This is a genomic window from Methylobacterium sp. 142-1Y, assembly GCF_057747795.1.
On sequence record NZ_CM173224.1, the window covers coordinates 443,886 to 499,681 of the forward strand.

Here is a 55,796-nt window from a genome sequence, read left to right on the forward strand (position 1 = left end):
CCTGGCCGAGCGCCCGACGTCCTCGGGTGTGACCGAGAGCGTGTCGACGCCGATCAGGACGATCCAGCCGAAGGCCACCAGCACACCGGTGACGAGAAGCCGTCCGATCAGGAAGGAGCCGAGCGCCGTGAGGCCGAGAAGCGTGCAGGCGAAGGCGGCGGCGGTCACCACCCAGGCGATGGGCGCGAGCGCGCCGAGGAAACCCACGGGGGCGGCTGCCGGCATCGCCGCCGCCTCGTCCGCATCCGGGGGCTCGGCATGGGCGAGCCGCGCCAGGGCGAGGCCGAGGAGGGCGCAGCAGGCGAGGACGGCGAGGATCGTCGCGGCATCGCCGATCGCCGCCCGCAGCTGCGCCATGACGGTGAACTCGGCGAGGACGAGGCTCGCCGCGTAGATCAGCAGCATCGCCGTGCCGGTGCGATGGATGGTCCGGGCCGCCGAATCGCCCACGGCCAGCAGCCGCACGGAAGGGTCGCGCGGCGCCACCAGCGCCCGCAGGATGCCGGTGCCGAGGACCACGCCGGCGATCGCCGCCACCAGGCGCACCAGCACGGAATCGAGGCTGCCGGAGCCGAGATCCAGCTCGTCGTCGAGCAGGATCACCAGCGCGACCGCCACCGGGACCGGCGCCACCATGATGCCGAGCGCGATCAGGGTATGGACCGCCGCCGCCCGTCGCGGCCCGATCCCGGCCCGCTCGGCGAAACGGCGCCAGCGCCGCGTCAGGCGCCGGCCGATCGCGCGGCAGGCCCAGTAGACGAGGAAGCTCGCGACCAGGAAGGCCGCGAGGCCGAGGAGATCCTCGTCCCAGTCGTTCGCCGCCCCCTTCGCGCGGAGCGCCGCCATCCGCTCCCCGATCTGCGGCACCGCCCGGTCGAGGAGCTCGCTCCAGAAGGCCGGGCCGAGGGGGCTCGGGCCCGGGGCGAGGAGGCGCTGGGCGAACAGCGACCGGCGCGCCTCGGTGACGCGGTTCAGCACGTCCTCGGCGGCGCGCAAGGCCTGCCCGTCCTGCCGCAGGCGGGTCTCGACCTGCGCCAGCTCGGCCTCGGCTTGCCGTTTCTCGGCACCGGCGGCCTCCGGCACGGCGGCGCGCGCGATCTCGGCGATCTGCGCCTGGAGCCGGGTCCGGGCTGCGTCCGCCTCCCGCCGCAGCGCCTTGGCCTCGGTGATCAGGGCCTCGGTCCGCTCGCGCACGCCGAGCAGGCCCTTGAAGTCGCCCTGCAACCGGTCCGCCTCGGCCCGGGCCGTGGCGATGCCGGCATTCAGCGCGGCCCGGCGCGCGTCGTCAGCCCGGGCCGGGAGCGCCAGGGCGAGCAGCACGGCCAGGAGACCGAGGACGGCGCCGCGACGGAGGGCGGAGACGGGAATGGGCATGGGGAAAGCTCGGGACGCCGCGCCGTTGCGAAGCTTGGCCGCACGCTGCGTAGCACGGCCGACCCGATCGGCAAGTGCTTGCACATGATAAGTGCTTGCAAATGATAAGTGGCGGTCACCGACGAGTGTCGGCCGATGAACAGTGTCGGTCCATGATCGGCCGACGACACGCGCCCGGCGAGCGGCTCGGATCCGGGCCGGTGCCGCGGGGACAAGCCTTGCACCGGTCGGCTGGTGCGCAGGCCGCCTCGTCCCCGGGCGCGGCCTTCCTCAGTCGCCCTCGACCGGGCGCGTCGCGATCCAGACCACGTGCGGGGTCCGCCCGGGGCGCTCGGAGCGAATGCGGTGCTCGGCGACCGCAAAGCCGGTGCGCTGCAGGCGGGCCTTGAACTGGCGGTCGGGGCAGCCCGACCAGACCGCGAGCACGCCGCCCGGCCGCAGGGCCCAGAACGCCCGCTTCAAGCCCCAGGAATCGTAGAGCCGGTCGTTCGCCCGGCTGACCAGGCCGCGCGGGCCGTTATCGACGTCGAGCAGGATCGCGTCCCAGGCCTGCGGCCCGGACTGGATCACCCGGTTCACGTCGGCCTCCCGGATCGCGACCCGCGGATCGTCGAGGCAGCCGCCGAACACGTGGGCGAGGGGGCCTCGGGCCCAGCCTAAGACCGCCGGCACCAGCTCGGCGACGACGATCGTCGCGTCGGGGCCCAGTTCGGCCAGGGCCGCCCGCAGGGTGAAGCCCATGCCGAGCCCGCCGATCAGCATCCGCGGGCCGGCATTGTCGCGCAGGGCCGCGCAGGCCAGGGCCGCGAGCTCCCGCTCGGAGCCGCTGCGATGGCTGCCCATCAGCTCCATGCCGGCGACGACGATCAGGAATTCGTCGTCGCGCCGCACCAGCCGCAGGGAGCCGCCCCCGCCCGGAATCGGGCCGGTGTCGAGTTCGGTCCAGGCCGTCAGCGCTGCGCCGGGCGCGAGGGATCGCCTCATCGGTCTCGTCTCTCGGGTCTCGTCTCTGACGGTCCGCCTGTCGGCGGCACCGGCTGAAGATGCGCGTTGCCGACGATCCCCGCTGGCGGTCGCTCACGCCTCCCCGTCGCCCGAGGGCTCGGCGGGCGGCGGCCGGAGGAGCACGGCCTTGCGGATCATGTCGGTGGAGCGGCTGTACCCGTCGGCGCGCTCCTCGTACAGCGCGCCGGCGGCTGGGCGGCCGGCCTCGCGCCCGTCCCGTGCCATGCGCCGGACGAGCTCCGCCCGCTCCTCAATGATCCGCAGGGCCACCGGAGCCGCGCGGCGGAGCGGGGCCCGGCAGGCTGTAGGCGCCGCCACGCTCGCCCGCTGCGGCCAGAGACAAGCCTTAATGCTTGCCTACTGCGCTTCGATCATCAGGACTCACCTCGGGCCGCTTACCGTTCACCGGCCGCGGGCTGGCCGCTGCCCGCCTGTGACCAGAGGTCAAGATTGTCACGAAGCTTTCAACGAACGTTGGTCAGTTCGTAACAGGCGTGACCGTCCATGGCCGAAGGCAAGTTCATCTCCTACCTGCGCGTCTCCACGGCGAAGCAGCGCGCGTCCGGCTCGGGCTTGAGGCGCAGCGCAAGGCGGTGACGGATTATCTCAACGGCGGTCGGTGGAGCCTCATTCAAGAGGTAGTCGAGATGGAGAGCGGTAAGCGGTCGGACCGGCCGAAGCTGGCAGAGGCTTTACGCCTCTGCCGCCTCCACGGCGCCACGCTGGTCATTGCGAAGCTGGACCGGCTGTCTCGCGACGCGGCCTTTTTGCTCAACCTCCAGGCGGCAGGCGTGCGTTTCGTCGCCGCCGATATGTCCGAGGCAAATGAATTGGTGGTGGGCACCATGGCCGTAGTCGCTCAGGCCGAGCGGAAAATGATTCCCGCCCGCACCAAGGCAGCCCTCGCGGCGCTAGATACCGGGAGAACTTCTTACTCACCTGATGGCTTTTTGAGCCCCATAAGCGGAACAGTTGGGATCGTGCATTCGTCGTTATCTTCACCGCCGATGCGGGTGAAAATTTCTTCCAATTCGTCATCAGAACGCTCACCCACTTGGACAGCCTCTCCCGACCACCCACAGTTATCGCAAACCGGCCGCTCCCAAACAATTTCGGGGCTTTCCTCCTCCATTTCTTCTTCGGGAAAAAGGCTTGGTGATCCACATTCCGGGCACGTCTCGGGCACCGCGCGGCAATGCCGGATCACAAGCGACATCGCCAAACCTAAAACGTGCTCTGTCGTACATTGAGCGGCTTCGGCATCATGCCATGTCGCAGAACGGGCGTGAGTGAGCCAATTGGTAAACACCCATGCTTCGCTGAGTAGGGACTTCAAGAGGCGCCGACGCTCTTTTTGTTCCGACCCCGCAAGAGCCGTGTTGCAAATTATTTCGATCCATGCCCGAAAATCAGCACGCTTGGGCTTTTCATCTGCCGGCCATTCCGCTGCGTCTTGCGCAGCCGCAACGAACGCGAGCAAGGCTTCTCGGCTTCGCACTCCAATCGCCTGATAGTCACCGACGTTTCGGGTTTGTGTGAGGGCGTCAGAAACCTCCCGCATCATCTCGAAGACAGCAGCGAAGGGCTTTAGGCGTCTGACCGGCGCGTTATGGCGTTCGCCGCGTGGGATTCGCAAACACAATCCCATGTGGAACGTGACGGCCAAGTCCATGTTCGGAAATTGGTCCTGCGAATATAAATTCGTCGGGTTAGTAATTACCCACCAGCGCCCATCTGTTGCGTGCACGTCCCATACGTCGTGCTGGTGGCCAATTATGGCTTCGGAATAGACTTTTTGCAGGAAATTGACGGTCGCGCTGGGAGATTGCGATAGGTAATACGCCGCAACATCCATCCGCTCTTTTTCGGTCGCAGGCAGCATGCGAGACCTCCGGCGCTACCGCGCAAAGCGCCACTTTTCTCTAAACCCGAAAATTTCGGCGGCGCGGCGATTATGCATGCCGAGAAGCATGGCCGACAAGAGAGGGGAGTGGGCAATTAGCGAAGCGGCAGCGTCGGACTACGGCCGGTCTGGACCGCCATCACGAGCCTACAACGATTGAGGAGTCTGTCCTGATGCGCCGCCCGACGCTTCCCATGCGCTTCCCAACTCGGTTTTCTGGGAAGCAAGCAACGGCTGATTTCCATCTAAGCCATTAAAAAAATAATGGTGCCGCAAGAGGGATTCGAACCCCCGACCCCCTCATTACGAATGAGGTGCTCTACCAGCTGAGCTATTGCGGCGTCGACCCGGCCGGCGGGGCCGGCGGTCAGTGGCGCCCTCATACCCGGGGGGCGGGGGCTTGGCAAGGCTCTCGGCAAGGCTCTCGGTAAGTCGGCGTCGAAAAAGCGCGGCGCGCCGGACGATCTGGGGGAAGGGCGGTGCAGAAGGCGAATGCAGGGCTCGGCACCGCCCTCCGGCGCCTGGGGCGCTTGACGGTGGGCTGCCGATTCCGGACCATGGGGCTGCCGCCTCCGACGAAATCCCCTCGCACGCTCCCCCCGGAATGCCCCTGATCGCCCGCCTTCGCGCCTATGCCGCCGAGATGTTCGGCGCGCCCGCCTCGCCGCCCGACCCGGAGGCGGAGCAGCATCTTGCCGCCGTGACCCTGCTCGTCCATGTGGCGCGGGTCGACGGCACGCTCGCGGCGGTGGAGCGCGACCGGCTCGCCCGCCTGCTGCTCCATCGCTTCGCCCCCACCGAGGCGGGGGCGCGGGCGCTGATCGAGCGGGCGATCAGCTTCGACAACGAGACCCGCGACGTGGCCGAGCTCGTCGAGATGATCGGCCGCGACGTGCCGGAGGAGGAACGGCGCGGTCTCCTCGGCCTCGCCTGGGCGGTCGCCGCCGCCGACGGGCAGGTGCACGAATTCGAGGACGACCTCGTCTGGCGCGTCGGCCAGCTCCTCGGCTTCGACGACGCCGCGATCACCGCCACACGGGCGGTCGCCCTGGCGGGGCTGCCGGCGCAGCAGGTGCCGGCCCGGTGATCCGTCGATGGTGAGTCCCTTCGTGATGCCGCAGCCCGGGAACCGGCCCGTGCTGCTGGTCCTGCACCAGGAGCAATCCACGCCCGGCCGCCTCGGCCGGCTGCTCCTGGAGCGCGGCTATCCCCTCGACATCCGCCGCCCGCGCTTCGGCGATCCGCTGCCCGAGACGATGCGGGACCATGCCGGCGCGGTGATCTTCGGCGGCCCGATGAGCGCCAACGACCCCGACGCCTTCGTGCGCCAGGAGATCGACTGGATCGAGGTTCCCTTGCGCGAGGGGCGCCCCTTCCTCGGCCTGTGCCTCGGCGCGCAGATGCTGGCCAAGTGCCTCGGCGCCACGGTCTGCGCCCATCCGGAGGGGCGGGCCGAGATCGGCTATTATCCCCTGCTGCCGACAGAGGCGGGGCGCGACTTCGCGGGCGAGATCGGCCAGCCCTGGCCGTCCCACGTCTATCACTGGCACCGGGAGGGATTCACCTGCCCGGCCGGCGCCGACACGCTCGCCACCGGCGACGATTTCCCGACCCAGGCGATCCGGGTCGGGCCTTCGGCCTTCGGCCTCCAGTTCCACCCCGAGGTCACCCACGCGATGATCTGCCGCTGGACCGTGCGGGCCGCCGAGCGCCTGTGCCTGCCCGGGGCGCAGGACCGGGCGCGGCAGATCGAGGGGCGGTTCATGCATGACGGCCGCGTGGTGGCCTGGCTCGACGCCTTCCTCGACCATTGGCTCGCCGGGACGGGGACCCCGCAGGCCGCGTCATGATCCTCAGCCTGACCCTGCTGCTGCTGTGCCAGCTCGCTGGCGAGATCCTGGCCCGCGCCTTCGCCCTGCCCGTCCCGGGCCCGGTCGTCGGCATGGCCCTGCTCCTCGCGGTGCTTATCCTGCGTGACCGGCGGCCCGGCGGGCTGCCGGCGCCCCTGACCGACGGCACGCTGGAGCGCACCGGCAAGGGGCTTCTCGCCCATCTCTCGCTGCTGTTCGTCCCGGCGGGCGCCGGGGTGATCGGCCGGCTCGACGTCCTGGCCGCCCACGGCCTGGCGCTCGCCGTCTCGCTCGTGGTGTCGACCGCCGTCGCCCTCGTCGCCACGGTGCTGACTTTCTCCTACGTCGCGAAGCGGACCGGGCGATGAGCGGGGACTTCGCCCTGTGGGTGTTCCTGTCGCGCACGCCGCTCCTGTGGCTCACCGTGACGCTCACGGCCTACGTCGTCGCCGACCGGGTCTCCGCCGCCACCGGGCGCCACCCCCTGGCGAACCCGGTGCTGCACGCGATCTGGATGGTCGGCCTGGTGCTGATCGTCACCCGCACGCCCTACTCGGTGTATTTCGAGGGCGCGCAGTTCGTGCACTTCCTGCTCGGTCCCGCCACGGTGGCCCTGGCGATCCCGCTCTACGAGCACCGCAAGACCGTGACGCGGGTGCTGGTGCCGATGCTGGCCGCGCTTCTGGTCGGCTCCACGGCGGCCCTCGTCACCGGCATCGGCACGGCGAAGCTCCTCGGCGTGCCGGATCAAATCCTGATCGCGCTGGCGCCGAAATCCGTCACCGCCAGCGTCGCCATGGGCATCACCTCGGCGCTCGGCGGCGACCCGACGCTGACCGCCGTGCTGGTGATCCTCACCGGCATCCTCGGCGCCATCATGGTGACGCCGCTCCTCGACCGTCTCGGCATCAAGGATTACCGCGCCCGCGGCTTCGCGGTGGGGCTGGCCGCTCACGGCATCGGCACCGCCCGGGCCTTCCAGGTCAGCGAGGTCGCCGGCACCTTCGCGGGCATCGCGATGGGGCTCAACGCTTTCCTGACCGCGGTGCTGGTGCCGCTGGCGCTGGCGTTCCTGCGCTGAGCAGATTTCGCAGAAGCGGCTGCCGGTTTTGCGGAAAAATCTGCGGCAAAACAAGGATCCAAGCGGACGAAGCGTTGGCAGGCCAACGCTTCGTCCGCTCAGGCCTCCGGGGCCTCGGTTGCCGCCCGCAGCGCGCCGACGAGGTGGAGCGAGCCGGTGACGAGGAGCCAGCCGCCCCGATCGGCCGCGAGGCCGGCGGCCCGCGCCATGGCCACGTCCGGCGCCGCCGCCGCCTCGGCCTCCAGCCCCTCGGCGACGGCCAGCGCCCGGAGCGCCGCGGCGGCGTGGCCGCGCCGCTCGGGCATCTCGGTGCAGACGACCGCCTCCGCGTGCCGAGCGAGCACGGTGAGGAAGCCCGCCGCGTCCTTGTCGCCCGCCATCGCCACGAGCGCGATGCAGGGGCCGCAGAGATCGGGCGCGCGGGCGAGGTCGCGCAGGACCGCCGCGAGGTTGAACGGCACGTGGGCGCCGTCGAGCACCACCGGCACCGCGCCGCGGGCGGTCCGGATCCGCCGCCGCTCGAGCCGCCCCGGCAGGCGGGCGCCGTCGCGGGCCGCCGCGTCGAGGAGGCCGGCGTGCAAGGGCGTGCCGTCGCGCCCGCGCGCGCCGCTTGTGCCCAGATGGTCGAGGACGAGGCCGGCGAGCGCCGCGTTCTCCTCGTCGATCGAGGCCTCCGGCGGAATCGCCGGCCGCAGCACCGGACAATCGAGTGCGGCGGCGCAGGCAGCCGCGACCGCCCCGGCCTCGTCGTCGGGGCCGAGCGTGGTGACGAGCGCCGCCCCGCGCTTGAGGATGCCGACCTTCTCGGCGGCGATAGCCGCGCGGGTGTTGCCTAAGATCTCGGTGTGTTCGAGGGCGACGTTGGTGACGACCGCGACCTCGCTTTCCACGGCATTGGTCGAATCGAGGCGCCCGCCGAGACCGACCTCGATCACCGCCCAGTCGAGCCCGGCCTCGCCGAAGATGGTGAGCGCGGCGGCGGTCAGCACGTCGAACCAGGTCGCGTCCGCGCCCGCCGTACCGGCGCGGCGCGCGGCCTCGTGGGCATCGAGCGCGCGGGTCAGCGCGCGAGCGAGAATGGCCTCCGCCACCGGCCGGCCCTGGAGGCAGACCCGCTCGGTCACCGATTCGACGTGCGGCGAGGCGTAGCGCCCGACCCGCAGGCCCGCGCGCGTCAGCCCGGCCTCGATCAGGGCGCAGACCGAGCCCTTGCCCTTGGTGCCGCCGACATGGATCACCCGCAAGGAGGCCTGCGGCGCGTCGAGCCGGGCCAGCAGGTCGCGCATCGGATCGAGCCCGACCCGCATCCCGCCCCGCGGCCGTTTTTCCCAGTCGGTCAGGCGGTCGAGGCGGTCCAGGACGGCGGGCAGGGAAGAAGCGTCGGAACTTGAAGGCAAGGGCGAAGACATCGGCGTCACGGGTCACCCGTCGGTCGGTGCGGGGAGGGTGCCCAGGCGAGCGGCAGCGACGTCCCGCGCTCCCCGGTGGTTGGACCACCTTGAACCTCGCCAGTCACGCGGGACAGCCCCCCATAAGAGACGAGCCGGCGGCGGGCAACCGATGGCTCACCGACGATCCTTCGCCGTCGCGTCACCTTGTGCCGGCCCCGGCGGGCGGCTACTCACCGGGGCTCCCGCCCGCTGCCAGGATCGCACGCCGCCTTGCCCGCCCGCCTCGACGCCATCGACTGGGCGATCCTCCGGGAGCTGCAGGCCGACGGCTCCATCACCAACGTGGAACTGGCCCGCCGGGTCGGCCTGTCGGCACCGCCCTGCCTGCGCCGGGTCCGCGCGCTGGAGGAGGCCGGGATCATCCGCGGCTACCGCGCCCTCCTGGAGCCGAAGGCGCTCGGCTACGAGGTGGTCTGCTTCGCCATGGTGCAGCTCGCTGCGCAAGGCCAGGCGGACCTCGCCGCCTTCGCGGCGCAGATGCGCGACTGGCCGATGGTGCGGGAATGCTGGACGCTCTCGGGCGAGACCGACTTCCTGCTCAAATGCGTCGCGCCGAACCTCGGCGCCTTCCAGCAGCTCGTCGGCCATCTGACCGGCTTGCCCAACGTGCGCACGGTGCGCACCGCGCTCGCCCTCGACCAGATCAAGGACGAGCCGATCGCACCTCTCGACGGGCCCGCGCCCGAGGCGTGACGACGCGGCCGCACCCCGCGCCTGCATACAATTTAACCGTGATAATCCGCCTCACGCGCCAGTCATGCCCACGAATGAAGGTGTGGTGAACGCCGGATTATGCTGTGATCACTCTGTGAACCGGCAATCCGTATGGACAATGCCAATGCATCGATGAAACCTAAAGTTGTTTTATCGACATCAAGCCGCGATCGTGAGGTGTAATTCGACCGCCCCTACTCGAGACGATTGCCCGAAATCCGAGATAATAGGATGACGATGCCCGACCGCCGCGAGCCTCATCGCCGAACGCCGCCATCGAGCCGGAATCCGGCTCAGGCCCGGGATGCTGCGCCGCGTGCGACGCCCGGTGCGTCCGCCCTGGACCCGGTAAGCCTGTTCGCCGTTCCGATCGGCCGGACGGCGAGCCCGCCCGGCGATCCCGTGCCGGTCACGCAGACGCTCTACCTCACGCCGGACCAAGGCTACGTGATCCGGACCTGCCTGCATCTCGGGACGGATCCGGCCTACGAGGCCTGCGACGTGATGATCTATGCCGACGAGGCCGCCCTGCGCGAGGCCCTTTCGGCCGGCGGCGACGGCCTCGACCGGGCGTTGCTCGCCGCCGCGGGGCTGGATCGGGGAGGGGCGTGAGGCGCCGTCATTCCGCTCCCGGGCGCTCGGGCCGGCGCGCCTCAGCCCACCGACGACAACCCTGCCCGGTATCCCTCGACCGCACGACGCAGCGTAAAATCCGGCAGGACCCGACCGGCCGTCTCCCGCAAGGCGGTCCGCCGTCCGGGATCGTCGAGGAGCGCCAGGGCGGTGCGGGCCCAATCCGCGACGTCCATCGGCCGTACGGTACCGCAGCCGCGCGCCTCCAGCATCTCGCGGGCGGCGCCGGAATGGGGTGAGGCGAGCACGGCGGTGCCGCTCTGCAACGCCTCGTTGACCACGATGCCCCAGACGTCGCCGCGGCTCGGGAACAGCAGCAGCCGGGCGGAGGCGTGGGCTTCGGCGAGGGCCGATTGCGAGAGGTAGCCGTCGAACCGGGCCGGGATCCCGGCCTCGGCGAGGCGCGCCGCCATCTCGGCGCGGAGCGGCCCGTCGCCGGCCACCCGCACCCGCAACGGGCGCCCGGCCTCGGCGCAGGCCCGCATCACGTCGGTGAAGAAGCGCGCGCCCTTCACCTCCTCGTTGAGGATGCCGCAGAATAGGACGTCGTAGGGCCGCGTCTCGGGATCGGGCAGGGACGCCGCCGCCTCCCAGGCCGGGAAGAGCGGTGCGCGATGGATCCGCTCGGACGCGAGCCCGTAGGTCGACAGCAGCGTCCGGCTGCCCTCGCTCGGGGCGAGGCCGAAGGCGGCGCCCGGCACGATCAGGCGGCGCAAGGCCCGGTGCGCCGGGGAGCGGGCGCCGGGATCGGTCTCCGGCACGCCGTCGGTGCGGATGGCGTAGGGGACGCCCAGGGCCCTGGCTGCCAGCGCCGCCATCGCCATGGTGGGCGAGAAGTCGTTGAGGATCACCGCCGCGGGCCGCAAGCCCGCGAGACGCGAGACGACGCCCGGATTGACGTAGAGGTTGCGCACCGCGTCCCGGTGCCAGCGCAGGCCCGGCAGCACGGCGAAGCGATAGCCGTCGGCGGCCGCCAGCTCCCATTGGCGGGCGGGCTCCCGGGCCGCGCAGGCGAGCACGGTCAACGGTCGGTCGAGGGCGGCGGCGAGCGCCCGGTAGAGCACCTGGGTGTAGGGGGCGAGCGCACCGGTCACCACCACGATGGGACGGTCAGCGGACACGGGGGGCTCCCATCAGGGCGTCGAGCTCGTGCAGGGGCCATTCCGGTTCGAGGACGTGGCGGGGCATCGTCGCGAGGTCGTCGGCGCCGGTGGCCACACCGCGGCGGGTGGTGAAGAAGCTGGCATAGCCGGTGCCCAGCGCCAGGGCCGGGTCGCGGGCCGGCCGGTAGTCGCGCTCCGCGACGCCCCAGGGGCAGGCGAAGTGCCGGATCGGTCGGCCCGTCGCCGCTTCGAGGGCTAACTTCGACCCGGCGATCTCCCGCTCGGCCGAGGCGTCGTCCAGGGTGGCGATGCGGGCATGGCTCGCGCTGTGCGAGCCGATCTCCATGCCGGCGGCGAGCCATTCGGCCACCAGGGCCCGGCCGGCATAGGGGCCGGGCGGGCTCGCCGGGGGGGCGTCGAGCCAGTCGCCGACGAGGAACAGGATCGCCGGCACGCCGGCCGCGCGCAGCACCGGCAGCGCGACCTCGACCGTATCGGCATAGCCGTCGTCGAAGGTGACGAGGAAGTGTCGCTCCCCCTTGATCCCACCCGACTCGATCAGCGTCAGCGCCTCGTCCGCCCCGACGAAGCGGCCGTGGCGCTGCAAGTAACCGATCTGCGCCGCGAACCCGGCGCGGTGATGCTCCGGAACGTGGTGGTAGCACAGTGTGTAGAGGCCCGGCGGGGCATGGGCGAGGCGGCGCCACCGCGCGAGGCCGCGCAGCAGAAGGGCCCGGAGAACCGGGTGGTCGCGGGCGATGGTCTTGAAGGGTTGCGGCATCCCGCCCGTCGGTCCAAAGGCGCTCGTCCGGACGAGGGTGGGACCGGCCCGACACGCGAGCAAGCAAGAAGACAACGTAGGGCCCGGCCGATCGATCGTCATCAACCGATTCCGGTGCAAGACGCACAATCCCACGCACGGTGCGCGCCTTGCGTCGCCTGGGCGGCGCCGGTGGGGATCGTCCCGTCCTGGCACGGAGACCCCATGACCAGAGCTAGGCGCGACACGGGACTACGGATCGTACTGGTCGAGGATGTCTCGGCCTGGGACGACCTCGTCTGGGCGCAGCCCGGCGGCACGATCTTCGCCGCGTCCGGATGGGGCGTCTACAAGCACCGGCGCGGCGCCCGGATCGAGCGGCTGAGCGTCGTCGACGAGCGCGAGCGGCTGGTCGGCCTGGCCCAGGTCCAGATCCGCCGGCGCGGGCCCTCAAGGCAAATCTACGTCCAGGGCGGCCCCCTCCTGACCCGGGAGGGCGAGTGCCGCGGAGAATCCGTGATCCGCCGCCTCATCGGCCACATCGCCCCATCGCCCCTCGACCTCCTGGTCGTCGATCTCGACCGGGCCGCGAGCCCCGGCGTCCTGCTCGGGCTGTTGACGGCGGGCTTCCGGCCGGTCTCTGCGCCGCGCCGGCACACCCTGGAGGTGGACCTCAGCCGCGGCCTCGATGCGGTGCTGGCCGGCATGGACCGGCGCTGGCGCAAGGCCCTGCGCAAGGCTTTGCGCAATCCCGCCCTGACGGCGCGCTTCCTCGAAGATCCGGCCGAGCGGCTCGCCGCGTTCGATGCCTTCGCGGCGATGTACGCGGCCCTGAAGGCCCGCAAGGGGTTTCCCAGCCGCTTCGACTGCGCGGCCTACCGCGACCTCGTCGCAGGCGACCCGCGCCAGCCGATCCTTGAGGTCCGGGAGGGCGACGAGCCCTGCCTGGTGCGCCTCCTCCATCTCGGCCGCGACCGCACCACCGCCTTCTTCACCGCCGCGACGGAACGGGCCAACCTGAACGGCGCGGCCTATCTGGCGGTCTGGTGCTGCCTCGGCCGCGCCGCCGAGGCGGGCCACCGGGTCTTCGATGTCGGCGGCATCGATCCGGCGGCCAACCGGGGCGTCTACGATTTCAAGCGCGGATTCGCCCGCCACGCGGTCACGAGCGGCCCGCTCTGGATCTACGCCCGCAGCCGCCTCGTCGCGGCGGCGGCCTGCCTGGTGCTGGCGCGATGATGCGGCCCGCCTCGCTTCTCGCGCGCCTGCGCGGCCCGTCCCTGCTCTCCCTCCTCGACCAGGGGGCGGTGAGCGGCTTCGGCTTCCTCGCCGGCATCGCGGCGGCCCGCCTCGTCGACATGGAGGATTTCGGCCGCTTCGCCCTGGTTCTGATCTTCGGCGGCGTGGCGCAGGCCGTCCACAACGCCCTCGTGACTGCGCCGATGATGACGCTCGCGGCCGCGGCGCGCAGCCCGCGCCGCTACGCCGCCGCGATCCTCGCCGGGGCCCTGGTCCTCGGGGCCCTCCTGGCGCTGGGCGTCGCCGGGGCGCTCGCGCTCTACTTCGCCCTCCGGGGCGAGGCGGTGCCGCTCGACCTCGTCACCGCCGCCGGCGCGCTCACCCTGGGGCAGAACCTGCAGCTCACAGCACGGCGGCTGCTCTTCGCCTCCGGGGCCGGCCCCCGGGCGCTCGTCATGGACCTGTCCCGGGCAGCCGCCTTCCCGGTCGCCGTCGCAGGGTCGTGGGCGATGGGGGCGCCGCTCGATGCGGCCCAGCTCGTCGGGCTCCTGGCCGTCACGGCGCTTCTCACGACGCTGCCGGTCATCGTCGGGTGGGCGGTCGAGCCGGGGCGCCGGAACCTCGCCGCCGCTGCCTCGCGCCACTGGCAGATGGCGCGCTGGCTCCTCCCGGTGGTCCTCGTCACCTTCGGGCAGGAGCAGCTGGTCTGGATCCTGGCCGGCGGGGCGCTCGGCGACGAGGCCCTCGGCGGCTTGAGGGCGGCCCAGTACCTCGTCGGCATCGTCCTCCTGATGCTTACCGCGACCGAGAACGTGGTGCCGACGGGGGCGGGGCGGGCCTACGAGGCCGGCGGCGAGACGGCACTCCGGGCTTATCTGCTCGGCGTCGCCGGCCGGCTCGGGGTTCCGGTCGGCTTCCTCCTCGCCTTGGTGGCGATCCCGGCCGAACTCTGGCTGCGCCTCGTCTTCGGCGCGCCCTACGTTCCCTATGCGCCCTGCCTGCGCTGGCTGGCGCTCGGCGTCGTCTTCATCTTCCTGCGCGACATGGTGGGGCAGGTCTTCCGGGCCCGGCGCCGCACCGACGTCATCTTCCGCGCCTTCCTGGTCAGCCTGCCGGTCTCCCTGGTGCTGATCCGCCCGCTCCTCGACCATTACGGGGCCGTCGGGGCGGCGGCGGCGGTGGCGATCGGCCACGGCGCGTCACTGGTCGCCCTGCTGACGGCGCTCGCCCGGAGCGAGGTCCCCCCTTTGGACGGACCATCCCCGAACCCCGCCGGACCGGGCGCGCCCGCAAAAAGGCCGGATCGATGCTGAACGCCCTCATCGCCGTCGCGGCCGCGACCTGGTTCACGCTCGCCTACCCGGTCCTGCGCCGCCGCCTCGAGACGCATCCGCCGTCGGGCGGCGCGCCCCTGTTCTGGCCGCTGGCGCTGACGGTGGTCTTCGCCTTCATGCCGCTCGTCTTCACGGTTCCGCGCGAGGACGGCAACGCGGTGCTGGAGCAGGGGCTGACGGCCTCGAACGTCGTCACCATCGTGCTTACCGGCCTCACGGCCCTCTACCTGTTCGTGAAGGTCGCGGCCGACCGGCGCGTGCTGCTCCTGCCCTTCGCGATGCCCTACCTGCCGTTCACCCTGATGATCGTCATGAACGGGGTGAGCGCCGCCTGGTCGATCGTCCCGACCTACACGCTCTACCGCACCGCGGAACTCGCGGTGTTCACCCTCTCGTCGATCCTGATCTTCGACCGGCCTGACATCCGGCATCGGCTGGCCGACATCCTCGCCATCGTGACGCTCGCCTGGCTCGTCTCGGTGACGCCCGAGATCCTCCAGAGCCTGGCCTCCGGCATCGTGTTCTCCTCGGCCAAGAACAACATGATGCCGCTGGTCTGCGCGCTCCTGGGCTTTGCCGCCTGGTTCGGCCCGCCCAACCGCCGCCGCGGCCGCTACCTGGTCCTGGCCGCGGCCGGCTTCGTCATCGCGGGCTCGGCCGCCTCGACGGGCGCGCTGATCGCGGTCGGGCCGGCGCTGATGATCGCCTCGCGCCGTCCGGGTATCCGCGTCGCCGGCATCGTGCTGGCGCTGGCCTCGATCGCGGTGTTCCTGTTCCTGATGGTCGGCCTGTCGAGCTTTCCGGGGCTCCTCGACGCCCTCTCGGTCATCCTCCAGAAGCCGAAGGTGGAACTCGCCAACGCCACCGGCCGCGGCCAGTTCTGGCCGACCTTCATCGCGGCGACGCAGGACCGCCTGCTCGGCTCCGGCTTCTCGGCCGCCGACCGCTTCATCCAGCTCCTGATCCCGACCACCGAACTTGCCGACGAACTCGGCCGTGACGCGGTGTTCATCACGAGTTCGCACAACATGTTCCTGAGCGCCTGGGCCGGCACCGGGATCATCGGCCTGTCCTTCGCGGTCCTGACCTTGATCGAGCCGATCCGCTTCGCCGCCCGCGCCGACCGCGGCACCCGCCGGATCGTCGCCTGCCTGATCCTGATGCTCGCCCTCAACGGGCTGACGACACCCGGATTGTTCCAGGACTGGAACGTCAACGTGCTGGCCTACGTGGCAGCCCTCGCCTGCGCCCGGGCGGCGCGGCGCGAGGCCGAGGCGGGCTGGAGGGACGTCGCCCCGGTCCCGTCCCCGCGCGGGACGGGACAGGCTTGGCCCGCCGCTTGAAGCGACTCGGGGAAACGGACCGTCGTCCCCTCCGGTCGTCCCGGAATGGAACGGGACCGGCCCGCAGCGAGAGCCTTTCGGGAGCCTTGGGCCCATCATGACCATGGTCGAGAACGTCCGCAACGGGCTGCTCGTCGGGGCCGCCCCGCGGGAGGGGCTGGAATACGGGGAGGGCGTGCGGGAGCCCTGGTTCCTCGATCCGCGGGAGATCCTGCGCACCATGCGGCTGCGCTGGCTCACGGTGCTTCTGCCCGTCCTCCTGTGCCTCGGCCTCGCCGCGGCTTGGATGCACCTGAACCCGCCGCTCTACGCCGCCTCGACGCAGATCCTGATCGATCCGCGCGGGCTGCAGGTGGTCAAGGATGGGCTGACCCCGCCGGACCAGGCGAGCGACGCCAGCCTCCTCCTCGTCGACAGCCAGCTCCGGGTGCTCACCTCCGACGATGTGCTCGGCCGCGTGGTCGACCGGTTCGACCTCGCGAAGGATCCCGAATTCCAGGGTCGAGAGACCCTGATCGGTGCCGCGAAGGCGCTGATCGCCCGCTTCACCGGCCGCACCGATCCGGCGGTCGATCCCCGGCTGACGGCGCTCCGGATCCTGCGCGACCGGGTCGGGGCGCGGCGGCTGGAGCGCAGCTTCGTGCTGGAGCTCGGCGTGACCTCCGACGACCGCGAGAAGGCCGCCCGCCTCGCGACCGGTATCGCCGAGACCTACCTCGCCCGCGACGCCGCCACCCGCTCCGAGACGACCCGCCGGGCCGGCGAGGCGATCGAGAGCCGGCTGGCCCAGCTGCGCGACGACCTGCGCAAGGCCGAGGACAAGGCGCAGGCCTTCCGGGCCAAGCACAACCTCGTCGGCACCCGCTCGCAGCTGGTGAGCGAGCAGCAGCTGACCCAGCTGAGCGAGCAGCTCGGCGCCGCCCGGGCCAAGGCCCTCGAGGCCGGCGCCCGGATGCGCCAGGTCGAGGGCGTGATCAGCGGCGGCCGCTTCGATTCCGCCAACGAGATCGTCACCAACCCGACCATCACGAGCCTGCGCAGCCAGCTCGCCGGCGTCGAGCGCCTGCGCGCCGATGCGGAGGAGACGCTGGGCAAGCGCCATCCGAGCTACATGGCGGCCGTGGTGCAGGAAAAGGCCCTGCGCGCGGCGATCGAGGCCGAGATCCGCCGCATCGCGGCGGCGAGCCGCAACGACTTCGAGGCCGCCCAGGCGAGCGCCAAGGTCCTCGGCACGACCCTGGAGCGGCGCAAGGCCGAGGCGTTGAAGGTCGGCGACGACTTCGTGCAGCTGCGCGAACTGGAGCGCCAGGCGGATGCGAGCCGCTCTGTCTACCAGGCCTTCCTGGTCCGGGCTCGCGAGTTGCAGGAGCAGCAGCGCCTCGACACCTCGGCCTCGCGGATCATCTCCCAGGCCTCGCCGCCGGAGAAGCGCATCGGCCCGCCGACGCCGGTGCTGGTCGCGGCCGCCCTCGTCGCCGGCTTGGGCCTCGGCCTCGTCGGCGCCCTCGCGCTCGAACTGCTCGCCGGCCGCGTCCGCTCGCGCCGGCGTCTGGAAGGCCATCTCGGCCGCACCGGGCTCGACGCCCTGCCGCGGGCACCGCGCAAGGCCGCGAGCGCCGCCACCCTCAAGGCCGATTTCGGCAGCACCCGGGGCGACGTGCCCTACGATGTGGCCGTCGCGCGACTGCGCCATCGCCTCGCCGCCGCCGAGCCGGGTGCCAAGCCCCTCGTCGTCCTCGTCACCGCGGGCGACGACCGGATCGGCAAGTCGGTGCTGGCCCGCTCGCTCGCCCTCTCGGCGGCGGCGGACCGCGAGCGGGTGGTCCTGGTCGATGCCGACCCGAAGGGGGGGCTCACCCGCGACCTCGGTGCCGCCGCGCCCCGGGACCTCGCCGGCCTGTTGCGCAGCCGTACGCCCCTCGGCGACGCCCTGGTGACCCTTCCCTCGGGATTGCGGGTGCTGCCCCGCCCCGCCGACCTGCCGCGGGACCTCGCCGGCAATCTCGCCGACGCGCTCCTGCGCAGCGACGCCGACCTCGTCGTGGTCGATCTCGGCCTCGTCGGCGGCGACGTGGTGACCGAGCGCCTGATCGCCGAGGAGCGCATCCCGATGCTGCTGCTCGCCGTCAGCGCCCGGCGCAGCCGATTCTCCGCGGTGGACCGGGCGCTCAAGGCGATCGGCCCGGGCCGGCGGGCGCGGGTGGTGGTGACGGATGCGGATTTGCGGGAGTAGGGAAAACCAGCCAAATCGTCTGAAGAAAAGGCACTTTCCCCTCCCCCTGTGGGGAGGGGTCAGGGGTGGGGGTGGTGCCGCGCATGGCTGTGCGGTGCCTCCTGCACCACCCCCATGCGGGATCTTCGAGCTCCATAACCCCTCCCTACAGGCGGCACGGGAGGACGCCTCATATCCGAGGAATGAGCGCGACAGGACCGCATCCCGCCCCCCGAACCCGACAGGCTCCGAGACCCACCACCATGCGGACCCTGCTCGTCCTCGCAGCGCTCCTCACCTCCGCTCCCTCCATGGCCGCCCCGATCGAGATCCCGGTCGCGGCCGAGGACGCGACCCTTACGCCCGGCGGCACCGCGACCCTCGCCGAGGCCCTGAGCGAGGCCCGCCGACGCCGCACCCGCGATCCCCGGGCGGCGATCGTGGTCGCGCTGTCCTCCGGCACCCACCGCCTCGCTGCCCCCGTGCGGCTCGGAAGCCGGGATGGCGGCAGCGCCGGGGCGCCGCTGGTGATCCGCGGCCCCGCCGACGGGTCGGCCCGCCTCGTCGGCAGCCGGCAGCTCGCCCCGGTCCCCCTCGATCCGGCGCTGGCGGCCCGCCTGCCGGCGGCGGCGCGGGGCCATGTCCGGGCCTACCGGCTGCCCGCGGCGGTCCGGGCCCCGGCCCGGATCCAGGCGCCGATCGTCCTCGACGGCCCGCCGACGCCTCCCGCCTTCGAGGTCTTCGACGGCGAGGGCGCGATGCATCCGGCGCGCTGGCCGGCGGAGGGTTTCGCCGAGGCGGAGGGCGGCGACGGGCCGGCCTTCACCGTGGCGAATCTTCCGCCGGGCGCGCTTCGCGACGAGCCCGACCTGTGGGCGGAGGGGTATTGGCGCTGGGGCTGGCTGTTCGAGGCGCTGCCGGTGCTCCGCACCGTTCCGAAGGGAACAGGCGTTCGGCTCACCCTCGACCGCATGCCCTACGAGGGCATCCGCCCGGGCGCGCCCGTCCGCCTCGTCCACCTGCTGGCCGGCCTCGACCGACCCGGGACGTGGTGGCGGGACGCGAAGGCCGGAATCCTGCTCGCCTGGCCGCGGGGGCGCGAGGAAACGGTCGAGGTGTCGGTCGCCGAGACGCTGCTGTCGGTCGAGGGGGCGTCCCACCTGAGGGTCGAATCGGTGCGCCTCGCGATGGCCCGGGGCGATCTCGTCAGCGTCCGCGGCGGGCGCGACGTGGTGATCGCCGACAGCGTGCTCTCGCTGACCGGCGGGCGCGGGGCGGTCTTCACCGGGGCGCACGACAGCGGGCTCCAACGCTGCGACATTGCCGGGACCGGTGCCGAGGGCGTGGTGCTCTCGGGGGGCGACCGGCGCACGCTGACCCCCGGCGGCCTGTTCCTGCGCGATAGCCGCCTCACCGGCTATGCCCGCCGGGAAGCGACGCAACACCCGGCGGTCGCCCTCGACGGCGTCGGCGCCGAGGTGACGGGCAATTACATCCACGATTCGCCGGCCTACGCGGTCCATATCCGCGGCAACGATCACCGGGTGACCGGGAACGAAATCGCGAACCTGCTCGCCGGTGCCACCGATACCGGTGCGATCTATTCCGGTCGGGACTGGACCGCCAGGGGCGGCGTGATCGCCGACAACTTCCTGCACGACATCCGGGGCGGGCCCGACACCGAGGTGAAGGGCGTCTATCTCGACGACATGGCGAGCGGGTTCACCGTCACCGGCAACCTCTTCCTGCGGGTCGACCAGCCGGTCTTCCTCGGCGGCGGGCGCGACAACCGCGTCGAGGGCAACGTCTTCGTCGCGTCGAGCCCGGCGATCCACGTCGATTCCCGCGGGCAGACCTGGGCCCGCGACGCGGTCACCGATCCGCAATCGCAACTGCGCGCCGCCTATGCGGCGATGCCGGTGGAATCCCCCGTCTGGCGGGCGCGCTACCCGCGGCTCTCCGGCCTGCTCTACGACCGCCCGGCGATCGCGACCGGCAACGTCATCACCGACAACCTGATCGTGCTGGGCGATCCGCCCCGCTTCACCGATGGCGGCGAGGCGGCCGAGCAGACCTTGGCCCGCAACCGCGGCCCGGTGACGAGCCCCGCCGATCTGGCGGTGCTGGCGCGAACCTCGGTGGACCCGGCGGATTTCGCCGGGCTCGCCGCGGGAAGCGGGATCAGGCTGCCGACGATCCCGTTCGACCGGATGCGCCGGTCTGCGACGGCCGGGGCGCCTTTCGGGCGCTGATCGCGTCCCGCGCCGCGATCATGAGGAAGCGCGGGATCGTATCGAGGTAGCGCCGCCACAGGCGCCGCGGCTCGCGGGCGAGGCGGTAGGCCCATTCGAGCCCGGCGACCTGGAGCATCTTCGGGGCCCGCGGAATGCGCCCGGTCGCGACGTCGAAGGCGGCCCCCACCCCCATGGCGATCGTGCCCGGCAGGTGCGGGGCATGCGCCGCCATGAACATCTCCTGCTTCGGGGTGCCGAGGCCGACCCAGACGATCTGCGCCCCCGAGGCGCGGATGCGCGCGCGCATCGCCTCGGTCTCGGCCTCGGTGAGGGGGCGGAAGGGCGGCGTCTCGACCCCGGCGACCTGGAGGCCCGGCACCCGGGCCCGCATCGTCGTGGCGAGCAGGTCCGCGACGCCCTCGCCCCCGCCGAGGAAGTAGTGGCGCCAGCCCTTGTCCGCGCCGGCCCGGCACACGGCCTCGACCGATTCGATCCCCGGCACCTGCTGGGTGGTGGAAAGGCCGCGCCAGCGGCCGATCCAGCTCACCGGGCGGCCGTCGGCGCAGACGAGGAGCGCGTCGTGATGGGCGGCGCGCAGAGCCTCGTCCTTCTGCGAGCGCACCACGCCGTGGGCATCGCGGAAGACCACGAAGGTGCCGGGCTGCCCCGGCCCGGCGGCGAGCCGGCGCCCGACGGCCGCGATCAGCCCGTCCATGTCGGTGGCCGAGACCGGCACGCCGCCGATCGTGAAGGAGGGGACGAGGGGGTCGTGTGCCACTGAGGTCAGGTTCCCGTTCTGGCGAGCGGCGCGTCCGCCGCGCGGGCGGCGACGGCGTCGCGGTAGATGTCGAGGAGGGTGCGGGTGGTGACGTCCTCGTGCCACTCGCGCTCGTAGACGGCGCGGGCCTCCCGCCCCATCGCGGCGGCCGATGCGGGGTCGCCGGCGATGCGGCCCAGCGTGCGCGCGAGGTCGGCGGCGTCGCCCGGCTCGGCGAGGAGCCCCGTCGCGCCGTCGTCGACGAGGCCGGCCAGCGCCCCGATGCGCGAGGCGACGACCGGGGTGCCGGCCGCGAAGGCCTCCGCCACCACCATCGGCAGGCCCTCGTACCAGAGCGACGGCACGACGAGGGCGCAGGCCCGCGCCATCGCGGCCTGGACCGCGTCCGGGGGGAGGGCGCCCCTCAGGTCGAGGGCCGGATGGCCGGCAAGTGCACCCGCGAGCGGCCCCTCGCCGATCACCGTGACCCGCATGCCCGCCAGGGCGGCGGACTCGGCCAGGACGGTCACGCCCTTCTCGGGGCTGAGCCGGCCGACATAGAGGAGATTCCGGCGCGGCCCATCCGCGGGCGGACCCGGATCGGGCAGCCCGTTCGGCCGGATGCGGATCTTTTCCGCTGGGAACCCCGCCGCGACGAAGCGCTCGCGGGCGAAGGGCGTGAGCGCGATGAAGCGATCGACGTCCCGCTCCCAGGTCCCGGCCCGGCGGTGACGGTCGATCATCCGGGCGACCGCGAGCGACCCGACCCGCGAGCCGCGGTAGCAGGCGAACCGCACCGCCCGGTAGGGCGAGCCGGTGACGCAGAGCTCGCACGGCGCGCCATCGCGCATCAGGAAGGCGTTGGCGCAGATCAGGCGGTAATTGTGCAGCGTCTGCACCGTGGCGCAGCCGGCCGCCCGCGCCGCGGCATGGATGCCCGGCGAGAGCAGCGGGAAGAAGTTGTGGACGTGGACCACGTCCGGCCCGAAGCGGCGCGCCGCCGCCATCACCCGGGCGATGCCGTCGGGCGCATGCGTCGCCGCCGCTGCCGCCCGGAGGCGGGCGAGGCCGGAATCGATCGCCTCGTTGTCGAGGAACACCGCCTCGACCGCGCAGCCCGCCCGTTCGAGGGCGGCCAGATCGCGGGAGACGGCGGCATCCTCGCCGCCGCGGACTTGGTAGCGGTTATGGGCGAGGAGGATGCGGAGGGGACGTGTGCCGGCGGTCATCGGGGGATCCAGCCCGCAGAGGGGGCAGGGGGAAACCCGCGCCAATCTTTTTCCCGGACGGCGCGTCGCCCGCGGGGAGACGGGAGAACCCGCGCCTGTTCATTCTCTGAACAGCCCTTCGCTGCCGAGGCGGGTGCGCGCAGGGACGCACCGTCATGGCCGATCCGTGCCACCCTGGTCGTCGCCGCTCTCATCCCGACCTCCGCGCTCCGCCGACCTGCTCAAGAAAATATACTGCTCATCGTGTCGAGCTGGAGTGATCCCACGGCGAGATCATCCGGCCCGACGCCGCCGTCATACTGAACAGATCCGGGCCGGCGGCCGACCGACCGATATGGAAATAACGCGTTACGTGCTGGAAATTCAGTTGCGGAGGACTACCGACCTGAATGCGGCGGCTCGTTTCGACGTGCCCCATCCTCTCGATTCGATCCGCGACGAACCGTTCCTCACGATCCTGTCCGAACTCGCCGGTCGAGGGGAATTTCGCCGTGATCGCAGCGACCTGCCCGCATTCGGGAGCGGCCCGGATGCCGTCAGGCCATGCGGGGGGCCGGCACGCGTCGCCGGCCCGGCCGGCCGCCCGGGTGTGACGCGATGTCCGGGCCGTCAGATCCGGGCGCCAATCCTCACGACCGTCCCCCGGCCAGGATCGCCTCGACGACCTCCTGCACCTCCAGCGCTTCGCCCAACGTGGCGAGCGAATGGGGTTCGCCACGAGTCATCCGCACCACGCCGTCGAGCTGGCGCTGCAGGGCGATGGGTCGGGCGCGCTCGTTGGGGATCGCGTCGGGGGCGGGCGCGAAGGTGCCGTCAGGCCCCTGCCGCTCGGCGATCGCCCAGTCGCGCAGGCGCACGCTGCCGGCCTCGCCCTCCAGCGTCCAGGTGTTGTGGTCGTCGAGCGCCGTCTCGCCGACCCGCCCGCGCAGGACCACCGGCACCGCCCCGGCCCGGAACGTGGCATCGACCGCGCGTTCGGACCGGCCGGGCTCCGGAAACACCGCCTGCGCCTGAACCCCCTGCAGGGGCCCGAGCAGGCGGCGGCTGAGGAACAGGAAATGCGATACCACCTCGCGGGTGAAGCCGCCCTCCTGCGGCGCGTCGAGCCAGCCCGCGGCGTCCGTCTGCCAGCCCCGCGGCCAGCGCGCGAAGGCGACCTCGATGGTGAGGCGTCGCGGCGTGCCGACCGCGCCCTCGGTGATCCATTGCGCCAGGGTGGCGACCCCGAGGGACGAGGCGAAGGGGAAATTCACCGCCCCGCGCGCGCCGGCCGTCGCCACGAAGTCGCGCGCCTCCGCGAGGTCGACGGCGAGCGGTTTCTCGCAGAACACGCTCCGTCCGGCGGCAAAGGCGGTCCGGGCGTGGCCGAGATGCGAGGCGGGCGGGGAGGCGATGTAGACGCACTCGCTCGCCGCGACGACGGCGCCGGCCTCCACCACCAGCGGCAGCGAGGGGAAGCGCGCGGCGATGCGGGCCCGCGCCGCCGGGTCCGGGTCCCACAGGGCCGCCACGCGGACCGGGGCCTCGTCCTGCCCGAGGACGGCGTTCAGCATGCGCTCGCCCATGATGCCGGCGCCGATGATGCCGAGGGCGAGGGGTGAGGAGGGCTGGCGCATCGGGGCTCCCGGAGCGTTTTCCGACGAAGTCTTGGAGCAGCGTCCGGTCGCAATGCGACCGGACGCTGCTCCAGCGGGGTTGCGCCCGTCATAAGGCCGAACAGGCGGCGAGGGAACGCGCCGTGGCCATGGCCGCCTGGAGCACTTCACGATCGCGTTGCAACCGCGAAGCTCTCTAGGTCTCTGATTTTGCCGCATTTTCTGCGACGAACCGGCATCCACTTCGTCGGAAAATGCTCTGGTGGCGAGCAATGCACGGGGAGCGGTGGTGGCGCGCGGCGTCGAGGGTTGCCGTCAGGGATAACGCAGCGTTAACCACCGGCCTTGTCGGCACGCCGCTCGCACCCCTCCTGCGCGCGGGAAATCGGGTGTCCCGCTCCGGGAGAGACTGTTCGCATGTGGCACAATGCCGTCGGGTTCCTCGCCGTCGCCGTGTCGGTCGCGCTGATCGTTCGGCATTTCGGTGCGCCCCGCGCCGTGATCTACGGCTTCGTGATCACCGGGCTCGGCGCCTCCGTGGCGACCTTGCTGCTCGCGGACATCAACACGGTCGATCCGGGGGCGAGCCGCGCCCCGGCCTTCACGACCCGGATGCCGCCGGTCCCGGGCCGCGACGCCCAGGATCCACGCGGCACCAACGACCTGCGCGGCTGGCGCTGACGCCTCGGAACCGCGAGACTACCGCTCCGGCAGGCCGGCGCGCCGCAAGCCGTCGTAGATCCGCTCGCGCTGGGCGAGGAAGGTCGGATCGCCGGAGGTGAGCGTGCGGTAGCGGGCGACCGTGTAGCCGGGCCGCAGCTCGAGGAACCGGGCGAGGGAGGCGCGCGCCTCCGCCTCCCGGCCGAGCCGCGCGTAAGCGCAGGCGAGATAGAGATGCGGAAAGTCGAAGAGCGGGTTCACCGCCGCCGCGCGCTGCAAGGCCGGGATGGCCGCCTCGTCCCGGCCGAGATGGAGCTTCGCCAGCCCGTCCCGCGCCAGCCACGCGCCGACCAGCGGATCCTTCGGACTGAGACGGAGGGCGGCGGCGATGTCCGCTTCGGTCTCCTCCGCCCGGCCGAGGAAGATGTGGATCAGCCCGCGATAGGCATGCGCCCGCGCGAAGCTCGGGTTGAGGGCGAGCACCCGGTCGAAGGCGGCCCGCGCCTCCTCGTAGCGGGCCCGGGCGCGCAGGGTCTCGCCGCGCAGGTAATGCGCGAACGGATGGGTAGGGTCGCCCTGCAGCACGGCGGCGACGGCCTGCTCGGCCCGGTGGAGGTCGGTCTCGCGCTCGCCCGTCCAGCCGTTCAGCACCCCGTCGACGAGCACTTCGGCCAGGCCCAGCCAGGCGTGGGTGTTGCCGGGATCGAGGGCCAGCGCGCGCTCGAACAGGGGCCGGGCCCCGGCATGGTTCTCCCGGGCGAAGGGCCGGTTGAGCAGGGCCTGGCCGCGCATCACGAGGTCGACCGCATCGGCCGGGTGGCCGGCGCGCCCTTGCGTCTCGGCCTCCAGGAGGCGGATGCCGAGCGTCCGGCCGACCTGGGCGACGAGGGCGTCCTGCGCGGCGGCGAGGTCGGCGCGCGTGCCGTCGAAGCGGTCGGCCCAGAGGGCGGCACCGGTCTCGACGTCGGTGAGCTGCACGGCGAAGCGCACCTGCTCGGCGCTGTGGCGCAGGCTGCCTTGCACGACGTAGCGCACGCCGAGTTCCCGGCCGACGGCGCGAGGCTCGACCGGCCGCCCCTCGTAGGACCGGGCCGTGCCGTGGGCGATGACGAAGGTGCCGGGCGCCCGGGCGAGATCGGCGGAGAGATCCTCGGCGATCTGTTCGGCGAGGTAATCCTGCTCCGGATCGCCGCTCTGGTTGGCGAGCGGCAGGACGACGAGGGACAGAGGCGGCCGCGCCGGGTCGCCCGAGGGGATTCGCGAAACGCTCGGGGAAAGGCTCTCCTGACGCCTGGGCGCGACGTGAGGCCAGTCCAGGGTTCCGGCGAGGCCGAGGCCCGCGAGGAGCAGGGCGGCGAGGGCGACGAGCACGGGCCGCGGCAGCCAGACCCGCGACACGGCCGCCTCCGGCGACGGCACCGCATAGATGCGCACCGGCCGTGCGATGTTCCTCAGCCGCTGCGTGCCGAGATCGGCAAAGCGGATGTCGAGCCGGTCGCTCACGTCCCGATAGGCGGCTTCCGACAGGCGCAAGCCCCCGGGCTCCGCCGCCGCCTGCAGGCGGGCCGCGATGTTGACGCCGTCGCCGAACAGGTCGCCCTCGTGCACCATCACGTCGCCGAGATGGATGCCGATGCGCAGGCGGAACCGCCCCGCATCCCCGTCGGCCTCGGCCAGCGCCCGCTGGATGGCCACGGCGCAGGCGACGGCATCCGTCGCGCGGGCGAATTCGGCGAGCACGCTGTCCCCGGCCGTGTTGGCGATCCGCCCGCGATGCGCCGAGATCAGGCGGTCGACGATCTTGCGGGTCGCCTGGAGGGCCCGCATGGCACCGCGCTCGTCGTCATGCATCGCCTTGGAGTAGCCGGCGATGTCGGCGGCGAAGATCGCCGCCGGACGACGTTCCGGGATCGGCCACTCCGTCGCGGCAGACCTGCTCGTCCGCTCGCTCATGGCGATTTGTCCACGCTGTAAGCCATGACGGCTCTGCGCCCCGTACGCTCCGCGTTGTCGAACGGTCGTATCCGGCAAGACGAGACGTTCCGTGACAAAGCATCGATCATGTATACGCTTATCAAGTGCGGCCTCCATTGTCTTGCCAGGGTCGGTATTGCCCGAAATTCCCGGCATGTCCGAGCCTCGAGAGCGAGCCGAGCGATATCGACGACGCGGGGTAGATCGACGTCTGCACCGATCCCGGGCCGAAAACTGTGCATCAGCGTGGCTGTGCCGATAGCATGGTGGGAATACCGGAAGATTGCGTCCCGGTAACATGTCCCGAACGCGTTAGGCGGGACGGCCGGTCTCGATCGAATTTGAAAATCGCGGAATGTGACCGACGCCGCGCGGCCGGTGCGGCGTGGACGGGGGCATGCCGCCGACCGAGGCAGGCTCGAGCCATTTCCGCTGCTGCCGCACAGGATCCGTATTTGGTTCCCTAGAGGTTCGAAAAATATCGCCGATGTTCCGTTCGCGCCTGAAAATAATTTTTTAAGAAAATAACTCCAACCTTGTTCCGATCATATATTCCTCCCATCCATGACAATATGGGTCAAGCGATGTTCAAGCTCAGCATCGGGCGAAAGCTGGCTTTATCATCCGCCGTGACGGCCGTGTTCGTCGGCGGCGCAGTCTACAATCAATGGTCGAGCAATACCGAGATCAGCGCGGCGAACGACGCGGTGGCGCGGGAAGAGACCATCCTGCGGGGGATCTCGCAGGCGCAGCTCGCGGTCAGCCGTCTTCAGCTGAGCTACAGGACCGTCGATCTCGCGCGCAACGCGGCGGCGGCCGACGCGGCCGTGGCGGCGGCGTTCGACGAGGCGAACGCCGCCGCCAAGGGGCTGGAGCGGCCGATCGCCATCGCCCTCAAGCCGGACGTGTTGCGCGAGAGCGAGCGCAGCGTGCGGGAGCTTGCCGCCGCGGTGAAGGATTTCGCGCAGCAGGGCCGGCCCGATCTCTATGGCCGGCCGGTCGACGCCACGGCAGCGGCTGCGTCCCGCGACCGGATCGCCGCCCTGCTCGGGCGGGCCGAGAAGACCATCGGCGAATCGGTCGCGAACGCCAATCGCTTCACCCACGACGCGATGACGGCGGCGTCCGAGCGGATCGCCTCGGCGACGCGGATCGGCCTGCTGGCCGGGGCGGCGATGCTGCTGAGCCTGCTCGGCGCGATCGTGGTGCTGATGCTCAACATCCAGCGGCCGATCCTGCGGCTCGTCGCGGTGCTGGAGCGGATGGCGGCCGGCGACGTCGATGCCACCATCGCCGAAAGCCGGCGCGGCGACGAGATCGGGGCTCTCGGCCGTGCCGTCGAGACCATCAAGGCGATGGTCGCCCGCAAGGCGGCGGAGGAGGCCGAGCGTCGCCAGATCGCCGATGCGGCCGCCGCCGAGGCCCGGCAGCGCGCCACGCTGGAGCTGGCCGACAGCTTCGAGGCGGCGGTGGGCGACGTCGTCCGCACGGTGTCCGCTTCCGCCGGCGAGCTTCAGGCCACCGCCCGCTCGATGTCCTCGATGGCGGCCGAGACGGCGTCGCAATCGACCAGCGTCGCCGCGGCGGCCGAGGAGGCGGCGACCAATGTCGGCACCGTCGCGGCGGCGGCGGAGGAACTCGGCGCGTCGATCTCCGAGATCGGCCGCCAGGTCGAGGGCTCGGCCGGCCTCGCCCAGGCCGCGGTCGGAGAGGCCGACAGGACGGGCCAGCTCGTCCAGGCGCTGAAGACCACCTCGACCCGCATCGGCGACATGGTCGGGCTGATCTCGAACATCGCCAGCCAGACCAACCTGCTGGCGCTCAACGCCACCATCGAGGCGGCCCGGGCCGGCGAGGCGGGCCGCGGCTTCGCGGTGGTCGCCGCGGAAGTGAAGGAACTGGCGAACCAGACCGCCCGCGCGACCGAGGAGATCGCCCGGCAGATCGGCGAGGTCCAGGGCGTGACCGACCAGACCGTGGGGGCGATCGGCGCCATCACCGCCCGGATCCGCGAGATCGACAGCGTGGTGACCTCGATTGCGGCAGCGGTCACCCAGCAGGGCGCGGCGACCCAGGAGATCGTCCGCAACGTCTCGCAGGCCTCCATCGGCACGAGCGCGGTGACCGGCACCATCTCGACCGTGGCCCAGGCTTCCGAATCGACCGGGATGGCGGCGACCCGGGTGCTCAACTCGGCCTCGGACCTGTCGCGCCAGTCGGAGCATCTCTCGCAGGAGGTGCACCGCTTCCTCGTGACCGTGCGGGCGGCCTGAGGCTACCGTTCGGACCCGATGCGGGCCGGCCGGTCCGGGGCGGTCCCGGGCCGGCTGCTGTCGCGTGCGCTCAAGCCTGCGGGGGCAAGTCGTCTTTTGGCAAGTCGTCTTTTGGCTTGTCGTCTTTTGGCGTGTCGCCGGTGGGAGAGTCGGGGGGTGGCGCATCCCCGGCCGGAGGGGCCGGCGGGACGTGGTCCTTGCGCCACTGGGCGAACAGGCTCTGGAGCACCGCGACGGTGTCGCGCACCGCCTTGGCCTCGTCGTCGACCGAGACGCCCTCGGAGACGGAGTTGCGCGTGGTCAGCACGGCGCGCGCCTCGATCTCGCCCAGGCGCTCGAGGAAGTCGGGACGCGAGGCCAGGAGGTCGAGGGCGTCGCCCATGGCGGTGGCGAGGGTCGTGGCGAGAAGCCCCGCGGTCGCGACGTCGCCGACCGAGGCCTCGTAGGGCTCCGGGGTCTCGTCGTCGTCCTCGTTCTCCTCGGCGGCGGCCTGCAATCCCTCGACCAGGGCCTCGACCAGCTCGACCGCGGTGTCTTCCGGCACGGCGAGCCGCAGGGCGACCTCGATCTCGTCGCCGCTGAAGCCGGCGGTGCCGAGGGTGACCTGCAGGATGCCCGGCCGGCGCAGGCTCAAGGCCATCAGGGTGTTGGCGTAGATGGTGGGCGCGTCCGGCATGACCTCGACCTCTTCCGGTCCGGCACGGGATCCCCGTGCCGGACCGCGCTATATCGCGCTCCGGCGCTCGCGGCGACCGTCGGGCGGGGTGTCACGCGCTGGCGAGCCGGGCGACCTTGTTGTCGGGAAGCTCGATGTCGACGCCGAGGGTCGAGACGGCGTCGCCCCGCTCCATCGTGACCTTCACCTTTTCCTGGTCGATCGCGACGTGCTTGGCGATCACCGCGAGGATCTCCTCGCGCAGGATCGCCACCAGGTCCGAGCGGCCGAAGGCGGTGCGCTCGTGGGCCAGCAGGATCTGAAGGCGCTCGCGCGCCACCGGCGCCGTTCCGCGCCGCGACAGGAAGCTCAGCAGGTTCATGCCGCCCTCCGGGTGAACAGCTTGCCGAAGAGCGAGCGCTTGTCGCTCGGCACGGTCATCGCCACGGTCTCGCCCTTGAGGCGGCGCACGGCGTCGGCATAGGCCCGGGCCGGGGCGCTCTGGGGCGCGTTCAGGGTCACCGGGCTGCCGAGGTTCGAGGCCTTCAGGACCTCCTCGCTCTCCGGGATCACGGCGAGCAGCGGGATCGACAGGATCTCCAGCACGTCGTCGATCTTCAGCATCTCGCCGCGCTCGGCCCGGTTGGGGTCGTAGCGGGTGAGGATCAGGTGCTTCTCCAGCCGCTCGCCCTTTTCCGCGCGCTCGGTCTTGGAATCCAGCAGCCCGATGATACGATCCGAATCGCGCACCGAGGAGACCTCGGGATTGGTGACGACGACGGCGATGTCGGCGTGGCGCATGGCGAGCGTCGCCCCGCGCTCGATGCCGGCCGGGCTGTCGCAGATCACCCAGTCGAATTTTTCGCGAAGCTCGCCGATGACGCGGGCGACGCCCTCGTCGGTGAGCGCGTCCTTGTCGCGGGTCTGCGAGGCGGGCAGCAGCGACAGCGTGTCGATGCGCTTGTCGCGGATCAGCGCCTGCGGCAGCTTTGCGTCGCCCTGGACGACGTTGATGAGGTCGTAGACCACCCGGCGCTCGGCGCCCATGATGAGGTCGAGGTTGCGCAGGCCCACGTCGAAGTCGACGACGCAGACGCTCTGGCCGGTCTTGGCCAGGGCGGCACCCAGAGCCGCCGTCGTGGTGGTCTTGCCCACCCCTCCCTTGCCGGATGTCACCACGATGACTTTGGCCATGGATCCCCCTTGAACCATTCGATCTGAGAAGTCGCGGCCGGCGCGGCCGCTGCGTGTGTTTTCTTGGAGCTCGCCCCGTCCGCGGATCGTTGCCGCGGGGCCCCCGGGGCGGTGACGAAGAACGACGAGCGTCAGTCGAGCGCGGCGGTGCGCATCGTGTCGCCGTCGAGCCAGACCTGGACGGCGCGGCCGCGCAAGGTGGGGTCGATGTCGTCGGCGATGCGGTAGAGGCCGTCGATGGCGAGCAGTTCGGGCTCGAACTTGCGGCAGAAGATACGCGCGCCCGGCGAGCCGGCGGCCCCCGCGATGGCCCGGCCCCGCAAGGCCCCGTAGATGTGGATCGAGCCGCCGGCGATGACCTCCGCGCCGGAGGCCACCGAGCCCATCACGGTCACGTCGCCCTCGGGGAACAGGATCGCCTGGCCGGAGCGCACGGGGCTCTCGAGCATCAGCGACTTCGCGCCCGTCACCCGCTCGACCGGGGGAGCGGCCGGCGCCTCGCCGGGCATCGCCACCTCGCCGGAGGGGCGGCCGCCGTTGAGCGGCGGCGGCATCCCGGGCCCGAGCGAGCCCAGCCCGGCTCCTTCGATTCCCATGATGGGAATCTCGCGCTCGGTGAGGGCGGTCACCAGATCCTTGAGTGCGTCCCGGCTCGGCGCCAGGGCCGTCACGTCGAGGATCACGGCGCGGCCGGCGAAGAAGGCCGGAGAGCGCCTGGCAAGGGCGTCGAGGTCGGCGAGCCAATCCTCGATCGGCGCCTCGGGGGCCAACACGACCGCCAGGAACGAGCGGCCACGGAAGCGGATCGGCGGGCGGGTTTGGGTCTGGCTGGTCACGTCTTTACGACTCGTTACCAGCCCATCAGGCGCGCTTGATGGTTAGCGAATGGTTAACGCCGGTAACGAAGTGTTCACCTTTGCGCGGAAGCCGAAGACAGCGTGGCTTCGATGTGGCGCGCGAACCCCGGTTCCAGCCCGAGGCTGCGGGCGAGGTGGTCGAGATAGGCCCGCTCCTGGGGCGTGTCGACGCTGATCGCCATCAGGGAGGCGGCATAGATCTCGCTCGCCTGTTCCGGGTTGCGGGCAAGGCGCGCCACCGCCTCGACGTCGACCGGCGCGCGCAGGGCGTCCATCAGGAAGGCCTTGTCGTCGGCGTCCAGAGCGTGGCGGTCCATCTCGCCGAAAATGCGGCGCTGCTCGTCCTGATCGATGTGCCCGTCGGCCTTGGCGGCGGTGATCATCGCGATGAGCAGCGCCCGGGAGCGGTCCTCCTCCTCGGCGGGCGAGGCCGGCATGAAGCGCGTGCCGCCGAGCATCCGGGCCGCCTCGTCGGCATTGGGGATGAAGCCGCCGGCCCGGGCGGGCGAGGCAGCATCGCGCTGGCCCTGATTCGCCTGCCAGCTCTGGTAGGCCTGATAGGCGAGCGTGGCGATGAGGGCGAGGCCACCGGCGCGCCCCGCCCCCATTCCTCCGCCCATCCCGGGAATCCCGCCGGGCATGCCGAACCCGCCGCCGCGGCGTCGGCCTCCCAGGACCAGCGAGGCGAGGCCGCCGAGGATCGCCGCCTTGCCGCCTCCGCCGCCGAGGGACCGGGCGACCTGTTCGAGGGGAGAGGGCGCTTGTCCGTATGGCGCTTGTCCCTGAGGGGCTTGGCCGGGATGACCGCCGAACGGGCCGCCTCGGCTCGAGCCGCCGAGGAACTGGTCGAGCAGGCGCTTGGCGTCGAACATCGGGGCTCCCTCAGGCACGAGCCGACGAGATGGGGTGCCCGGGCGCTGCCGCAAGGGCGGCCAAGGGCAGGACGACGATGCGTTGCCCCCGCCGCCGGCACCCGCCATGATCGCAGGCGCGAAGCCGCTCGGCCCGCCCGGGCGCCGCCGGAGGACACAATCCTTGACCCGCGTGCTCTACGAACTCGCCGCAGCCGATCCGGACCGGCGCTTCAGCCCGTTCTGCTGGCGCATCCGCCTCGCCCTGGAGCACAAAGGCCTCGCCTTCGAGGGCCGGCCGTGGCGGTTCACCGAGACCGACGCGCTCGACTTCTCGGGCTCGGACAAGGTGCCGGTGCTGGTCGAGGACGGGCGCCCGATCGTCGAATCGTCGGCGATCGCCGCCCATCTGGAGGCCGCCCATCCGGACCGGCCGTCGCTGTTCGGCGGGCAGGCCGGGCTGGCGCTGACCCGGTTCCACGTCGCCTGGACCGACGGGGTGCTGCACCCGGCGCTGGTGCCGCTCCTGCTCCTCGACATCCACCATCACCTCGGCGAGGCCGACCGGGCCTATTTCCGCCGCAGCCGCGAGGCCCGGTTCGGCAAGCCGCTTGAGGCTGTCTGCCCCGATCCGCAGGCGCAGCTTGCCACATTGCGAAAGACCCTCGCGCCGGTCCGCGCGGTTTTGCGCAGCCAGCCCTTCCTCGGCGGCGACGCCCCGCTCTACGCCGACCACGCGGTGATGGGCGCCTTCCTGTGGGCCCGCGGCGTCAGCGCGCTCGACCTCCTCGAACCGGACGACCCGGTGGAAGCATGGCGCCGGCGGATGCTGGAGCGGATGGGGGAGGGGTCGCGGGCGCTGGTCTTCGGCTGACGCGAACTCGTACGCCAACTGCCTGTGGACCCCGGTCCGGAACGCGGATCGGGAGCCCGGCTCCCGTGTTACGAGTCGTGCCTTCGCCGAGCGGGATGGCAGGCGCCATCCCGCTCGGCAGTTTGTTGTGCATCATTGTGTCGCCGAACCGGGTGTCACTTCGGCGAATGATGCTGGGGAGCCGCGATGACGATCAGCGTCGAGATGGGGGTGGCGAGCGGCCGGCCGGCCGCCCTCGACCTGGAGGAGCTGCTGGCGACCCGCCTCCTGGTCCAGGGCAATTCCGGCTCGGGCAAGTCGCACCTCCTGCGCCGGCTCCTGGAGCAGAGCGCGCCCCACGTGCAGCAGGTGGTGATCGACCCCGAGGGCGACTTCGTCACCCTGGCCGATGCCCACGGCCACGTGGTGGTCGAGGGCGATCACGGCGAGGCCGACCTCCAGCGCATCGCCGCGCGGGTGCGGGCGCACCGGGTCTCGGTGGTGCTGACGCTGGAGAGCCTCGACGTCGAGGCGCAGATGCGCGCCGCCGCGGCCTTCCTCGGCGGCCTGTTCGAGGCCGAGCGCGACCACTGGTACCCGGTGCTGGTGGTGGTCGACGAAGCGCAGCTCTTCGCGCCTGCCGCAGCCGGCGAGGTCTCGGACGAGGCCCGCAAGGCCTCGCTCGGCGCGATGACCAACCTGATGTGCCGCGGCCGCAAGCGGGGTCTCGCCGGCATCATCGCGACGCAGCGCCTCGCCAAGCTCGCCAAGAACGTCGCGGCGGAAGCGTCGAACTTCCTGATGGGCCGCACCTTCCTCGACATCGACATGGCGCGGGCCGCCGACCTGCTCGGCCTCGAGCGGCGCCAGGCCGAGAGTTTTCGCGATCTCGAGCGCGGCCACTTCATCGCGCTGGGGCCCGCTTTGTCGAAGCGCCCGCTTCCGATCGCCATCGGACCGGTCGCGACCTCGGCCCGCTCGTCGAGCCCCAAGCTCGTGCCCCTGCCGAGCCCGGCCTCCGGCGACGATCTGCGCGAGCTGATCCTCACGCCGTCCGAGAACGAACCGGTCTGGACCCCCGCACCCCGCCCGGCCCCGACCCCGCGGGCGACCCCGGCCGACTTGCTCCAGCAACTCGCCCAGTACCGGCCGCCGGAGCCGGTCGAGGTCGCGCCGAGCATGAGCGAGGCTGAGCGGGAGGCGGCGCTCGCCGACATCCTGCGCGAGATCGCCGCCGATCCGGATGGGGCGCATCACCCGATCGCCGTGCTCTACCAGGATTTTTTGGTGCGCTGCCGGATGCGCCGGCTGCCGGGCGAGCCGCTCGATCTCGGCCGCTTCCGCCGCAGGCTGGCCATCGCGCGGGCCGGCGTCGACGGGGAGGCGGCCGAGGGCGAGGAGGCCGATGCCGTGATGGCGGCCTGCGCCGGCCTGCCGGAGGAGGTCCAGGGCCTGTTCCTGCTGCTCGCTCGCGCTGCCCGGGCCGGCGCGCCATGCCCCTCCGACGATGCGCTCGCCCGCGCCATCGGCTCGCGCTCGCCGGGCCGGGCGCGGCGGCTGCTCGCCTATGTCGAGAGCCGCGGCGCCGCCGTGTGCCGCACCGATTTCCGCGGCAACCGCGTCGTCGCCCTGCCGGCTCTGGGCTGCGAGACCGCCCCGGGCAATCCGAAGGGGGGCGTCGAGGAGCCCGCCGGACTGTTCGCCGCGGAGTAGATCACGCCCGCGTGGCCTGAAGGCCCGCCGGGATCACCTCGCCGCGGCGCGCATAGGCAAGCCCGAGGAGCAGACCGAGGAGCACCAGGGCGGGCACGGCCATCACGATCGGGTCGCCGGCCCGCAGGTGGCTGAACGCGGCACCGACCATCACGGCCGCGAGCAGCAGCGCGCCGTACCCCACCGTGGCGCGGCCCCACAGCAAGACGGCGCCGAGAAGCTGCGCCGCCCCGACCGCGTACATGAACCAGAGCGGGTAGCCGAAGCGGGCGAAGCCCGCGACCTCGAACGGCACGGCCGCGAATTTCATGCCTGCCGCCGCCACGAAGATTGCGGTGAGCAGGCCGCGCAGCAAGAGGCCGCCGACATGCGGCCTGGTCGATATCGATGTCATGATTCCAATCCCGCTCGTGTCGTCGACCCGGTCCTGCCGGACGCGACGCGTCGATAGCGGCGCGGGATTGCGTCGTGATTGCGTGCTCCGTGTCGTCGGGCCGGAATCCTCGCGGGGCAGTTGGCGAGAACCTGCCGAAGCGCGCGGACCGGGGCCGCTTGCGGCATGCCCGCGCCACGGAGCCCTCGGATCGGCTCGGTCGTCGATGCCTCGGCGGCGACGAGCCGGTCTTCCGCGTCCTGCCCACCGGTCCCTGTCCCCCGTCCGGTTCGTCTTTCACGCAGGACGGCATGCCGGTGCGGATCAGCCCCGAATCGGACCGCTCGTATTCGACGGATGACAAGGTTTCACCATGATTTCCGTCGTCAGAACGCGATTTCGTTGCGGGTTAAATCATGGGATAAAATCGCCGACCGCGCCGATCCGAAGGAAGAGATTGAATTTCTTGCGCCTGTTTGTCGCCATGTTCGTGATCATTCGGGGCCATCCCGGCGTCCCCTCCTGCGAAGGATCGTCGCATCGGCGCGCCTCGACATGCCGGGGGTGGCGCCCGTCGGCATCGGAACGGTCGGTCTCACCGATCTCGTGCACCGCGCATTAAGCCTTGGGACGGATGATGGCGCGGGTGCGGCGGCAGGCCTTGCGGCGGGCCACGCCTCGCACGACACTGCCTTCGCGTGTTGACTGGACTTGGCGGGCACCTTGAAGTTGCATTCCCAATCCGAGCCGGACCTGAGCGCCCGGCCGATCCAGATCCGGGTCTGCGGCCGCTACCTGCTGCCGGGCGGGGCCGAGCATGTCTGCGAGACCCGCAGCCTCTCCCTCGCGACGATCGAGGTGCTGGCGCCGCAGAGCGGCCTGCTGGGCGATCCCGTCACGCTCTACCTCGAGGATGTCGGCCCGGTGACGGGGGTGATCCAGGCGATCGCGCCGGGTGGGTTCACCCTCGCGGTGGAGGTCGGGCCCGAGCGCCGGACCCGCTTCGCCGCCCGCCTCGCCTGGCTCGCCGACCAGGCGAACGGCAAGACCGACCAGCGCAGCGATCCGCGCATCGTGCCGAATATCCGCAGCGTCGCGGTGCGCCACGCCGACGGCCGGATCGTGCCCGGAACGATCATCGACTTGTCGATGAGCGGCGTGGCGGTCGCGACGACCGACCTGCCGTCGGTGGGTGAACTGGTCACGGTCGGCAAGCGCCGCGCTACTGTGGTGCGCCACCTCCAGAACGGCTTCGCCGTGACCTTCCGGCTGCCGTTCCGGCCCGAGACCTTCGGCCTGCACGTCACCCTCTGACCGCACGCGCCCCCGACAGAAGAACGCCGCCCTCGCGGGCGGCCCGAAGTCTTGCAAGGACGTCTTGCAAGGACGTCTTGGACGGAAATCTTGGACGGAAGTCTTGGAGGAACGCCCGTCCGGGCACATCCTTCGTGCCGCCGCCCGCCGCCTCGGCGCGGTGCGCGGCCGCACACGGCCGGCCCGGTACGGGCATTGCAGGCGCGACGCATCACGGGGCCTGCGACGGCCGCAGCGCACGGAAATTTAATCCCGCTGCGGCGAGATCCGCCGCACGGTCCATGATCGTGGCATGCGTGATCGTGGCACGCGGCTTGGGGGCATGCGGCTTGGGGGCATGCGGCTTGGGGGCATGGGATGCGGGCGAAGCACCGGGGCAGCGGGATCGAACGTCTCGACGGCAGCGCGATGCCGGGTGACCGGCGCGGCGACATCCGCATCGTCATCGCGAGGCCGCCGGCCGAGCCCGGGCGGGAGCGCGCCTTCGCCTATCTGCCCTGGCCGGTCCGGCTGCTCCTGAAGCTCGGGCTCCCGATCCTCGGCCTCTTCGCCGTCTTCGTGCTGCCGAACTACCTCGATTGCCGCAAGCAGCAGGCGGCCGGCCTTTCCTTCCACGGCATGACGGTCGGAGCCTGCACGCGCCAGTCCCTCGACGATCAGATCAGGGGAACGCAGAAGCGCTTCGAGGACATCGCCCGCGCCGTCGGAGCGCATTGAGGGCAAGGCCTGCGAGGTCGGGAACTCTGTCAGGTCATGCGCTGACAGACAAGGCGCGCCGGCCACGGGCCGATGTGCGCGGCGGAGCCTGTCTCGCCGGGAGGGAGTGCCTTAAGTACAAGGCCTGTCCGCTCCGGCACGAGGATGAGCCCCCCGATGTTCCCAGACGTGAAGCTTCACATCGCCGGCGAGTGGCGCGACGGCGCCTCCGGCCAGACGATGCCGATCCTCAACCCGGCCACCGGCGAGACCCTGAGCCAACTCGCCGTGGCGACCCGCCAGGACCTCGACCAGGCCCTCGAGGCGGCCGATCGCGGCTTCCAGGCCTGGCGCAAGGTCTCGGCCTTCGAGCGCAGCAAGGTGCTGCGCAAGGCCGCCAACCTGCTGCGCGAGCGCGCCGACGAGATCGCCCGGATCATGACCCTGGAGCAGGGCAAGCCGGTGGCGGAAGCCAAGATGGAGGTGCTCGGCGGCGCCGACACCATGGACTGGTTCGCGGAGGAAGGTCGGCGCGCCTATGGCCGGGTGATCCCGCCCCGCGCCGAGGGCGTGATGCAGCTCGTGATCCGCGAGCCGGTCGGGCCCGTCGCGGCCTTCACGCCCTGGAACTTCCCGATCAACCAGGCGGTGCGCAAGGTCTCGGCGGCGCTCTGCACCGGCTGCTCGGTGATCCTCAAGGGGCCCGAGGATACGCCGGCGAGCTGCACCGCCCTGATCCAGGCCCTGTTGGACGCCGGCGTGCCGGGCGACGTGCTCGGCCTCGTCTACGGCGACCCGGCCGAGATCTCCTCCTACCTGATCCCGCATCCGGTGATCCGCAAGATCACCTTCACGGGCTCGACCGCGATCGGCAAGGAGCTCGCCGCGCTCGCCGGCAAGCACATGAAGCGCGCCACGATGGAGCTCGGGGGGCACGCCCCGGCGATCGTCTTCCGCGATGCCGACGTGCAGAAGGCCGTGAAGGTGCTCGGTGCCAACAAGTTCCGCAATGCCGGCCAGGTCTGCGTCGCGCCGACCCGCTTCCTCGTCCACGATTCGGTGTTCGACGCCTTCGTCGACGGCTTCGTCGGCTTCTCCCGCGAGCTCAAGGTCGGCAACGGCCTGGAGCAGGGCGTGACGATGGGCCCGCTCGCCCATGGCCGCCGGATCGAGGCGATGGAGGGCTTCGTCGCCGATGCCGAGCAGAAGGGCGCGCAGCTGCGCACCGGCGGCAAGCGCATCGGCAACCAGGGCAACTTCTTCGAGCCGACGGTCTTCACCGACGTGCCCCTCGACGCCCGGATCATGAACGAGGAGCCGTTCGGGCCGATCGCGGCGATCCAGCGCTTCTCCGACGACGAGGAGGCCTTCGCGGAGGCCAACCGTCTGCCCTACGGGCTGGCCGCCTACGCCTATACCCGCTCGGCCGAGACGGCGACCAAGCTCGCCACGCGGGTCGAGAGCGGCATGATGTCGATCAACCACCACGGCATCGCCCTGCCGGAGACGCCCTTCGGCGGCGTGAAGGATTCGGGCTACGGCAGCGAGGGCGGCTCGGAGGCGATCGAGGCCTACCTCAACACCAAGTTCGTCACCCAGGCGGGCTTCTGAGTGGGGAGGGGGCCGCGCGAGCCGCCCCCTCTTCCGCCGGCGAAATAGGGGTTGCCAAGCCAGAGCGGACCCCTTAGACCGCACCTCACCGGCGGGGCGCACCGCTCCCCCCGGTCAGGCGCCCGTAGCTCAGCTGGATAGAGCACCAGACTACGAATCTGGGGGTCAGAGGTTCGAATCCTTTCGGGCGCGCCATTTTATTCTTGTCGATCACGGTCATGTCCGGACCATCCCGGCACCGACCGTCACATAGTCGAAGACACGATCTTCGATCGGGCGCCCGTAGCTCAGCTGGATAGAGCACCAGACTACGAATCTGGGGGTCAGAGGTTCGAATCCTTTCGGGCGCGCCACTTCTCTCAATCATCGAAAATCAGATCGTCGTGTCTCCGTTCGACGGGCAAGGTTGCCCGGGCGAGCGGCGCCGGTGCGCTCGGCCGGACTACGGCATAGGACACGACGGCTTTGCTCCCTCTCGGCACCGGTCCTTTCCAACCCTCAACATCATTCTGAGGTTTTAGTCGGTCGTAGATCGACTGACCTCGAAGGAGAGCTCCAGACGTCTCAGGTCTATCTGGAGCCCTCTTTCGAGGTTCACTTGCGCTCGCACCTCAGGATGAGATCGTGGGCGGGAGGGGTTGGCGACGGTGCAAGCAGTTCCTGTCGTGTACCGGGCGTGGGGCCAGTCCCCATCCTTGGGCCGGGCGAACGCTCGGTCCTATCGGCGACGAACCCGAAGGCCCGTTCAAAGGCCCCGATGACCTGCGCTGCCGCGTCGATCCGGCCGGTCATGGCCTGTGCTTTCAAGTTCATTTGTCGCGAGAGACACGCTCTAGGCCTGTATTAATTCTGATTAACCATGCCATGCCGGCAAAGCCTGCTTGCGAGCCGCAGGAGCATCCCGCCATCCGGCTCCGTAGCGACTGCGTCAGGACGACGGCCCGTTTACCGGCGACTCAGGTTTGCATGAGAAATTTCCTCAGGCGATCGACCGGTGTGGCGGGGTTTGGACGTGCGTTGTTTCAAGCTCCTGCTGCTGGCCGGAATCCTGTGCCTGCCGCCGGCCCTCGCCGCGGCCGGGGAATGCGGGCCCGAGGCGCTCGGCACCGCGCGCATCCTCGAAGTGCCGTTCGCGCAAGGGCCGGTCGGCCGGGCGAGCTACGGGCGCACTCTGCCGCTCGAGCGCGGCGAGGTGGTGCTGACCTTCGACGACGGCCCGCTGCCCCGGCGCACCAACGCGGTGCTGGCCGCCCTCAAGGCGGAATGCGTGAAGGCGACGTTCTTCGTCATCGGCACGATGGTGGCACAGTTTCCCGAGACCCTGCGCCGCACCGCCGCCGAGGGCCACACCATCGCGACCCATACCTGGTCGCACCGATACCTGAACCGGATCCGCAGCGAGACGGTGCGGCGCGACCAGATCAACGGCGGTCTCGCGGCCGCCCGTACCGTCCTGGCCGACGACGCGGCGCCGTCCCTGTCGCCGTTCTTCCGCTTCCCCGGCCTCGGTCACGGCGCCGCCCTCGACCGTTACGCCGCGGCCCAGAGGCTGGTGCCGTTCAGCATCGACGTCGACGGCGACGACTGGAAGCGGATCGCCCCGGCGGCGGTGATGGCGCGGGTGCTCAAGCGCCTCGATGCGGCGGGGCGGGGGATCATCCTGCTCCACGACATCCAGCCCCGGACCGTCGCGATCCTGCCGGACCTGCTGCGCCAGTTGAAGGCGCGCGGCTATCGCGTCGTCCACGTGGTGCCGGCGCAGGGCGATACGCAGGCCGCGCTGGCGGCCCTGGACGCGCCGCGGGCCAGGCCGATCCGCCTCGCCCTCGACCGGCTCGGCAGCCGCATGGCGGCCCTGCGCGTCGCCGCGCGCCCGCCGGCCTCGTTCGTCGAGGAGGCGCCGCTCGTCCTGCGATCGGGCCTGTTCGAGGAGGCACCGGAGGCGCCGCCATCCCGGGACCAGACCCGATCCGGCGGGGAGGTCCGCGTCGCGCTGATCGCCGACGCCGTGCCGGACGGACCCGCGCCTCGCGCCGGCTGGAGCGGGTTCGTGGTGATCGGCACCGCCCCGCAGGCTGCCGGCTTCCGCGCCGTCGCCGCGGCGAGCGGCCCGCCCCCCCGGTGAGCCCTCCGCCGACCCTGCCGCCCGTCACGGACCTGCCCGGAAAGCCCCCAACGATGCGACGTCTCGGCCGGCTCCTGCCCGCCCTTCTCCTCTGCAGCGCCGGCGTCGCCCAGGCGATGAGCGCCGACGAGTCGCCGGCGGGCTGGTGGGCGCCGAGCCTGCGCGACTGCGCCGATCCGGCGAGCCCGCGGGCTTTCGAGATCCGGCTCAAACCCGCCGCCGAGGCGCGGCTCGACGCGCACGATCTGCGCTGCCGGATCGACAGGGTCTCCGACACGGCGATCGGCTACCGTCTCCACATGCGCTGCTTCCGCTCGGACGAGGACCTGCGCACGGGCACCCATGCGGAGGCCCGGCAGATCGTGGTCGACGCGATCGGTGCAGTGACCATGCGGGCGGATGGGCGGCGCGTCTATCGCTGCCGCTCGCGCCCGGCCGCCGCCATCGGGGCCCCGCGCCAGCCGGTCGCCGCGGAGGCGCCGCCCGCCGGCACCCCGACGGTCCCGGCCCTGCCGCTGCCGGATGCGCCGATGCGCCTGGCCTCGCTCGCCCCCGAGCCGCCCCCGTCCGGGCCGGTCGCCCTGGCGCCGATCGCGCCCGCCGCGCCGTCTCCCGCGGCCTCCGCCCCCGCGCCGGAAACTCCCTTGCGCGTGGCCGCGCCAGAGAATTCCATGCGCGTGGCCGCGCCAGAAAATTCCATGCGCGTGGCCGCGCTTCCCGCCGAGCCGCTGCCGGGGGCCGAGGCACCGCGCCTCGCTCCTCCGCCCGTGCCCCTGCCGGCATTGCGGCGCGGCAAGGTGGTCGCCTATCCCGGCGCGCAAAGTGCCGGTACCATCGTGGTCGATACGGCGGCGCGCCTGCTCTACCTCGTGCGCGGCGACGGCACGGCCGTCCGGTACCGGGTGGCGGTCGGGCGCCCCGGCACGACCTGGAAGGGGATGCAGACGATTACCGCCAAGCAGGAATGGCCGCAATGGACGCCGACGCCGGAGATGCGGCGCAGCCGGCCCGGCCTGCCGCGCCACGTCGCCGGCGGCCCGCGCAATCCCCTCGGGGCCCGGGCGCTCTATCTCGGCTCCACGCTCTACCGCATCCACGGCACCACCGACCCGCGCTCGATCGGCCGGGCCGCCTCGGCCGGCTGCTTCCGGATGCTGAACGACGATGTGATCGAGCTCTACCGCTTCGTGCCCGTCGGCACAAAGGTCCAGGTGATCTGAGGGGCGAAGTGGTCTGAGAGCCGGTTTGAACGCGTAGATCTGCTGGAAACTGAGGGCGAATATGAGATTTTCTACCCTTTCACCTGATACTGAGAGCCTGTCTGAGCAGAAATTTATGAAAAATTCATGAGATTATTTGGGAGATATCCTACCCAGTACCTCATCCTGAGGTGCGACTGAAAGGAGCCTCGAAGGAGGGCTCCAGAAGCCTCCGCGATCCCTGGAGCCCTCCTTCGAGGTCAGTCGATCGTCGATCGACTGACACCTCAGGATGAGGTGGGGGGTCGGAAATTCGAACCTTTCTCAAGTCTTCGGTATAAAACCGTGCTCAAGTAGGCTCTGAGGACCGCTCGGACCGACGAGTCGTCGTCCCTGCTGGATCATCCCGCCGGCCGCAACACCGATTTCGGCATCACCCCGTAGGCCTTCTTGAAGGCGCGGCTGAAATGCGAGAAGTCGCTGAAGCCGCATTGCATCACCACCTGCCCGACATTGCGGGCCTGGCCCTCGGCGAGCAGCCGGTGGGCCAGTTCCAGCCGCTGCTGCCACAGCCAGCGGATCGCCGTGGTGCCGTCCGCCGCGAAGGCGCGGCAGAGCGTGCGCAGGGACACGCCGAGGCGGCTCGCCACCGTGGCGAGGTCGAGGTCCGGATCCTCGATATGGGCGATGAGGAAGGTCTTGGCCTGGCGCACCAGGTCCTCGTCGGCGATCCGGCGCCCCGGCGCCGTCAGGCTCGCCTCCAGCGAGGCGGTGAGCAGGTCGAGGAACGAGTTGCCGAGGCGCTGCGAGCATGTCTCGCTCAGGGGCGATTCGAGTTCGACGATGTCGGTCATGGTGTGGGCGATGGTCGAGGCGAGCGGCTGGCCGGGCCGGACGACCCGGGCCGCCAGATGGGGCAGGTCGGGCAGCCGGGCCGCCATCTGCCGCCGGGCGATCCGGGCGATGATCATCCGGGTGTCCTGCTCGAACTCCCACAGGAAGGGACGCGCCGAATCGTATATCACCAGGTCGCCGACGGCCGGCAGGGCGCAGCGGTCGTCCTGGACCAGCCGGCCGGTGCCGGTCTTCATCAGCGCCACGAACACGTCGTCGTCCGGCATCCGCCGCAGGCAGGCGGCGTCGCGGCGGCTCGCCATCGGCGAGAACCGGATGTCGCAGAGGTTCACCTTGCCCAACGCGACCTTGCGCAGCCGCGCCGCGAAGGGCCGGTCGGGCACCCTCCGGGTCGTCTCCGACGGGCTCAAATGGGCGCAGATCGCGTCGCGCCAGTAGGAGAAGCGGTACGGTTCGGCGAGGACGTTGGTGTCGAAGGTGGTGATCGCGGCGGGCGGGGAGGCAGGCGTGGCCAACGAGGGGGTGAGCGATGCCATGACGGGTCCCTCCGGCTTCTCGCGGCGCGGTTCCGGGCGGCGTGGCACCCCCGGCCACGCGCCGTGCGTCCGCAACGGTTCAAGCAATGCCGATGCCAGACATGGAATGCCGATGCCGGACTTGGCGAACGCTGACGGTCACAGGCCAAGCGGCATGACCCGCCGGGGCAAGACGGGCACTCGGGTTATGGGAAGGATGCGACCGTAAAAGGCGGGAGGCTACCGATGTCCGCGACCCTGCACGACGAATCCCTGGTCTCCCTCGCCGGGGCGATCCGCCGCCGACAGGTGAGCGCGGTCGAGGTGACGGCGGCGATGCTCGCGCGCATCGGCGCCCTGGACGGCGAGTATCGCAGCTACACCACGGTGACCGCGGACCATGCGCTCGCCGCGGCCGCGCGGGCGGACCGGGAGACGGTGCGCGGCATCAGCCGCGGCCCGCTGCACGGCGTGCCGCTCGGCATCAAGGACCTGTGCGACACCCGATTCGCCGCCACCGGGGCCGGCACGGCGATCCATCGCAGCCGGGTGCCGGCATCCGACGCCACCGTGGTCGAGCGGCTGGAGCGGGGCGGGGCGGTGATTCTCGGCAAGCTCGCGATGACCGAGGGCGCCTATACCAGCCACCATCCGGACAATCCGGGTCCGCTCAACCCGTGGAGCCGGGGCCACTGGGTCGGCTCGTCCTCGACCGGATCCGGCGCGGCCGTCGCGGCGCGGCTGTGCTACGGCGCGCTCGGCTCCGACACCGGCGGCTCGATCCGTTTTCCCTGCGCGACCTGCGGGCTCACCGGCATCAAGCCGAGCTGGGGCCGGGTCAGCCGCCACGGGGTCTTTCCGCTCGCCGCCTCCCTCGACCATGTCGGCCCGATGGCCCGCAGCGCCGCCGACGCGGCGGCGATCCTGGGCGTCATCGCGGGCGCCGACCCGCGCGACCCGACGGCGCTGCAGGCGCCGGTGGACGATTATCGGGACGCGACCGGCGGCTCGATCCGCGGCCTCACCGTCGGTATCGACCGGCGCTTCACGACCGAGGGCATCGACCCGGAGGTGATCGCCGCCTTTGCGGGCATCGAGGCGGCGTTGCGCGAGAGCGGCGCGCGAATCCGCGAGGTCGCGATGCCCCCGACCGACGATCTGGTGCGCGGCTGGATCCCGTTCTGCGCGGTCGAGACCGCACTCGCCCATCGGGAGACCTATCCGGCGCGGGCGGCGGAATACGGCCCCGACCTCGCCGGGCTGATCGAGGAGGGACGCGCCGTCACCGGCCAGACGCTCGGCGCGATCTACCACGAGCGCCTGGCCTTTTCGGGCGCCCTGGCGGCCCTGTTCGAGGAGGTCGATTGTCTCCTCGTGCCGACCATGCCGGTTCCGGTGCCGAGCCTTGCCCGGATGGCGGAGTTCGGCCAGGACCCGGAGGTGCTGCTGCGCCTCCTGCGCTTCACCGCGCCGTTCAACTTCTCCGGCAGCCCCACGATCACCCTCCCGGCCGGGATCGACGCGGCAGGACTCCCCCTGAGCGTCCAGCTCGTCGGTCCGCATCTGTCGGAGGCCCTGTTGTGCCGCGCCGGCCACGCGATCCAGCAGGTCACGGACTGGCATGCGCGGCGGCCGGTGGACCTCGCTTGAGAGCGCTCGAGAGTCCCGGTTCTCGCTTGCGGGTGCCGGACCGATTCGGTGTATCATCGCGGCTCCGAGACCGTCTCATACGAAATCCGGAAGATCACTTCCGGATTTCGTATCATCAGCCCGCGCGGCGCCTGAGCGAAGCCGCTTTCCGCATCGCGAAGCGATCAATCGGAAAGCGTATCAGCCCGCCAGCGCCCGCGCCGCCCGCTCGGCCACCAGGATCACCGTGGCGTTGAGGTTGGCGGAGATCATTCGCGGAAATACCGAGGCGTCGGCGACGAACAGGCCGTCGAGGCCGTGGACCGCGAAGCTGTGCGGATCGACGACCGCCCCGGGATCGGTGCCCATCCGGCAGGTGCTCGACGGGTGGTAGAGCGAGGCGAGGTGCCCGCGGACGTGGCGGGCCATCGCCTCGTCGCTCACGCATTCGGCAGAGGGGCTCAGCTCGTGGGCGATCACGTCGGCGAGCGGGCCGGTTGCCGCGATCGCCCGGTTGATCCTGACGCCCTCGACCAGGGTGGCGAGGTCGCGGCCGCCCTCGTCGCTCAAGTAGCGCGGGTCGATCGCCGGCGCCATGACCGGGTCGGCCGAGCGCAGGCGGATCGTGCCGCGGCTCTCCGGCCGTTGCAGTACCGCGAACAGGGTGAAGCCGGAATCCGGATAGAGGAAGCGGCCGTAATCGCGGTGCGGTGCGGCGATGCCGTAGAGTTGGAGGTCGGGCTCGATGCCGGGCCGGCTGGCGACGTGGCCGCCGGCCGCGGCCCAGTTCGAGGTCCGCGGGCCGGTGCGGTACGCCTGCCACTCGCCGAAGCTCTCGGCCGCGTCCAGGGCCCCGACGCCGATCGGGCGCTTCGCCGCAAAGGCGAGGGTGATGGCCGGGTGGTCCTGCAGCTCCCGGCCGACCCCCGGCAAGTCGTGGACCGGCGCGACGCCCACTTCCCCGAGCGCATCCGCCGGGCCGATGCCTGAGAGCATCAGGAGATGCGGCGAGGCGATGGCGCCAGCCGCCAGCACGACCTGACCGGCGAGCGCCCGCTCGGGCCGGCCGTTGCGCAGGTACTCGACGCCGACCGCGCGCCCGCCCTCGATCACGATGCCGGTGACGAGCACGCCGGTCTCGATGGTGAGGTTTCGCCGCGCCCGCGCCGGATCGAGATAGGCCCGCTTGGTCCCGAAGCGCTCGCCGCCCCTGGTGGTCAGCTGGAAGAAGCCGACGCCCTCCTGGCTTCCGCCGTTGAAATCCGGATTCGCCGGGTGGCCGGCCGCCACGGCCGCGTCGTGCCAGAGGGTCTCGCCCTCGTCGCGATAGGGGCAATCCTCGACCGGCAGCGGACCGCCGGTGCCGTGCAGCGGATGGTTGCCGAAGCGGCGATTGTCCTCGGTGGCCAGGAAATCCGGCAGCACGTCGTGCCAGCTCCAGCCGGGACAGCCCATCGCCTCCCAGCCGTCGTAATCCGAGGGCAGGCCGCGCATGTAGATCATCGCGTTGAGCGAGCCCGAGCCGCCGAGCATCCGGCCGCGGGGCCAGAAGATCCGGCGGTGGCGGCAGCCGGATTGGGGCTCGGTGTGGAAGCCCCAATCGACCGCGGTGTCGAACAGGCCCGGCCAGTCGGACGGGATCACGGCGCCGAGCGGCGGTTCGCCGCCCGCTTCGAGCAGCAGCACCCGACGGGCCGGATCGGCGCTCAGCCGACCCGCCAGGACGCAGCCGGCGCTGCCGGCGCCGACGATCAGGATGTCGTAGACGCTCGCGTCTCCGATCGCTTTGCCGATCACCTGGCCGATCAGCTGGCCGATCACCTCGCCGATCACCTGGCCGAGATCTCGTCGGCGGTCACGAGGATCACCTCGCCGTCGAGGATCGGTTGCGCGATGGCAAAGAACCGCGCCACCGCGTCCGAGCCGTTGTGCCGGTCCATCGCCGCAGCGGTGGTGAACCGCTCGTAGGTGGTGAAGCGGGTCGGGTCGCCGGCATCCTGCGAGACGAAGAACCCGACCGTGTCGGGCTCGTTCACGGCGACATGCGCCGCCACGTCGAGGAGGGCGGACCGCAAGGTCTCCTCCGCACCCGGCCTGGCGCGGAGGATGGCGCTGATCGTCTTCACCGGCGGATCCTCAGAACGTCTTCCAGTCGCCGGCCGCCTCGAAGGCGGCGGCGGCCTGGTAGATCGCGCTCTCGTTCCAGTCCTTTGCTGTCAGCATCAGGCCGACCGGCAGGCCGTCGACGAGGCCGCAGGGGATCGACATCGAGGGGTTGCCGGTCACGTCCATCGGCGAGGTCGAGGCGACCATCTCGAAGGCCCGCACGATGATCTCCTCCAGCGGCGCCCCCTTCTCCGGCAGCTTGGTGGCGGTGCAGGGCAGGGTCGGGCAGAGCAGCAGGTCGTATGTGGCGAAGGTCCTGGCAAAGTCCTCCCGCACCTTGCGGGCGAGGTTCTGCGCCTTGGCGTAGTAGCGGCCGCGGTAATGGGTCAGGCCCCACTGGCCGATCAGCATCGAGATCTTCAAGGTTTCCGAGAGGTCGTCGGCGCGGTCGCGCCAGGCCGAGTGGGCGTCGAACAGGCCGACATCGTAGGCGCCCTTCCAGTTGAAGCCCATGCCGTTGCCGAGCATCATCTGCTGGGTGAGGCCCTCGAGCCCGATCGGCGTCCAGACCGAGGCCGCCAGGCGGTAGGCCGGCAGCGACACCTCCTCGACCGTGGCGCCCAGGCGCTCGAACCGGGCCGCCGCGGCCCGGACCTTGTCGGCCACCGCTTCCTGCATCCCGGGGGCGGAGAAGCCTTCCATCAGCAGGCCGATCTTCAGGCCCTTCGCGCCCTTCTTCAGCGCTTCGGTGTAGGGGGCGACCTGCGGCGCGTATTGCCGCGGATCGAGCCCGTCGGGCCCGGCGAGGACCTCGAGCAGCAGGGCGTTGTCGGCGACGCTCGCGGTCATCGGGCCGGTATGGTCGATCGTGGTCTCGATCGGCATCACGCCGGTATAGGGCACGAGGCCGTGGGTCGGCTTCATGCCGTAGATCCCGCAATACGAGGCGGGGATGCGGATCGACCCGCCCTGATCGCCGCCGATCGCCAGATCGACCTCGCCGGCGGCCACCAGGGCGCCGCTGCCGGAGGACGAGCCGCCGGCCGAGTAGCCCATCCGGTGCGGGTTGTGGACCGGCCCCGGATCCGAGGTGTGGCTGCCGCCCGACAGACAGAAGTGCTCGCACACCGCCTTGCCCAGGATGGTGGCGCCGGCATCGAGCATCCGGGTCACGATGGTGGCATCGGACGCGGGCACGAAGCCCTCCAGGGTCGAGGCGCCGTTCATCATCGGCACGCCGGCCAGAGCCACGTTGTCCTTGAGCGCCACGGTTTTAGCCTGGAGCTTGCCGGTCTCGGCGCCCTTCACCTCGCTCTTCCAGTACCAGGCGCCGAGCGGGTTCTCGTCCGGGCTCGGGCGGGTGCCCGGGGTGCGGGGATACTTCACCGGCGGGATGTGGTCCGGCAGGGCGTCGACGACGTCGTAGGCGTCGAAAGAGGCGTCCATCAGCGCGCGATAGGCGGCGGCCTCCTCGTGCGACATCGACATGTAGAGGCTGGCGGCGAGTTCGCGGACCTGGGCGGCACTCGGGCGGGTGATGGCCATGGGGCGTCTCCTTGGGTTTGCATGCGAGAGTGGGAATCGAACCGGCTAGAGAATTTTGCGGTGAAACGGGAACTGCTTCATCAAATAAAATTCAAAACAGAACGCTGTTTAGCGCAATAATAACATACGGCAGGAACATGAAATCGCTGAATCGGCTTTCCTCCCCTCAACCTCATCCTGAGGTGCTGCCGCTTGCGGCAGCCTCGAAGGAGGGTTCCAGAAGCCTGTGCGATCTCTGGAGCCCTCCTTCGAGGTCAGTCGATCTTCGATCGACTAACACCTCAGGATGAGGTTGTGAGTGGAAAGAGCTGCCATGCTTGTGAAACGTCCTGTCATGCACAGTGTTGCAACGGGCTCTGATGGCACTCTAAGCCGCCGCCATCCCGATCCGCCCCGCCAGCAGGTCCTCGCGCGCGACCTCGCCGGTGATGCGGCCCTTCTGGATGCCGAGCACCCGGTCGGATAGCGAGGTGACGAAGTCGAGGTTCTGCTCGACGATGATCATCGACAGGTCCCAGCGCTTCTTCAAGGCCAGCAGCGTCTCGATGATCTCCTCGATGATCGAGGGCTGGATGCCTTCCGTCGGCTCGTCGAGGAGGACGAGCTTCGGCCTAGTGCAGAGGCAGCGGGCGAGCGCGAGCAATTGCTGCTCGCCGCCCGACAGCGCGCCGCCGCGCCGGTCGAGCAGGCGGACGAGGCGGGGAAAGTCGGCGAGCACGTCGTCGATGATACGGGGATCTTCCCGGGGCGCGCTGGCGAGCCCCATGCGCAGGTTCTCGCGCACGCTGAGGGTCGAGAAGATCTCGCGGCCCTGCGGCACCAGGCCCATCCCGAGCCGGGCGCGCTGGTGGACCGGGAGCCGCGTGATCTCGGTGCCGGAGAACCGCACCGCGCCGGTATCGGCGGCGAGGTGCCCCATCAGGGTCCGCATCAGCGTCGTCTTGCCCATGCCGTTATGGCCGAGGATGCCGAGATATTCGCCACTCGCCAGGGTGAAATCGACCCCCATCAGGATCGGTACGCGGCCGTAGCTCGCCCGCAGGCCTTCCACATCCAGCAGAGCGCTCATGCCGCCACCTTCTTGCCGAGATAGACGTCGCGGACCCGCCGGTCGGCGAGCACGGCGTCGATCCCGTCCTCCATCATGATCCGGCCCTGGTGGAACACCGTGACCGTGCGGGCGATCATCTTGATGAACGCCATGTCGTGCTCGACCACGACGATCGCCCGGGTCTTGTTGATCTCGCGGATGATCTCGGCGGTGCGGTGGGTCTCCTCGTCGGTCATGCCGGCGGCGGGCTCGTCGAGGAGGATCAGTTCGGGGTCGCCCGCCAGCACCGTGCCGATCTCGACCCATTGCCGCTGGCCGTGCGAGAGCTGGCCCACGATGGCCTCGGCGAGATGGGTCAGCCGGATCTTTTCCAGGATCTCGTCGACCAGCGGCCGGGTGAATTTCGGCGTCGTCTTGCGGCGGGCCGCGAGCCAGATGTTCTCGCGCACCGATACCCCGTTGAAGACGTTCGGCACCTGCGTCTTGATGCCGATGCCGAGCCGGGCGATCTGGTGGCTCTGCAGGCCGGTCAGCGGCTTGCCGCGGAACGCGATGGTGCCTGAGGTCGGCGTGAGCTGCCCGGTCAGCATCTTGAAGAACGTGCTCTTGCCGGCGCCGTTCGGGCCGATCAGGCAGCGCAGCTCCATCTCGCCTAAAGTGAAGCTCACGTCGTCGTTGGCGACGACGCCGCCGAAGCGCATCGTCAGGTTCTCGGTCTTCAGGAGGGGGACGAGGGGATCCATCTCATTCGGCTCCCGCGGTCTGGGTACGGGCGGCGGTGGAGACGAGGGGGCGCCGACTGGCCTTGCGGCCGAATCCGGCAAGCGCGTCGCGCAAGGTCGGCACGATGCCCTTCGGCAGCAGCAGCACGAAGCCGACCAGGATGACGCCGAGCACCAGGTTCGAGTTGAAGGCCTGCTGCGAGCCGATCTTCGCGTTGAGGTACTGGATCAGCACGCAGCCGACGACCGGGCCGATCAGGGTACCGAGGCCCCCGACGGTGATCCAGATGATGATCTCGGCCGAGAGCGACAGCGAGAAGATCGTCGGCCCGACGAAGGCGCCCCAGTTGACGTAGAGCGCGCCGGCCAGCCCGGCGACGGCGCCGCCGACCATGAACACGCCGAGCTTGATCAGGCGCGGGTCGTAGCCGAGCAAGGCCGCCCGGGTCTCGTTCTCCCGCACCGCGACGGCGATGCGGCCGAAGGGGCTGGCGAGCAGCAGGCGCATCAGGAGATACACGCCGATCAGCGTGAAGCCGGTGACCAACCACGAGGCTTCGGGGCTGAGCACCGCATCCGGCGTGTAGGGGGCGTTGAAGGTCGGCACCGACGGGATGCCGTTGAAACCGCCGAGCCGTGCCTGGCCGATCGTGTAGGCGTCGCCCGCCGTCGAGTTGACGACGTTGAACAGGATCAGCGTGACGGTGAGCGTGATGACCCCGAGATAGACCTCGCTGATCCGGCCGTAGAACACGAAATAGCCGAGAGCCGCTGCGAACAGGGCCGGGAACAGGATCGCCAGCAGGATCGCGTTGGTCGAATCGCCGAAATTGATCGCCGCGATGGCGTAGGTGTAGCCGCCGAGACCGAAGAACGCGGTCTGGCCGAAGGACAAGATGCCGCCGAAGCCCCAGATGAAGGCGAGGCTGAGCGCCAGCACCCCCATGGCGGCAAACAGCGTCAGCTGCATCAGGGTGAAGAGTTCGAGATAGATGGGCAGCACGGCCACCAGACCGAGGGCGACGAGGACGGCCAGGGCCTGGAGCCCGAGCGTGAGGCGAGCGGGCATTTAGAGCGTTCCCTTGAAGAAGCGGCCGGAGATGCCCTGCGGCAAGAGCCGGATCAGCAGGATCGCGGAGAGGAACAGGATCACTTCGCCATAGACCGGGGTGGTGAAGTAGGCGCCGAGCTGGTTGACGAGGCCGAACAGGCCGGCGGCCGAGAGCGTGCCCGAGATGATCGCTGCGCCCCCACCCACCACGGTGATGAAGCACTTGGCGACGAAGGCGGTGCCCATCACCGGGGTGATGCCGGAGACCGGTGCCAGGAGTCCGCCGGCGAGCCCCGTGACCGCCGCCCCGATGCCGAAGGTCGCCATGTAGATCTTCGCCGGGTTGACCCCCAGCGTCGCGGCCATGCCGGGATTGAGCATCACCGCCCGGGCGACGAGGCCGAAGCGGGTGAACCGCAGCACGCCGTAGACGAGCGCCATCACCAGGACCGCCATGCCGAGCAGGAAGATCGTGTACCAGCTCGACCGGTAGGCCCCGACCTGGAACCCGCCGAGCGGCGTCGGCACCCCGTTGATGGTGTTGCCGAAGATCGTCGTCACGAGGCCGATCAGGCACAGGCTCAGGCCCCAGGTCGCCAGCATCGAATCGACGAGGCGCCCGTACAGGAACCGGATCAGGCAGCGCTCGATGACGAGCCCGACCAGCCCGACGAAGAGCGGCGCCACCACCAGCATCGCGATCCAGATGTTGAGCCCGGCATTGGCCGAGATCACCGTGGCATAGGCGCCGAGCATCACGAACTCGCCGTGGGCCAGGTTGATGATCTTCATCATCCCGAAGATGATCGCCAGGCCGAGGCAGAGCAGGAACAGGGAGGCGGCCCCGTTCACGACGTCGAGCGCGATGATGAGCGACAGATCCATGGCGTCATCCGGGCGGGGGAGGGGACCGAGCCGGAACTCGGTCGACGGCAATGCTAATTTCCCACCCACGACCTCATCCTGAGGTGCGACTGAAAGAACCTTCGAAGGAGGGCTCCAGATGCCGCTGCGATCCCTGGAATCCTCCTTCGAGGTCAGTCGATCGAAGATCGACTGACACCTCAGGATGAGGTCGCGGGAAGGAGGGAAAGAGGCTCGAATCGACCCTCAGATCGAAATCTCATACTGCTTGTTGTCGCGGGGGTTCTTGACCAGGTTGCACACCGCGGCGGTGTCCTGGGGCTTGGCGTCCGGGTAGGTCTCGCGCACGTCCCATTTCCGGTCCTTGACCGCCGCCAGGTAGGCGTTGCGGGTGACGTGATGGGTGGCATGGTCGATCGTCACCTTGCCGGTCGGCCCGTCGAAGGAAAGTCCCGTCTCCAAGGCCTCCGTCACCGCCATCCGGTCGATCGACTTCGCCGTCTTCACCCCCTCGACCCAGAGATAAAAACCCTCGTAGGTCGCCGCCGCCAATTCGCTGATATAGGGGATGCCGGGCGATTGCTTCTTCAGCTTGGCGACGTAACTCGTGCTCGCCGGGGTCGTCAGTTCCTCGAAATAGCCGTAGGCGCCGAGGATGCCGTCGCTCTCGGCGGCGTTGAGGGTGGTGGGCTCGTTGACGAGGCCGAAGGTGGTCGAGGCGATCGGGATCTGGTCCTTCATCCCGGCCGAGGTCCATTGCCGGTAGAACGCCGTGTGGTTGCCGCCGACCAGCGCCGAGAGCAGCAGGTCGGGCTTCGCCGCCTGGATCTTCGAGATCGTCGGGCCGAAATTCGTCACGTCGAGCGGGAAGAAATCGACCGCGACGGTCTCGCCGCCGTTGTCCTTGACGTATTTCTGCATCCACTTGGCGGTGATCTGGCCGTAATTGTAGTCGGCAGCGATGACGTAGACCTTCTTCGCCGGCTTTCCCCCCTTGGTCATCGCGAAAGGAACCAGCTTCTCCACCGTCTGGGCCGGGGTGGTGCCGGTGCAGAAGGTGTTGCGGTCGCAGACCCCGCCCTCGTACAGCACGTTGTAGAAGTACAGCACCTTGAAGCGGTTGAAGGTCGGGCGGATCGCCTCGCGCGAGGCCGAGGTGATGCCGCCATGGACCACCGCCACCTTGTCGCGCACGGCGAGCTGCTGGGCATACTGCGAATACATCTGGATGTTCGACTGGGTGTCGTAATGCACCAGCTGCAGCGGCCGGCCCAGCAGGCCGCCGGCGGCATTCACCTCCTCGATGCCGAGCTTCAGGCTCTCGACCATCGGCGTGCCGGAGGCGGCGAGCGGGCCCGACTGGTCGTGCAGCGAGCCGACCAGGATCGGCGTCTCGGCTTTGGCCGAGCGGAGCAGGGCGGGCATCGCCAGGGTCGAGAGCGGGACGGCGGAGGCGGTGCGGAGAAGGTCGCGACGTGAGAGGGCCATCCGGGTCCGGGCTCCTGGCTGCTTGGGCCGACAACTGCTTGGGCCGACGACCCCTTGGGCCGACGACCCGAGGTTAGAAGAGGCCGGAGGACCGGCGCTTGCCTGTGCTGACCAAAAAATTGGACTGCCCGTGCCAGGGCGCAGGCCTGCGGCTTTCCGGGGCAAGCCGGACGATCTTCTCCGCGTTTGTGTGATGAGAGAAAATTCTTCCGCTATACACCTATTAGATAGAGGATTTTTCTTATATCCGCGCCGTTCTTGCACCGCGGCAGGACGATGCCCTAAGCGGACACGGATTCTTCCCCAACAACGGCCGGCCATGACCATCACGCGACGCAGCATCCTCGGGGCAGCCCCGGTCCTGGCGGCCTGCGCCCTGAATGGCGGCCGGGCCCTGGCGCAAGGTCGCACCGCCCCGCTCCGTGTCGGCGTGATCCCGATCCTCGCCGCCGCGCCGATCTACATCGCCGAGAAGGAAGGCTGGCTGAAGCAGGCCGGGCTGTCGCTCGCGATCACCACCTTCGAGTCCGGCCCGAACATGATCCAGGCGCTCGCCTCGGGGACCCTCGACGTCTATGTCGCCGGTGTCGCGCCGCTCGGCGTCGCGCGCTCCAAGGGCATCGACGTGAAGGTGGTGGCCGCCACCTCGGTCGAGGAGAACGTCGTCGTCGCCGGTCCCAAGCTCGCCCGCTTCGCCGAGAAGGGCGTCGCCCCGGCCGAGGTGTTCAAGCGCTACCGGGACTCCGCCGGTACCCCGGCGCGGCTCGCGACCCAGCCCCTCGGCTCGGTGCCCAACACCACCCTGCAGCACTGGCTGTGGGAGGTGGCGAAGGTCGATCCGAAGGACGTGACGATCGTCTCGATGGGGATCGACGCGACCCAGCAGGCGATCCTCGCCGGCGCGGTCGAGGGCGGCATCCTGCGCGAGCCCGCGGTCTCGATCGTCACCGGCCGCAACCCGGCGGTCCGCCTGATGGCGCTCGGCGGTGAGATGTTCCCGAGCCAACCCGGCACCGTCGTCGCCGTCACCCGCGCGCTCCTCGATCGCGAGCCCGACGCCGTGCAGGCCATCGTGACCGGCATCGTCCGGGCGGTCGACCTGATCGGCCGCGAGCCGGACCGCGTCGCGCCGATCGTCGAGGGCGCGCTCGGCAAGGGCCTCGTCGACACCGCCACGATCCGCCGGGCCCTCGCCTCGCCGGCGACGCGCTTCACCGCCGATCCCCGCCCGATCGTGGAGCCGACGGCGGCGATGCAGCGCTATCAGGTCAAGATCGGCGCGCTCGACCGCGAGGTCCCCCTCGACGGGCTGTTCGAGCCGCGCTTCTACGAGCGCGCGGTCGCGGGCAAGTAAAGAACAACCGATGCGATCCCGCCCCGCGGCGGCCCTGCTCCCGCTCGTGGGACTCGCCGCCTTCTTCGCCCTGTGGGAGGCCGTGCCCCGGCTCGGCCTCGTCAACCCGGCCTTCCTCCCTCCGCCCTCGGTGCTGCCGGAGGCCTTCTTGCGCGAGTTGCGCTCCGGCCAGTGGCTGGCGGCGGTGACCGGAAGCCTCGGACACTACCTCGCGGGCCTCGCCCTCGGCGTCGGCCTCGGCATCGCCGCCGGCACGCTCACGGGGATGTCGCGCACCGCGGAAGGGCTGACCGCCTGGGTGGTGCGGGTCTTACGCCCGGTGCCGGGCCTCGCCTGGGTGCCGTTCGCGATCATCTGGTTCGGGGTCAGCCCGGAGGCGGCCCTGTTCATCGTCGCGATCGGGGTGTTCTGGATCGTCTATTTCGCGGCCCACGGGGCGATCCGCGGCGTC

At 70.9% G+C, this 55,796-nt stretch carries 50 protein-coding genes, 3 tRNA genes, 1 pseudogene and 1 riboswitch (2 of these 55 cut by a window edge); of the genes and pseudogenes, 27 read left to right on the forward strand and 27 right to left on the reverse strand.

Going from position 1 to position 55,796, the window contains the following annotated elements:
- The 3 genes from AC3AOF_RS02015 to AC3AOF_RS02025 form a co-directional block, all read right to left on the reverse strand.
- A protein-coding gene (locus AC3AOF_RS02015; protein WP_488347546.1) for a DUF3772 domain-containing protein crosses the window boundary here: on the reverse strand, positions 1 to 1,374 show its 5' portion. It extends 954 nt beyond the left edge of the window; the window shows 1,374 of its 2,328 coding nt (coding positions 1-1,374); the start codon lies at positions 1,372 to 1,374; the stop codon falls past the left edge of the window.
- A gap of 270 nt (positions 1,375 to 1,644) precedes the next feature.
- Complete coding sequence (locus AC3AOF_RS02020; protein ID WP_236990867.1) at positions 1,645 to 2,358, reverse strand: polyamine aminopropyltransferase; 714 nt, start codon at positions 2,356 to 2,358, stop codon at positions 1,645 to 1,647.
- A 93-nt stretch (positions 2,359 to 2,451) separates the two neighbouring features.
- Positions 2,452 to 2,697: a hypothetical protein gene (locus AC3AOF_RS02025; protein WP_488347547.1), complete on the reverse strand. Its 246-nt coding sequence runs from the start codon at positions 2,695 to 2,697 to the stop codon at positions 2,452 to 2,454.
- A 186-nt stretch (positions 2,698 to 2,883) separates the two neighbouring features.
- Here AC3AOF_RS02025 and AC3AOF_RS02030 point away from each other — a divergent pair.
- Positions 2,884 to 3,290, forward strand: a pseudogene (locus AC3AOF_RS02030) (recombinase family protein); the annotation flags it as partial.
- Positions 3,291 to 3,310: 20 nt separating this feature from the next.
- Here the strand turns inward: AC3AOF_RS02030 and AC3AOF_RS02035 are convergent.
- Both AC3AOF_RS02035 and AC3AOF_RS02040 read right to left on the reverse strand, forming a co-directional pair.
- Complete coding sequence (locus AC3AOF_RS02035) at positions 3,311 to 4,261, reverse strand: hypothetical protein (protein WP_488349077.1); 951 nt, start codon at positions 4,259 to 4,261, stop codon at positions 3,311 to 3,313.
- Between the two features lie 286 nt (positions 4,262 to 4,547).
- A tRNA-Thr gene (locus AC3AOF_RS02040) sits at positions 4,548 to 4,623 on the reverse strand.
- Between the two features lie 263 nt (positions 4,624 to 4,886).
- Here AC3AOF_RS02040 and AC3AOF_RS02045 point away from each other — a divergent pair.
- The 4 genes from AC3AOF_RS02045 to AC3AOF_RS02060 are packed head-to-tail and all read left to right on the forward strand — an operon-like array spanning position 4,887 to position 7,213.
- Entirely contained in the window at positions 4,887 to 5,369 is a 483-nt protein-coding gene (locus AC3AOF_RS02045; protein ID WP_236990889.1) for a tellurite resistance TerB family protein, read from the forward strand.
- A 7-nt stretch (positions 5,370 to 5,376) separates the two neighbouring features.
- Complete coding sequence (locus AC3AOF_RS02050) at positions 5,377 to 6,132, forward strand: glutamine amidotransferase (RefSeq protein ID WP_488347548.1); 756 nt, start codon at positions 5,377 to 5,379, stop codon at positions 6,130 to 6,132.
- A complete protein-coding gene (locus AC3AOF_RS02055) occupies positions 6,129 to 6,500 on the forward strand; it encodes a CidA/LrgA family protein (RefSeq protein ID WP_488347549.1) in 372 nt (123 codons plus the stop codon). Before AC3AOF_RS02050 ends, AC3AOF_RS02055 begins: the two co-directional genes overlap by 4 nt.
- Positions 6,497 to 7,213: an LrgB family protein gene (locus AC3AOF_RS02060; protein WP_236990892.1), complete on the forward strand. Its 717-nt coding sequence runs from the start codon at positions 6,497 to 6,499 to the stop codon at positions 7,211 to 7,213. Before AC3AOF_RS02055 ends, AC3AOF_RS02060 begins: the two co-directional genes overlap by 4 nt.
- A 98-nt stretch (positions 7,214 to 7,311) precedes the next feature.
- Here AC3AOF_RS02060 and AC3AOF_RS02065 read toward each other — a convergent pair whose 3' ends face one another.
- Positions 7,312 to 8,610, reverse strand: a complete 1,299-nt coding sequence (locus AC3AOF_RS02065; protein WP_488347550.1) for a bifunctional folylpolyglutamate synthase/dihydrofolate synthase — start codon at positions 8,608 to 8,610, stop codon at positions 7,312 to 7,314.
- Between the two features lie 44 nt (positions 8,611 to 8,654).
- A riboswitch (ZMP/ZTP riboswitch) is annotated at positions 8,655 to 8,739 on the reverse strand.
- A gap of 135 nt (positions 8,740 to 8,874) precedes the next feature.
- Here AC3AOF_RS02065 and AC3AOF_RS02070 point away from each other — a divergent pair.
- Together AC3AOF_RS02070 and AC3AOF_RS02075 are read left to right on the forward strand one after the other, a co-directional pair.
- Positions 8,875 to 9,357, forward strand: a complete 483-nt coding sequence (locus AC3AOF_RS02070) for an Lrp/AsnC family transcriptional regulator (RefSeq protein ID WP_236990894.1) — start codon at positions 8,875 to 8,877, stop codon at positions 9,355 to 9,357.
- A 423-nt stretch (positions 9,358 to 9,780) separates the two neighbouring features.
- A complete protein-coding gene (locus tag AC3AOF_RS02075; RefSeq protein WP_488347551.1) occupies positions 9,781 to 9,990 on the forward strand; it encodes a hypothetical protein in 210 nt (69 codons plus the stop codon).
- 41 nt (positions 9,991 to 10,031) lie between these two features.
- Here AC3AOF_RS02075 and AC3AOF_RS02080 read toward each other — a convergent pair whose 3' ends face one another.
- Both AC3AOF_RS02080 and AC3AOF_RS02085 read right to left on the reverse strand, forming a co-directional pair.
- Positions 10,032 to 11,132 (reverse strand): glycosyltransferase family 4 protein, encoded by a 1,101-nt coding sequence (locus AC3AOF_RS02080; protein ID WP_488347552.1) that lies wholly within the window; start codon positions 11,130 to 11,132, stop codon positions 10,032 to 10,034.
- Positions 11,122 to 11,895 carry a polysaccharide deacetylase family protein gene (locus AC3AOF_RS02085; RefSeq protein WP_488347553.1) on the reverse strand — a complete coding sequence of 258 codons (774 nt, stop codon included), beginning with the start codon at positions 11,893 to 11,895 and terminating at the stop codon, positions 11,122 to 11,124. Before AC3AOF_RS02085 ends, AC3AOF_RS02080 begins: the two co-directional genes overlap by 11 nt.
- 204 nt (positions 11,896 to 12,099) lie before the next feature.
- Here AC3AOF_RS02085 and AC3AOF_RS02090 point away from each other — a divergent pair, with 204 nt between their 5' ends.
- The 5 genes from AC3AOF_RS02090 to AC3AOF_RS02110 all read left to right on the forward strand — a co-directional run bounded on the left by AC3AOF_RS02090 (position 12,100) and on the right by AC3AOF_RS02110 (position 20,254).
- Positions 12,100 to 13,113 carry a lipid II:glycine glycyltransferase FemX gene (locus AC3AOF_RS02090; protein WP_236990898.1) on the forward strand — a complete coding sequence of 338 codons (1,014 nt, stop codon included), beginning with the start codon at positions 12,100 to 12,102 and terminating at the stop codon, positions 13,111 to 13,113.
- Complete coding sequence (locus tag AC3AOF_RS02095) at positions 13,110 to 14,426, forward strand: lipopolysaccharide biosynthesis protein (RefSeq protein WP_236990899.1); 1,317 nt, start codon at positions 13,110 to 13,112, stop codon at positions 14,424 to 14,426. The genes AC3AOF_RS02090 and AC3AOF_RS02095 overlap by 4 nt, the downstream gene beginning before the upstream one ends.
- On the forward strand, positions 14,420 to 15,790 hold the full coding sequence (locus AC3AOF_RS02100; protein WP_236990900.1) for an O-antigen ligase family protein: 1,371 nt from the start codon (positions 14,420 to 14,422) through the stop codon (positions 15,788 to 15,790). The genes AC3AOF_RS02095 and AC3AOF_RS02100 overlap by 7 nt, the downstream gene beginning before the upstream one ends.
- Before the next feature lie 97 nt (positions 15,791 to 15,887).
- A complete protein-coding gene (locus tag AC3AOF_RS02105) occupies positions 15,888 to 18,023 on the forward strand; it encodes a GumC family protein (RefSeq protein ID WP_488347554.1) in 2,136 nt (711 codons plus the stop codon).
- A 242-nt stretch (positions 18,024 to 18,265) separates the two neighbouring features.
- On the forward strand, positions 18,266 to 20,254 hold the full coding sequence (locus tag AC3AOF_RS02110; RefSeq protein WP_488347555.1) for a right-handed parallel beta-helix repeat-containing protein: 1,989 nt from the start codon (positions 18,266 to 18,268) through the stop codon (positions 20,252 to 20,254).
- Here the strand turns inward: AC3AOF_RS02110 and AC3AOF_RS02115 are convergent.
- The 3 genes from AC3AOF_RS02115 to AC3AOF_RS02125 form a co-directional block, all read right to left on the reverse strand.
- Entirely contained in the window at positions 20,184 to 21,014 is an 831-nt protein-coding gene (locus AC3AOF_RS02115; protein ID WP_488347556.1) for a WecB/TagA/CpsF family glycosyltransferase, read from the reverse strand. The two genes, AC3AOF_RS02110 and AC3AOF_RS02115, sit on opposite strands and share 71 nt — an antisense overlap.
- A 5-nt stretch (positions 21,015 to 21,019) precedes the next feature.
- Positions 21,020 to 22,222 carry a glycosyltransferase family 4 protein gene (locus tag AC3AOF_RS02120; RefSeq protein ID WP_488347557.1) on the reverse strand — a complete coding sequence of 401 codons (1,203 nt, stop codon included), beginning with the start codon at positions 22,220 to 22,222 and terminating at the stop codon, positions 21,020 to 21,022.
- Positions 22,223 to 22,851: 629 nt separating this feature from the next.
- The gene (locus AC3AOF_RS02125; RefSeq protein ID WP_488347558.1) at positions 22,852 to 23,838 is read right to left on the reverse strand and encodes a Gfo/Idh/MocA family protein; all 987 of its coding nucleotides are present in this window, start codon (positions 23,836 to 23,838) and stop codon (positions 22,852 to 22,854) included.
- Positions 23,839 to 24,234: 396 nt separating this feature from the next.
- Between AC3AOF_RS02125 and AC3AOF_RS02130 the strand changes: the two genes are divergently transcribed.
- Positions 24,235 to 24,498: a hypothetical protein gene (locus tag AC3AOF_RS02130; RefSeq protein ID WP_236990906.1), complete on the forward strand. Its 264-nt coding sequence runs from the start codon at positions 24,235 to 24,237 to the stop codon at positions 24,496 to 24,498.
- An 18-nt stretch (positions 24,499 to 24,516) separates the two neighbouring features.
- On the opposite strand, the gene AC3AOF_RS02135 is transcribed toward AC3AOF_RS02130, so the two are convergent.
- The gene (locus tag AC3AOF_RS02135) at positions 24,517 to 26,430 is read right to left on the reverse strand and encodes an adenylate/guanylate cyclase domain-containing protein (protein WP_488347559.1); all 1,914 of its coding nucleotides are present in this window, start codon (positions 26,428 to 26,430) and stop codon (positions 24,517 to 24,519) included.
- A gap of 605 nt (positions 26,431 to 27,035) precedes the next feature.
- Here AC3AOF_RS02135 and AC3AOF_RS02140 point away from each other — a divergent pair.
- Complete coding sequence (locus AC3AOF_RS02140) at positions 27,036 to 28,724, forward strand: methyl-accepting chemotaxis protein (RefSeq protein WP_236990908.1); 1,689 nt, start codon at positions 27,036 to 27,038, stop codon at positions 28,722 to 28,724.
- Positions 28,725 to 28,794: 70 nt separating this feature from the next.
- Here AC3AOF_RS02140 and AC3AOF_RS02145 read toward each other — a convergent pair whose 3' ends face one another.
- The 5 genes from AC3AOF_RS02145 to AC3AOF_RS02165 form a co-directional block, all read right to left on the reverse strand.
- Complete coding sequence (locus AC3AOF_RS02145) at positions 28,795 to 29,400, reverse strand: hypothetical protein (protein WP_236990909.1); 606 nt, start codon at positions 29,398 to 29,400, stop codon at positions 28,795 to 28,797.
- Positions 29,401 to 29,491: 91 nt separating this feature from the next.
- On the reverse strand, positions 29,492 to 29,761 hold the full coding sequence (gene minE, locus AC3AOF_RS02150) for a cell division topological specificity factor MinE (protein WP_109961197.1): 270 nt from the start codon (positions 29,759 to 29,761) through the stop codon (positions 29,492 to 29,494).
- Positions 29,758 to 30,573: a septum site-determining protein MinD gene (minD, locus tag AC3AOF_RS02155; protein ID WP_236990910.1), complete on the reverse strand. Its 816-nt coding sequence runs from the start codon at positions 30,571 to 30,573 to the stop codon at positions 29,758 to 29,760. Before minD ends, minE begins: the two co-directional genes overlap by 4 nt.
- Before the next feature lie 131 nt (positions 30,574 to 30,704).
- On the reverse strand, positions 30,705 to 31,409 hold the full coding sequence (gene minC / locus AC3AOF_RS02160) for a septum site-determining protein MinC (RefSeq protein ID WP_488347560.1): 705 nt from the start codon (positions 31,407 to 31,409) through the stop codon (positions 30,705 to 30,707).
- A 74-nt stretch (positions 31,410 to 31,483) separates the two neighbouring features.
- A complete protein-coding gene (locus AC3AOF_RS02165; RefSeq protein ID WP_488347561.1) occupies positions 31,484 to 32,302 on the reverse strand; it encodes a tellurite resistance TerB family protein in 819 nt (272 codons plus the stop codon).
- Positions 32,303 to 32,465: 163 nt separating this feature from the next.
- Here AC3AOF_RS02165 and AC3AOF_RS02170 point away from each other — a divergent pair, with 163 nt between their 5' ends.
- Positions 32,466 to 33,155 (forward strand): glutathione S-transferase N-terminal domain-containing protein, encoded by a 690-nt coding sequence (locus AC3AOF_RS02170; RefSeq protein ID WP_488347562.1) that lies wholly within the window; start codon positions 32,466 to 32,468, stop codon positions 33,153 to 33,155.
- Positions 33,156 to 33,341: 186 nt separating this feature from the next.
- Positions 33,342 to 34,847, forward strand: a complete 1,506-nt coding sequence (locus AC3AOF_RS02175; protein ID WP_488347563.1) for an ATP-binding protein — start codon at positions 33,342 to 33,344, stop codon at positions 34,845 to 34,847.
- A 1-nt stretch (position 34,848) separates the two neighbouring features.
- On the opposite strand, the gene AC3AOF_RS02180 is transcribed toward AC3AOF_RS02175, so the two are convergent.
- The gene (locus AC3AOF_RS02180) at positions 34,849 to 35,241 is read right to left on the reverse strand and encodes a DoxX family protein (protein ID WP_236990915.1); all 393 of its coding nucleotides are present in this window, start codon (positions 35,239 to 35,241) and stop codon (positions 34,849 to 34,851) included.
- 336 nt (positions 35,242 to 35,577) lie between these two features.
- Here AC3AOF_RS02180 and AC3AOF_RS02185 point away from each other — a divergent pair, with 336 nt between their 5' ends.
- The 8 genes from AC3AOF_RS02185 (at position 35,578) to AC3AOF_RS02220 (ending at position 42,186) form a co-directional block, all read left to right on the forward strand.
- Positions 35,578 to 35,925 carry a hypothetical protein gene (locus AC3AOF_RS02185; protein WP_488347564.1) on the forward strand — a complete coding sequence of 116 codons (348 nt, stop codon included), beginning with the start codon at positions 35,578 to 35,580 and terminating at the stop codon, positions 35,923 to 35,925.
- 18 nt (positions 35,926 to 35,943) lie between these two features.
- Positions 35,944 to 36,534, forward strand: a complete 591-nt coding sequence (locus AC3AOF_RS02190) for a PilZ domain-containing protein (RefSeq protein ID WP_236990916.1) — start codon at positions 35,944 to 35,946, stop codon at positions 36,532 to 36,534.
- 357 nt (positions 36,535 to 36,891) lie between these two features.
- Entirely contained in the window at positions 36,892 to 37,251 is a 360-nt protein-coding gene (locus tag AC3AOF_RS02195) for a hypothetical protein (RefSeq protein WP_488347565.1), read from the forward strand.
- Between the two features lie 156 nt (positions 37,252 to 37,407).
- Positions 37,408 to 38,841, forward strand: a complete 1,434-nt coding sequence (locus tag AC3AOF_RS02200; protein WP_488347566.1) for an NAD-dependent succinate-semialdehyde dehydrogenase — start codon at positions 37,408 to 37,410, stop codon at positions 38,839 to 38,841.
- 118 nt (positions 38,842 to 38,959) lie between these two features.
- Positions 38,960 to 39,036 (forward strand) — tRNA-Arg (locus AC3AOF_RS02205).
- Between the two features lie 81 nt (positions 39,037 to 39,117).
- Positions 39,118 to 39,194 (forward strand) — tRNA-Arg (locus tag AC3AOF_RS02210).
- Between the two features lie 659 nt (positions 39,195 to 39,853).
- Positions 39,854 to 40,966 carry a polysaccharide deacetylase family protein gene (locus AC3AOF_RS02215; RefSeq protein ID WP_488347567.1) on the forward strand — a complete coding sequence of 371 codons (1,113 nt, stop codon included), beginning with the start codon at positions 39,854 to 39,856 and terminating at the stop codon, positions 40,964 to 40,966.
- Between the two features lie 53 nt (positions 40,967 to 41,019).
- Positions 41,020 to 42,186: a L,D-transpeptidase gene (locus tag AC3AOF_RS02220; RefSeq protein ID WP_488347568.1), complete on the forward strand. Its 1,167-nt coding sequence runs from the start codon at positions 41,020 to 41,022 to the stop codon at positions 42,184 to 42,186.
- A 380-nt stretch (positions 42,187 to 42,566) separates the two neighbouring features.
- Here the strand turns inward: AC3AOF_RS02220 and AC3AOF_RS02225 are convergent, their stop codons facing one another.
- A complete protein-coding gene (locus tag AC3AOF_RS02225; RefSeq protein WP_488347569.1) occupies positions 42,567 to 43,556 on the reverse strand; it encodes a helix-turn-helix domain-containing protein in 990 nt (329 codons plus the stop codon).
- Positions 43,557 to 43,781: 225 nt separating this feature from the next.
- Here AC3AOF_RS02225 and AC3AOF_RS02230 point away from each other — a divergent pair, with 225 nt between their 5' ends.
- Complete coding sequence (locus AC3AOF_RS02230) at positions 43,782 to 45,185, forward strand: amidase (protein WP_488347570.1); 1,404 nt, start codon at positions 43,782 to 43,784, stop codon at positions 45,183 to 45,185.
- 180 nt (positions 45,186 to 45,365) lie between these two features.
- Here the strand turns inward: AC3AOF_RS02230 and AC3AOF_RS02235 are convergent, their stop codons facing one another.
- From AC3AOF_RS02235 to AC3AOF_RS02270, 8 genes are all read right to left on the reverse strand, one after another.
- Positions 45,366 to 46,997, reverse strand: a complete 1,632-nt coding sequence (locus AC3AOF_RS02235) for a GMC family oxidoreductase (protein WP_488347571.1) — start codon at positions 46,995 to 46,997, stop codon at positions 45,366 to 45,368.
- Entirely contained in the window at positions 46,994 to 47,290 is a 297-nt protein-coding gene (locus AC3AOF_RS02240) for a putative quinol monooxygenase (RefSeq protein ID WP_236990923.1), read from the reverse strand. Before AC3AOF_RS02240 ends, AC3AOF_RS02235 begins: the two co-directional genes overlap by 4 nt.
- Before the next feature lie 10 nt (positions 47,291 to 47,300).
- Complete coding sequence (locus tag AC3AOF_RS02245) at positions 47,301 to 48,815, reverse strand: amidase (protein WP_488347572.1); 1,515 nt, start codon at positions 48,813 to 48,815, stop codon at positions 47,301 to 47,303.
- Positions 48,816 to 49,182: 367 nt separating this feature from the next.
- On the reverse strand, positions 49,183 to 49,884 hold the full coding sequence (locus tag AC3AOF_RS02250; protein ID WP_488347573.1) for an ABC transporter ATP-binding protein: 702 nt from the start codon (positions 49,882 to 49,884) through the stop codon (positions 49,183 to 49,185).
- Positions 49,881 to 50,609: an ATP-binding cassette domain-containing protein gene (locus tag AC3AOF_RS02255; protein ID WP_488347574.1), complete on the reverse strand. Its 729-nt coding sequence runs from the start codon at positions 50,607 to 50,609 to the stop codon at positions 49,881 to 49,883. Before AC3AOF_RS02255 ends, AC3AOF_RS02250 begins: the two co-directional genes overlap by 4 nt.
- 1 nt (position 50,610) lies before the next feature.
- On the reverse strand, positions 50,611 to 51,657 hold the full coding sequence (locus AC3AOF_RS02260) for an ABC transporter permease subunit (protein ID WP_488347575.1): 1,047 nt from the start codon (positions 51,655 to 51,657) through the stop codon (positions 50,611 to 50,613).
- Positions 51,658 to 52,524, reverse strand: a complete 867-nt coding sequence (locus AC3AOF_RS02265) for a branched-chain amino acid ABC transporter permease (protein ID WP_236990928.1) — start codon at positions 52,522 to 52,524, stop codon at positions 51,658 to 51,660.
- Positions 52,525 to 52,749: 225 nt separating this feature from the next.
- Positions 52,750 to 53,991, reverse strand: a complete 1,242-nt coding sequence (locus AC3AOF_RS02270; protein WP_488347576.1) for an urea ABC transporter substrate-binding protein — start codon at positions 53,989 to 53,991, stop codon at positions 52,750 to 52,752.
- Between the two features lie 319 nt (positions 53,992 to 54,310).
- Between AC3AOF_RS02270 and AC3AOF_RS02275 the strand changes: the two genes are divergently transcribed.
- Both AC3AOF_RS02275 and AC3AOF_RS02280 read left to right on the forward strand, forming a co-directional pair.
- Entirely contained in the window at positions 54,311 to 55,345 is a 1,035-nt protein-coding gene (locus AC3AOF_RS02275; RefSeq protein ID WP_488347577.1) for an ABC transporter substrate-binding protein, read from the forward strand.
- Between the two features lie 10 nt (positions 55,346 to 55,355).
- Positions 55,356 to 55,796: the 5' portion of an ABC transporter permease gene (locus AC3AOF_RS02280; RefSeq protein WP_236990931.1), read on the forward strand. 315 nt of this gene lie beyond the right edge of the window; only the first 441 of its 756 coding nucleotides appear in the window; its start codon is at positions 55,356 to 55,358; its stop codon lies beyond the right edge, outside the window.

Bases quoted from the DNA above. Each gene is read 5' to 3' on its own strand.
- AC3AOF_RS02085 (WP_488347553.1), bottom strand. From the start codon at position 11,895: ATGCCGCAACCCTTCAAGACCATCGCCCGCGACCACCCGGTTCTCCGG.
- AC3AOF_RS02165 (WP_488347561.1), bottom strand. From the start codon at position 32,302: ATGTTCGACGCCAAGCGCCTGCTCGACCAGTTCCTCGGCGGCTCGAGC.
- AC3AOF_RS02265 (WP_236990928.1), bottom strand. From the start codon at position 52,524: ATGGATCTGTCGCTCATCATCGCGCTCGACGTCGTGAACGGGGCCGCC.
- AC3AOF_RS02245 (WP_488347572.1), bottom strand. From the start codon at position 48,815: ATGGCCATCACCCGCCCGAGTGCCGCCCAGGTCCGCGAACTCGCCGCC.
- AC3AOF_RS02130 (WP_236990906.1), top strand. From the start codon at position 24,235: ATGTGGCACAATGCCGTCGGGTTCCTCGCCGTCGCCGTGTCGGTCGCG.
- AC3AOF_RS02090 (WP_236990898.1), top strand. From the start codon at position 12,100: ATGACCAGAGCTAGGCGCGACACGGGACTACGGATCGTACTGGTCGAG.
- minD (WP_236990910.1), bottom strand. From the start codon at position 30,573: ATGGCCAAAGTCATCGTGGTGACATCCGGCAAGGGAGGGGTGGGCAAG.
- AC3AOF_RS02220 (WP_488347568.1), top strand. From the start codon at position 41,020: ATGCGACGTCTCGGCCGGCTCCTGCCCGCCCTTCTCCTCTGCAGCGCC.
- minE (WP_109961197.1), bottom strand. From the start codon at position 29,761: ATGAACCTGCTGAGCTTCCTGTCGCGGCGCGGAACGGCGCCGGTGGCG.
- AC3AOF_RS02020 (WP_236990867.1), bottom strand. From the start codon at position 2,358: ATGAGGCGATCCCTCGCGCCCGGCGCAGCGCTGACGGCCTGGACCGAA.
- AC3AOF_RS02055 (WP_488347549.1), top strand. From the start codon at position 6,129: ATGATCCTCAGCCTGACCCTGCTGCTGCTGTGCCAGCTCGCTGGCGAG.
- AC3AOF_RS02135 (WP_488347559.1), bottom strand. From the start codon at position 26,430: ATGAGCGAGCGGACGAGCAGGTCTGCCGCGACGGAGTGGCCGATCCCG.
- AC3AOF_RS02095 (WP_236990899.1), top strand. From the start codon at position 13,110: ATGATGCGGCCCGCCTCGCTTCTCGCGCGCCTGCGCGGCCCGTCCCTG.
- AC3AOF_RS02200 (WP_488347566.1), top strand. From the start codon at position 37,408: ATGTTCCCAGACGTGAAGCTTCACATCGCCGGCGAGTGGCGCGACGGC.
- AC3AOF_RS02140 (WP_236990908.1), top strand. From the start codon at position 27,036: ATGTTCAAGCTCAGCATCGGGCGAAAGCTGGCTTTATCATCCGCCGTG.
- AC3AOF_RS02255 (WP_488347574.1), bottom strand. From the start codon at position 50,609: ATGGATCCCCTCGTCCCCCTCCTGAAGACCGAGAACCTGACGATGCGC.
- AC3AOF_RS02120 (WP_488347557.1), bottom strand. From the start codon at position 22,222: ATGACCGCCGGCACACGTCCCCTCCGCATCCTCCTCGCCCATAACCGC.
- AC3AOF_RS02060 (WP_236990892.1), top strand. From the start codon at position 6,497: ATGAGCGGGGACTTCGCCCTGTGGGTGTTCCTGTCGCGCACGCCGCTC.
- AC3AOF_RS02105 (WP_488347554.1), top strand. From the start codon at position 15,888: ATGACCATGGTCGAGAACGTCCGCAACGGGCTGCTCGTCGGGGCCGCC.
- AC3AOF_RS02230 (WP_488347570.1), top strand. From the start codon at position 43,782: ATGTCCGCGACCCTGCACGACGAATCCCTGGTCTCCCTCGCCGGGGCG.
- AC3AOF_RS02195 (WP_488347565.1), top strand. From the start codon at position 36,892: ATGCGGGCGAAGCACCGGGGCAGCGGGATCGAACGTCTCGACGGCAGC.
- AC3AOF_RS02250 (WP_488347573.1), bottom strand. From the start codon at position 49,884: ATGAGCGCTCTGCTGGATGTGGAAGGCCTGCGGGCGAGCTACGGCCGC.
- AC3AOF_RS02045 (WP_236990889.1), top strand. From the start codon at position 4,887: ATGCCCCTGATCGCCCGCCTTCGCGCCTATGCCGCCGAGATGTTCGGC.
- AC3AOF_RS02275 (WP_488347577.1), top strand. From the start codon at position 54,311: ATGACCATCACGCGACGCAGCATCCTCGGGGCAGCCCCGGTCCTGGCG.
- AC3AOF_RS02225 (WP_488347569.1), bottom strand. From the start codon at position 43,556: ATGGCATCGCTCACCCCCTCGTTGGCCACGCCTGCCTCCCCGCCCGCC.
- AC3AOF_RS02185 (WP_488347564.1), top strand. From the start codon at position 35,578: ATGACAAGGTTTCACCATGATTTCCGTCGTCAGAACGCGATTTCGTTG.
- AC3AOF_RS02050 (WP_488347548.1), top strand. From the start codon at position 5,377: ATGGTGAGTCCCTTCGTGATGCCGCAGCCCGGGAACCGGCCCGTGCTG.
- AC3AOF_RS02270 (WP_488347576.1), bottom strand. From the start codon at position 53,991: ATGGCCCTCTCACGTCGCGACCTTCTCCGCACCGCCTCCGCCGTCCCG.
- AC3AOF_RS02110 (WP_488347555.1), top strand. From the start codon at position 18,266: ATGCGGACCCTGCTCGTCCTCGCAGCGCTCCTCACCTCCGCTCCCTCC.
- AC3AOF_RS02125 (WP_488347558.1), bottom strand. From the start codon at position 23,838: ATGCGCCAGCCCTCCTCACCCCTCGCCCTCGGCATCATCGGCGCCGGC.
- AC3AOF_RS02035 (WP_488349077.1), bottom strand. From the start codon at position 4,261: ATGCTGCCTGCGACCGAAAAAGAGCGGATGGATGTTGCGGCGTATTAC.
- AC3AOF_RS02180 (WP_236990915.1), bottom strand. From the start codon at position 35,241: ATGACATCGATATCGACCAGGCCGCATGTCGGCGGCCTCTTGCTGCGC.
- AC3AOF_RS02260 (WP_488347575.1), bottom strand. From the start codon at position 51,657: ATGCCCGCTCGCCTCACGCTCGGGCTCCAGGCCCTGGCCGTCCTCGTC.
- AC3AOF_RS02175 (WP_488347563.1), top strand. From the start codon at position 33,342: ATGACGATCAGCGTCGAGATGGGGGTGGCGAGCGGCCGGCCGGCCGCC.
- AC3AOF_RS02100 (WP_236990900.1), top strand. From the start codon at position 14,420: ATGCTGAACGCCCTCATCGCCGTCGCGGCCGCGACCTGGTTCACGCTC.
- AC3AOF_RS02145 (WP_236990909.1), bottom strand. From the start codon at position 29,400: ATGCCGGACGCGCCCACCATCTACGCCAACACCCTGATGGCCTTGAGC.